A 40421-nucleotide genomic window follows, 5' to 3' on the forward strand; every position below is an offset into this window, starting at 1 on the left:
ACGCGGAGTTCTACTGCTGCGCTCGGCCGTAGGGCGGATAAGCGAAGCGCATCCGCCGTTACACGGGGGGCGGAACGAAAGCGTGCTAGTTCCCGGAACGTTACGTTGGCACTGCGGAGGGAGGGTATACCCTCCCGCAGCACTCTAAGTGAAGTGCCGTCAATATTTAAGCAATACCATCAATGCAACTTCAACCGCGGTCGTAACCACCGATTGATTTTACCCGCCAGCATCAGCAAACCGGTCTTGATCAAACCGTGCACCGCCACCTGATGCATCCGGTACAGCGAGATATACACCACCCGCGCCATACGACCCTCAATAAACAGACTGCCCCGAGTGAGGTTGCCCATCAGGCTGCCTACGGTCGAGTAGTTCGCCAGGGAAATCAGCGAGCCGTGGTCTTTGTAGTGGTAGGTTTTCAGCGGCTTGTTGTGCAGGCAGGCGAGCAGGTTGTCGTAACAGGTATCCGCCATCTGATGGGCCGACTGCGCTCGTGGCGGCACTCGCTTGCCATCTTCCTGAATGAACTCGGCGCAATCACCAATGGCGAAAATCCGTTCGTCCCGCGTGGCCTGCAAATGCGGATTGACGGTCAACTGATTGATCCGGTTGGTTTCCAGACCGCCGATGTTGGCCATAAACTCCGGTACCTTGATGCCGGCGGCCCAGACCATCAGGTCCGCTTCAATGAAATCACCGTCTTTGGTGTGCAGGCCGTTATGCTCGGCTGAGGTCACCATCGTCTGAGTGCGCACCTTGACCCCGATGTTGGTCAGCTCGCGGGTGGCCGCGGCGGAAATGCGTTCGGGCAGGGCGGGCAGGATCCGTTCGCCGGCCTCCAGCAGGGTTACGTGCAGGTGCTCATTGGTGATGGCATCAAAGCCATAGTGGTGAAACTCTTTGACGGCATGATGCAGCTCCGCGGAGAGCTCCACGCCGGTTGCGCCGGCGCCCACAATGGCAATGCGTACTTCATCCGGTTCGTCGGGAACGCGCTGAATTCGCAAGAACCGGTTGAGCAACTTGTTGCGAAACCGGTGCGCCTGCTTGGCGCTGTCGAGAAAGATGCAGTGCTCTTTCACACCGTGAGTGCCGAAATCATTGGACACCGACCCCAGAGCCATCACCAGGTAATCGTAATCAATGCGGGTGGCGGGAATGTACTCCACACCTTCCTCGTCCAGAACCGGCGCCAGCACAACCTGGCGCTGCTCGCGATCGATGTCGGTCAGGGTGCCGATGCGAAAGTGAAAGCCTTTGGCGTACGCCTGGGCGCGGTAGCTGACCGCATCGTTGCCCTCATCCATGGTGCCCACCGCTATTTCATGCAGCAGCGGTTTCCATAGATGGGTGGTGTTGCGGTCCACCAGGGTAATATGGGCTTTCTTCTTTCGGCCCAGCTTGCGACCGAGCCTGGTGGCGAGTTCCAATCCGCCGGCGCCACCGCCGACCACAACAATTTTCTCCATGAAATGCCTCTCCTCAGTCCAGGTTGACCCAGCGGCTTTCGTCCGAGCTGGTGAAAAGCGCATCAATAATGCGCATATTGGCTTCCGCATCCCACAGCGGGGTAGGGGCCGGCGTGTCCTCCTGGATGCTCTGGCTGAAGGCGTCCACCATCAGCTGGTACTGATTGGGTTCTGGAAAGCTGAAGGTCTGCTTTTCCCCACTGATAACCAGGGTAACCCGGTTCTCATCGCCGGGTTCGGGGTTGAACGGCTTCTCCAGGCGGATCATGCCTTTCTCACCGTGGATTTCCGCCCACTGCGTAGCCTCGGTTTTGGTGGTGACGGTAAAGGTGGCGGTGCCGTCGGGGAACTCCATGATGGCCGAGGTCAGGCAGTCCACCTCGTAGCCAGCCAGTGGCTGCACGCTGCCGACCACACGCACCGGCTCTGCGCCGTAGACATGCCGGGCGGAGGAGATGCCGTAGCAGCCAATGTCCATCAGCCCGCCACCACCGATGTCCGGCAGGTTGCGGATGTTCTCATCGTCCCGGTTATTGTAGGCAAAGAAGGCGGTGTAAGTCCTTACTTGCCCCAGGTCCCCGCGCTCCAGCCATTCGCGCACATGCTGCCACTGGGGGTGGAAGCGGTACATGAAGGCTTCCATCAGCTTCTGCTTGGGGTGGGCCTTGGCCGCGGCCTTGAGCGCCTGCAGGTCTTTGACGTCCAGGCTGATGGGCTTTTCACACAGTACGTGCTTGCCCGCTTCCAGCGCCTGAATCGACAGCGGCACATGCAAGTGGTTGGGCAGGGGGTTGTAGATGGCGTCGATATTTGGGTCCGCCAGCAGGGCTTCGTAGCTGCCGTGGGCCACGGGAATGCCCAGCTCGTCGGCAAAGGCGCGGGCACTGTCTTCGGAGCGCGAGCCCACGGCGACCACTTCACCTCGCTCGGAGGCCTGAATGGCGGGAATGACTTTCTTGCGACCAATATTGGCGGTGCTGAGCACCCCCCAGCGAATCTTGTTCATGGCAAGCTCCCTAGCGTTGTGGGGACAGGATCAGTAGGCCGTTAGTGTACACCAGGGGGCAAAAAAGGCTTCAACTTTGCAGCCTCACCGCCGACAGCCTTATCAGGGCCGGCACGGTGGTACCTGAAGTCCTGTGCTAGAGTCCAAGAGGGGCGGTGGTGCCCGTGACGAACGAGACAACGACTTTGAAAACTGCGGGAATATCCCCGGCCAGGGGTGTTGGTTTTCATACCAGAAAATTTGGGGCGAGTGAAAAGGAATAACAACAGCCCGGAATCTTGGGATCAGACTATGTTTTTACGTGCGTTAAATATCGGCCCGCGACTGGCCGCTGGCTTTGGAGTCATGCTCTTTTTATTAATTGGTCTGGGGCTCTTCGCTTTGTATGAAATGGCCCGGATGGACGAAATTTCCTCTGAGATCAACGACGAATGGATGCCCGCGGTACGTGCGGTAGGGGACCTCGGGACCAGTATTATGCGCTACCGGGTGTTTACCCTAAGGACTGCCGCGGATGAAGACCCGGTGATGGTTGAGCAGAACATCGAGCGCATGCAGGCGGTGAAGGCGGATGTCCGTGCCAATCAGAAGCGCTTTGAGCAGGTGATCAATAGTCCCGAGGTGCAAGCGGCTTATGACCGATACGTGGACGCTCAATCCGAGTACTTCGAGAACGCTGATATTCTCGTCGACTTTGTCCAGCAGGGGGATTTCGGTTCGGCGATGGGGATCGTCAATATAGCCTTGGGCGGCCCGGCCGATCGAATGGCTGACGCATTGTTGGAGTTGTCAGATATCAATCAGGAAGGCTCTCGTCTAGCGGATGAACGAGGTGCCACGGTTTTTGCGGCAGCAAAACTGGCGGTGATTGTGGCCATTGTGGTTGCGGTGCTGCTCGGTATCGGGCTGGCGGTATTCCTTGCCCGCAGTATCGTTCAACCGTTGGGCCAGGCGCTGGATAATGCCGAGACGATCGCCGGTGGTGATCTCAGCCAATCCATTGAGGTTAAAGGCAATGACGAACCGGCCCGCCTGCTCAATTCGCTGGCGGTCATGCGGGAGAACCTGCGCAGTGCCATCAGTCAGATCTCAAACTCCTCCACCCAATTGGCCTCGGCAACTGAGGAGTTGAGTTCGGTGGCAGAAGACTCCTCGCGCAGCCTGCAGGAGCAGACCGACGAGATTCAGCAGGCGGCCAGTGCGGTTACCGAGATGACCGCGGCGGTAGAAGAAGTGGCTCGCAATGCCACTGAAACGTCGGAGTCGTCCGGTGAATCCGCCAGTGCCACCAAAGATGGGCTGGCTAAAGTGCGCGAGACCCGAAAATCCATCCAGTTTATGACCGATGAAATCGACAAGACCTCGGAGTCGGTCAATGGCTTGGCCGAACAGGCCAATGACATCGGTAAAGTGATGGATGTGATTCTGGCCATAGCCGAGCAGACCAACCTGCTGGCCCTGAATGCGGCGATTGAAGCGGCGCGGGCCGGGGAAGCCGGTCGCGGTTTTGCTGTGGTGGCGGACGAAGTACGCGCTCTGGCGCACCGAACTCAGACTTCCACCAAGGAAATCGAGACCATCATCAACAACATTCAGAGCGGTACCAAGGATGCGGTGTCTTCCATGGAACTGAGCAGCACCCGCGCCACGGAGACCCTGGCGGTGGCCAAGGCCGCCGGCGAGGCGCTGGAGCGAATTGCCGAGGGCATCGACGATATCAACGAGCGCAACCAGGTCATTGCCAGCGCTTCGGAAGAGCAGGCCAGCGTGGCGCGGGAAGTGGACCGCAATCTGGTCAAGATCAGCGACATCGCCACCCAGTCGGCGGCGGGCGCGAATCAGACCAGTGCGTCGGCCGAAGAGCTTTCCAAACTGGCGGTGGAGCTCAATACGCTGGTCAGCCGGTTCCAGCTGTAAGCGTGTTGCGGTGGGCTTTCGGGCCCACCGCGCTCGCCCCCGATTTTTTTTGCCCGCCTTTGAATCCAGACCCGCCATTGCCCTCGTCTTGATTGGTAACCCAGCGCCTCGCTGGACGCGCTAGAATGACTGATACGAGGAAATGGACCATGAAACATCTGACTCTGAATCACCTGTTGCGCATTGCGGCCGTAGCGCTGCTCGCCTTTGGCTTGATCAGTGGGGCTGTGCCCGCTTTAGCGGAAACCGCCAATTGGCAGCAACATATGCCCGAGCATATTCCCGGGGGCGATGCGGCGGCCCTGATCATTCCGGTTGTTGCCATCCTGATGGTGTTTGGCGCTCCAGCGCTGGCGGTGATTCTGATTGCCCTGTTCGTCTTCCGCCACCGGGAGCGGCGCCAGCAACTGCTCAACGAACGTATCCAGAAGTTTCTGGAGGCTGGCCAGCCGGTGCCGGAGAACCTGATGGAGGACGCGCTGCCAAGCCCGGTCCGCAACCTGAACCAGGGGTTGGTACTGCTGGGGGCGGGTATCGGTCTGACGGTGTTCCTGACCCTGATGACCGGTTTCGCTATTGGCAGCATCGGGCTGATCCTGGTGGGCATGGGCCTGGCCAAGATCCTGATCTGGAAACTCGCTGAGCGTCAGGCGCAGTAATGATCCCTAATCCTGAGCCTCTGTCTGACGCGGGCCTGATTGCCCGCGTCATGACCCAGCAGGACCAGCACGCCTTCCGGCAGTTGGTCCTGCGCTATCAGTCGCCGGTACGCCGTTGGGCCCGGCGCCTGTGCAATGGAGACGAGGCCGCGGCCGACGATCTGGCTCAAGAGGTGTTCATCAAGGTCTACCGCTCGCTGCACAGCTTTCGGGGCGAAGCGCGTTTTTCCACCTGGCTGTATCGCATTGCGTTCAATCTGGCGGCCAGCCAGAAGCGGCTGGCGCGGGAGCGCTGGACCAAGGTTGACCTGGAGGACGCCACGCCTGAGCTGGACAGTCATCAGGTGCAGGCGGGGCATGCCGGCTCCCTGGACGCCCGGCGCGACCTGGAAGCGGCCATGGCCCGATTGAGCCAGCCCCAACAGTGGGCCCTGCGCCTGAGCCTGGAGGAAGAGCTCACGCAGGAAGAGGTGGCCGAGGTGATGGGCATTCCCCTTGGTACCGTTAAAACCCACCTGCTCCGTGGTAAAAAGGCCCTGAGAACCCATCTGTCATCCTGGCAGGAGACGGCACAATGAAATCCGATATTCCCAACGACGAGCGCGAACTGGACGCCTGGCTGAGCCAGACGCTGCAGCGTAACAGCGACCACATTGACGACGCCGGTTTTACCGATGCGGTGATGCACCGCCTGCCAGTGCGCCGCGCGGGGCGTTTGTCCAGAGTCCTCTGGGTGCTGTTGATGGCGGGACTGGCCGGTCTGCTGGCGCTGGTACTGATTCCCGCCCCAACCTGGGCCTATGCGCTGGCGGGGGCGATGCTGGCAACGCCGTTGACGGTCGTGATTCAGGTGGGGCTGCTGGCGACGGCGGTGTTGGTGGCCGGCGCCAGCTACTGGGTCTGGCAGGAGGATTGATCGTTTGGCGATAGCCCCTCATTCGCGTTAGAATTGGCGCCACTCCTCGGGGAGGTCATGTACCTGAGACGCTCTGACCACAGAGCGGACCCGTTGAACCTGATCCGGTTAATGCCGGCGTAGGGATAGGAAGAGGAACCAGCGCCCTCGAAATAGTCGTAGGGTGCCGCAGGCCAGCCCCTTGGCCCGCCACAATAAATAGCGTTCCAGCACACTCCCGCTCGCATACCGGGTCTCCACTTAAACGTTGTTTTGGAGACTCTGCCCATGAACCCGACACGCTTTTCGCTTTCCGCTTTGACGGCCGCGCTTTTGACGGTCAGCACTCAGGCACAGGATGTGGCCCAGATCGATGAAGAAATTCTGGTCACCGCCGATTTTCGCCAGTCCGGCCTTCTTGACCTAGCCGCCAGCGCCTCGGTCATTGATGCCGAAACCATCCGCCAGCGCGGCGCCGACCACCTGTCCCAGGTGCTGAATACCGCGCCCAACGTCAACTTTTCCGCCGGCACCTCCCGGGCCCGTTTCTTCCAGATTCGCGGTATCGGCGAGCGCAGCCAGTTCGTCGAGCCGGTCAACCCGTCGGTTGGCCTGATCATCGACGGTATTGATATGACCGGCATTGGCGCCGGCGCCACCACCCTGGATATCCAGCAGGTCGAAGTGCTGAGGGGGCCTCAGGGCACGCTCTACGGCGCCAACGCCATGGCCGGCCTGATCAATATGGTCTCGGGCACGCCCACTGAATCATTCGAAGGTACGGCCAGCCTCGGGTTGGCCGAGTACAACACCCACACTGCCAGCGGCGTCATCAGCGGCCCGGTATCGGACACGCTCAGCTATCGCCTTGCGGCGGGCACCACCCTCAGTGATGGCTATCAGGAAAACGCCTTTCTCGGCACCGACGACAATGCCGATATCGATGAGCAGACCCTGCGGGGCAAACTGCGTTGGCAGCCCCGCGCCGACCTCACGGTCGACCTGACTGCCTTCTATGTCGATGTCGACAACGGTTACGACGGCTTCTCCCTGGACAACACCCGCACCACTCTGTCGGACCAGCCGGGCCACGACCGCCAGGAGAGCACCGCCGGTTCGGTGCGCCTGCAGTGGCAGGCTACCGAGGCGTTTGATGTGGAGGCGCTGGTCAGTCACGCCCAGTCCGATCTCGAATATGGCTACGATGAGGACTGGGCCTACGAAGATATCTGTGTCGACTTCGAGTGTGTTTTCGACGGCTACAACTCCTTTGATAACTACCTGCGGGACAACGACAATACCAGCGTCGACCTGCGCCTGGTATCGCGCAATGCAGAGGATGAGCTGGGCTGGGTGGTCGGTACTTACTACCGGGACCAGAGTGAGGACTTACGCCGGGAGTACACCTACCTGGAAGAGGATTTCCGAAGTGCCTTCAGTACCGAGAACACCGCGCTCTACGGTCAGTTGGATATTCCCCTGGCCGAGCGCCTGACCCTGAAAGCCGGCCTGCGCCACGAAACCCGCGATGCCGACTACGCTGACAGTGACGGCGCCGTATTCAGTCCCTCGGAAGACATGTGGGGCGGCAAGCTGGCTCTGGAATATCGGGATGAAGCGGATAACCTGTGGTACGCCCTGGCCTCGCGCGGCTTCAAGGCCGGTGGCTTCAACAGCAGTCAGACGCTGGCGGCGAATGAGCGGGAGTTTGACACCGAAACCCTATGGAATTACGAAGCGGGCTGGAAGGGCGAAGCACTCGACGGTGCCCTGCAGACCCGTGTGGCGGTGTTTTATCAGGACCGGGACGATGTGCAGACCAAGCAGTCCCGGGTGGTTCCGGACGAGGGCGATGACTGTCCCTGCAGCTTTATCGACTACACCACCAACGCTGCGGCGGGCAGTGCCCGAGGCCTTGAGCTTGAAGCCAATGCCCGGCTCAACCGTATGACCGAGGTGTTTGCCAGCGTGGGCTTACTCGATAGCGAATTTGACGACTTCCAGAGCTTCGCGCACGTCGGCGCAAACGAAGAGACTGGTGAGCCGGAGGATCTGAGCGGCCGCGATCTGCCTCATGCCCCGAGCTATCAATTCGCGGTGGGTGCGCTGTTTAACCTGACGGAGCACTGGTATGCTCGCGTGGAGTTGGAGGGCAAAGATGAGTTTTATTTCTCCAGCCGCCACGAGGAGCAGTCCGATGCGTATGAATTATTGAATGGCCGGATCGGTTATCGTGCCGATAGTTGGGAGGTGGCGCTCTGGGGCCGCAACCTGACCGATGAGGACGTCAAAACCCGGGGCTTCGGCGCCTTCGGTAACGACCCTCGAGATGGTTATGAAACCAAGCCCTATTATCAGTTCGGCGAGCCGCGCGTTGTGGGGGTTGATTTTAATCTGCGGTTCTAGGCGGGCTTTTTTAGGTTCGGGGGCGTCGGTGTCAGGAACCTTGACTCAAGACACGCCGTACATACGTCCCTGTAGGCTCGGATCGCGGGTCCCCCGCTCTACGGTCTTGAGTCAAGGTTCCTGACACCGACTTAGCGTAACGTTCATGCAACGCAATCAAGTTGGACGGTTAAGGTTTAAAGAAGTGTAATACGTTCGGCGAAGTGGTAATCCGGTACACGCCCCCAAGACCGTAGAGCGGGGGACCCGCGATCCGAGCCCCCAGGGATGGGTTCACGGCGTGTCTTGGGGGCGTGTACCGGATTACCACGCCCCCAACAGCTCACCGAAAGCCACCCAGTTAAAGAGAGGCAACACCATGAAACTCTCCGTAGAAATCAGCATGTACCCGTTTAATGGCGACTACATTCCGCCCATCAAAGGGTTTATCGACTGGCTCAACCAGCAGGAAGGCATTCTGATTCAGACCGTGCCCACCTGCACCATCATCACCGGCGACTACGACCGCGTCATGGACATCCTGCGTGATGGCATGAAATACAGTTACGAAAAGTATGGCAAAGCCGTATTCGTCACCAAATTTCTGCCCAATTATGAAGCCCTGAACTGATGGAAACCCTGAGTTGATGAACGACATCACCCAACAATTGGCCGACACCTGGTCCCAGTGGCTCGGCTGGGAGCTGGTCGCGGTAACGCTTGCGCTGGCCTACCTGGTATTAGCCGTGCGTCAGAACGCCCTGTGCTGGTACGCGGGCTTTCTGAGCACCGCCATCTACACCGCGCTCTACTGGAACGTCAGCCTGCTGATGGAGTCCGGGCTCAACGTCTACTACATGGCCATGGCCGTTTACGGTTGGTGGCAATGGCGTCACGGTGGTCGGGGTGATACCGAACTGCCGGTGCAGACCTGGCGCTGGCGAACCCACCTGCTGGTGATCGGGGGCATTGTGCTGGTCAGCCTGGCCTCCGGTACCTGGTTGACGATGTTCACCCAGGCCGCCTGGCCCTATCTGGACTCCTTCACCACCTGGGCCGCCGTGGTGACCACCTATATGGTGGCCCGAAAGGTTCTGGAAAACTGGCTTTACTGGATGGTGATCAACAGCCTGCAAATGATCATCCTCTGGGAGCGCAGCTTGTACCTGACCGCACTGTTGATGGCGCTGTATCTGATCATCTCGGTCTTTGGTTGGCTAAGCTGGGTTCGTGACTATCGCGGCCAGAGCAGTGATCGCGCCGAGGAAGCGGCCTGTGCCTGACGCGTTTACTCGCCTCGAAACCGCCCTCGCCACCTGGCGGGAGTGGCCGCTGCCGATCACTGACGCTCCCCGCGTGCTCGGTCCCATTGAGGGCGGGCGCACCAATCGCAGCTTTCGCCTGCGAGCGCCGGGGCTCAACGATGACCTGCTGCTTCGCCTGAACAACCCCCGGGGCCCGCACCTTGGGATTGACCGGGCGCAGGAGGCCGCGATTCTTGACACCGTCGCCGAGGCGGGATTGACCCGGGGTGCCTGTTATTGGTCACCGCAGCGAGACTTCACGGTTTTTCCGCATATTGATGGGCGCACCTGGAGCGACGCTGATTTTCAGGACCCCCGGCAGCGTCGTCGGTTAATGGAGTGTCTGGGGGCGGCGCAGGTGCTGGCCCCGGGTACGCCCCGTCGTTCCTATACCGCTTACCTGGACCACTATTGGCAGCAATTGGAAAACGCGGGTGCGATTGACGCAGCACTGGCGTCGAGCTGGTGGCTCTTTCGGGAAACCCTGGTGGCGTTCGACCGGTCGGATTGGCCAGCAGTCCTGACCCATCATGATCTGATTCCCGAAAATGTCCTGGAGACCGGCGATCGTCTGTACCTGATCGATTGGGAGTATGCCGCCGTGGGACATCCGGATATTGATCGCTGGTGTATCGACCCCACACTGGTGCGGGAGCCCTTCGTTCACGAGTTGGCTAGGTGGACCAACGCGCTGTGGGAGCGGATCGTTACCCTGTCTGACGAGCACCGGACGGTCACCTGATGCGATTCTTCCGGGGCTCATCTGGCACTTTTTGGCGAAAGCGTGCAGCATACCCGGAGTCGCCGGGTGATTGTGGCCCTATTCCACGTAACGGTGGATGAGAGTAACGGCGAATGAGAGTGAGGTGAACGAAAGTGATGAACCAGTCCGTCCTGATCCAGTGCGCCGACCAGGCCCGCGATACGCGGGTAAACCCCAGCGATAACCGACACCTCAATCAGGTCAGCCACGCCCGGCGCCGGGTTCTGAAAGGTGGCCTGGGCCTGTTGGCCGGCCCCTTTGCGGCGTCCACCCTGCTCAGCGCCTGTGCCAGCCGGGAAGGCGCGCCCGCCGCTTTTCGGGACAGTCCGCGCCCGGCCATCGGGTTCAAGCCGGTGCCGGTGGCGAGTGATCCGGGTTACGACCGGGTGGATGTGCCCGAGGGCTACACGGCCCGACCCTTTTTCAGTTGGGGGGACCCAGTGGAAAGCGGGGCGCCCGAATGGCGTCCCGATGCGCAGAACACCTGGACCGAGCAGGCCCTGCAGTCCGGTCAGAACCACGACGGTATGCATTTTTTCCCTTTTCCGGATGCGCCCAATGAGCGCGGCCTGCTGGTGATCAACCACGAGTACATCAACGCGACGATTCACCCCGATGGCCCCACCGTCACCGAAGATGAACAAGGCCGGCGGGTAAGGCCGCTCAATGAAGTCCGCAAGGAGCAGGCGGGCCATGGGCTGAGCATTATCGAGCTGCGCAAAGATCCCCGGGGCGACTGGCAGCGCGTTTACCCCTCGCGCTATAACCGTCGCCTGACCGCATACACACCCATGACCCTCAGCGGCCCCTGCGCGGGTGCGGAGGCGATGAAAACTGCCGACGATCCGCAAGGGCGGGAAGTGCTGGGGACCCTGAACAACTGCTCCATGGGGGTGACCCCCTGGGGCACCTACCTGATTGCCGAGGAAAACTGGAAAAACTATTTCGTCAATCGCGACGCGGCGGATCATGCCCGTCGGCGTGAACACCATCGCTACGGCATTGCCGCCGGTCTCAACAGCCACTACAACTATTGGGAATCGGCCGATCCGCGCTTTGATGCGACCCCTCGGGCCGAGCAGCCCCACGGTGGCCATGTGAACGAACCCAACCGGTTTGGCTGGGTGGTGGAGGTGGATCCGTTTGACCCTGACTCCAGGCCGGTCAAGCGCACCGCGTTTGGTCGCATTGTGCGCGAAGGCTGCACCTGCGTTCAGCATCCGGATGGCATCCTCGCGTTTTATTCCGGCGATGATACCCGGGGCGAATACGTCTACAAGTTTGTGCCGGAAGGTCGCTTTGATGCCGATAACCCGAAGGCCAATCGGGATCTTCTGGACAAGGGTACCGTTTACGTCGCGGTCTATCACGAAGATGGCACCGGCGAGTGGCGCCCGCTGGTCTGGGGGGCGCCGGGCCTCACCGAAACAGATGGCTTCCGCGATCAGGCCGATGTGCTGATCAACTTGCGCAGTGCGGCCGATGCGGTGGGCGCAACCCCAATGGATCGCCCAGAGTGGACCGCGGTGAACCCCTTTACCCGCGATGGCTACGTGACCCTGACCAATAACACCGATCGGGGTGTCGATCCGAACGAGCCGGTCGACGCCGCCAACCCGCGCCCGGAAAACCATCACGGCCAGATATTGCGCTGGCGGGAGGACAACCGGCATCCGGCGGCCACCGCCTTTCACTGGGAGCTGTTTTTGCTCGCTGGCGAGCAGCCCCCGGCCGACGAAAGCTGGCAAACCGATCACCAATACGGCACCATCAAGGGGGATATTTTTGCCAGCCCTGATGGCCTATGGTTTGATCCTGAGGGGCGCCTCTGGATTCAGACTGACTTCAGTGACGGCAAGTCGGTTTACGATGCCATGGGCACCAATCAGATGCTCTGNGCCGATCCGGTGACCCGGGAGGTGCGTCGTTTTCTGACCGGCCCGTCCGGCTGCGAAATCACCGGTATTACCGCGACGCCGGATGGCACCGCGATGTGGATCAATGTTCAACACCCGGGCATCAGCTACCCGGCCAGCGATGGCAAAACCCGGCCGCGTTCCACCACGGTACTGATCACCAAAAACGACGGTGGCGTGATCGGCACCTGACCGCTCAAGGCTGGCAGGTCATGTGGCGTAAACGGTTGGCGATCCGTCAATAGAGAGACTGTTGATGAACCTTGGCGCAAGTTCTTCAGTTATCACCGTAGTGGCCACGGCGGTCGTGGTGGCCCTGGGGGTGGTGTTTCATTACGAAGTGATCCAGTGGCTCAACCGCTGGCATATCGACCGACACCGACGCTTTGGTCGCAACCACCGGACCCGCCCGGTCGTGCTGCTCACCATGTTTGTTCTGCTGTTCGCCCATGTGGTTGAAATCTGGATGTTCGGTTTTGTGTTCTGGTTGCTGTTGGGTTTGGATGGCTACGGAGTGATTCAGGGCTACAGNGAGNTGACGCTGCTCGANTGCGTNTANTTTTCGGCCGCGAATTACACCACNGTGGGGTGGGGCGACTTGTCGGCCGCCGGAGATATACGNTTTCTCGCCGGTACCGAGGCTCTGGTGGGTTTTATGATGATCACCTGGTCCGCGTCGTTCAGCTACCTGGTGATGAATCGGGCCTGGGGTGGCGATTAGGGGACACGCTGGGTCGCGTAGGGCGGATAAGCCGAAGGCGCATCCGCCGTAACTCAACCTACGCAAACTGCACGACCAACAACACCAACAGAATCAACGACACACCCTGCCANAACAATACCGGGTTNCGCTCAATCAANGGCGGTNGCGATTTTCGANCGAACGCGGGGTTGGGGTTGTTNAGATCATANATAAACTCGGATAGCTCGGTGTAGCGCTTGTGCGGACTGATCTGCGTGGCCTTGCGCAAGCATTCATCCACCCAGTCGGGAACCGANGGCCGGTGTTCCTGAGCACTGCGATAACGNAGTTTGTGNTGTTCNGCTCGGGTCCGGGTCCGGGCCACCTTGGGACCATAGGGGTGCTTGCCGGTCAGCATNTGATAGNCNANCACGGCCAGGGAATAGAGATCGCTGCGCNGGTCTCCCGGTTCGCCGAGAAAATATTCCGGGGCGGCGTACAGGGCCGCGCCGTAGATCACCCCGTCGCGGCTTCGTCCTTCACTGAGGCCCGCGACGCTGGCGGAGCCGAAATCAATAATNNTGACCGTTCCCTGAGNNTCNATCATNAGGTTNTCNGGNCGNAGNTCGCGGTGCACCATGGCCTGNCGATGCAACGCCTGCAGTCCGCTNNCNACCTGNTGCACGATATCCCGGACNNTGGCCANATCNGGANNNGGNTTATCTTTCAGCCACTGACTCAAGGTCTGGCCNTCAANATATTCCNNCGCAACGTACAGAAAGCCGCGTTCNTGCTCNCGCCGAGCGGCTTTAAGCAGGTGGNTGTGGTTAAACCGCCGCGCGATCCAGTCCTCCATTAAAAAGCGTTCGAGATAGTGNGGATTGTCTCTNCCTTCCATAGCCGGGACTTTGATGGCCACGGGGCCATTATTGAGGGTGTCCCGGGCGAGGTAGACATGACTGCGGCTGCTGATATAGAGCGAACGAAGAATCCGATACCCGTCAAAATCCGTACCCGCATCCAGAGCGGGGGGCAACGTCAGGAGCGAAGCCTGGCGGGAAAGCTCCCCCACGGTGGGGTCCGGCAGCGCTTCCACCCGGGCAATCTGAACGCTCAGATTATCCCGACTGCCGCGGGCCAATGCCTGCTCCACCAGGGTTCTGGCCGCGCCGTTGAGGTCATCCCGCTGGGCATCGATTACCTGCGTGATGTCCGAGGCGTCAAAAAACTCGTAGGCCCCATCGCTGGCAAGAATAAAGGTGTCACCGGGCTCAAGGTCGAGTTGGTGATAGTCGAAACGCAGATGAGGATGAACCCCCAACGCCGAGGTCAGGTAGTGGGTGTCGGCATCCACACAGTGGCGATGATCTTCCGTCAACGGTTCCAGCTGTTGATTCGCCAGTCGGTAAATGCGCGTGTCTCCCGCGTGCAACAGGTGGGCGTGACGGGCTTTGAAAATCAGCGTGCTGAAGGTGCAGATGTAACCTCTGTCCCGTTCAAACCGGTACGGGCTGTTGCGCGTCTGCGCGAACAGCCAGGCGTTGAGTGCCTGCAGTACCCGCTCCGCTGACTGCTTGACCGACCAGGCTTCCGGCGTGCAGTAATAATCTTCAATAAAACCACTGACCGCGGTTTCACTGGCGATCTGGCTGACGTCGCTGCTGCTGATGCCATCGGCAATGGCCAGCACCGCCCCTTTATGCCCCAGCGTGGCGCCGGTCGGTAACCGGGCGCCGACAAAATCCTGGTTCACGGATTTGTGGCCGGAATGCGTGTACTGGCCGATGCGAATGCGTAGAGGTTGAGTCATAAAGGTTGGGCCGTCGTGGTGAAACGACGGCCCGGGTCTCTACGGTTAAGCCAACCGACGAGCGGGGCTGGTGCGCACGTGAGTGTAATACAGGGGCAGGCCCACCAGCAGAAAGCCGCCGATCAGATTGCCCAGAACGGTGGGTAGTTCATTCCAGAGCAGATAATCGGCTATGGAAAAGTCTCCACCCATGATCAGACCAAACGGGAACAGAAACATGTTCACGATGGAGTGCTCAAAGCCCATGTAGAAAAACAGCATGATGGGCATCCACATGGCGGCCATTTTGCTGCCGGCGGAGGTGGAAATCATGGCGCCGACTACCCCCATGGAGACCATCCAGTTACACAGGATGCCGCGAATGAAAATGGTGATCCAGCCGGACAGGCCGTGCTCCTTGTAGCCGACGGTACGCGACTCACCAATCTGGGCCGCCTTGGCGGCAATCTCGCCACCATCAATGCTGAAGCCATAGGTCAGAATGAACGACATGCCCACTGCTACGGTCAGTGCCCCGGCAAAGTTGCCGAGGAATACCAGCCCCCAGTTGCGCAACACCTGATTGAGCGTTACACCGGGGCGTTTGTCCAGGTAAGCGAGGGGGACCAGCGTAAACACCCCGGTCAGCAGATCGAACTTCATCAGGTAGAGCATGATAAAGCCCACNGGGAAAAGNACCGCGCCGAGCAGCGGGGAGCCGGTATTGACCATGACAGTGATGGCAAACATGGCGGCCAGCGCCAGAATGGCGCCGGCCATAAAGGCGCGGATCAAGGTGTCCTTGTTGGACATGTACACTTTCTGTTCGCCGGAATCCACCATCTTGGTGACGAACTCACTCGGTTCGATATAGGCCATGAAGTTGTTTCTCCTGAATTGAGGCGGTGATGCTTGCGGTGCAAAGACGTGCTTCGCCAATTGGTAATCGGTGAGTTGCAACCGTCGTGCCACGCAGAAAACATCTGAAGAAAAGGTGGCGTTTTGTGCANAAGGAGCCGAATTTTGGCCTCCCCGAATGCGGTTGCTCCAACGGAGGGCGCTTTTTGTAATCCTGTGCTCAATNCTGGTTCATCGGAAAAGAGGCTTTGTGCACGGAAGCTGTGCGCTGANTGTTGCAAGAGCACCAATGCGGAGCGCTGCTCATGGTTGGGCGATAGAGGTGTATCCCGTTCAGACTGAGTTCAGAATCCCGGAGNCATACTGAACCCACTGTTTCGAATGACCGATCTGGAGGTGTTGAGTATGAAAACCCTATTGTCTGCTACGCTGGCTGGTCTGGTATTGATGGCTCCGGTGGCACTACATGCCGCTCCACCGCCTCATGCGGCGGCNTGGGAGCACAAAAAACACCATAAAGAGCGCGCGCGAGAAGCCCGTAAATGGGAGCGGGAGAGAGAGCGTGAAATGAGGAAGTGGCGCCGGGAGCGCAGACATGACGCGTATCACCATCGCCACGAAAACTATCGGGACGACGCGTATCGTTATCGCTCAAGAAGTCATGATCATCACGATCATCATCAGGAGCGCTCCAGCCTGAGAATCTACCTGGAACTTTGAGGGGTGACCGCTCAGTCCCTGAGCGAGTGAGACGCAAGGGGCGTTATTGATTGGAGGCCAGAGGCGTGACATTCGCGCTCTGGTCTTCCGTTCCTTCCAGCAACACTTCCGGCTTGCCCTTGCAGGCCTTGGCCANCNGGTCGCTGCGCTCGGCGAGNAACAGGCCAATGGCCTCNCTGTGNGCNTCGCTGATGCCNTCCACCGAGTTTTCGATCAACTGGGTGATATTGGCNGCCAGCTCCAGCATTTTGTCGTGCGCTTCCGCGGCTTTCTTATCGTCAAACATCTTGCCATCCCGATCACATTTCCAAACGGCGACTACAGCCATGGTTTTACCTCCTGGGTCATTACTGTTTTTTTATACAGTATGGATTGGGTCGCTCTTTGTCAACTCCCGATATTGACCAGAGCCAGGATCAGGCAGGTCAGAATCAGGGCCATCTGGGGCCAGGGGAGGAGTTGGCCTTGCCAGAGGGTGCGCCAGGGCGAGCGTGGCACTACGCCGGATAGGTGGGGAACGGCGGGTGCGCCTTTAGGCTTACCCGCCCTACGCGACCGGTGGGAGCGGCCGGACGTGAGGCGGAGGGAGTAAATCCAGGTGCCGGAGGCGGCCAGGGTGGTGAGCATCAGGCCGAACAGGAACCAGAGAAAGCGGGTGGGCTGGCCGCCGAAGGTGCCGAAGTGCAGTGGGTCGGCTGCCTCGGCGATACGTTGGTGCAGGCTGAGCTGTTCACCGTGCACACGACCCAGAGACTCGCCGGTGGTCGGGTCGATGAGCAGAGTGTTGGCCCGGGGGCGCACCAGCAGAGCCTTCTCTTGCCCCTGGAGAATCAACGGCTGGTTCTCGCCGGGGAACCAGAGGCTGTCCAACTGATATTCCGGCCAGGGCTTCAGGGCGCGCTCAATGGCGCGGTTGAGTGTGTCCGCATCCCGGGGCAAGGCATTGGCCTCGGGCAGCGGGCGCAGCTCGGCGCCCGCCGCCGGGGCTGCGCCGCCCCACTTTTCANCCAGATACCAGATGCCGGTGAGGCCGATCACCAGAANGAAGGGCAGGCTCCACAGGCCCAGCCACCGGTGCAGGTTGCCCCACCAGCGCCGGGGTGGGTCCCGGGGCTTCGGTGGTTTGAAAAAGCCGCGCCACCAGCGTTTGAAAATGGGGAAGGCGGAAATCATGGACAGCAGCAGCGGAAAGCTGAGCAGGGTCACTATGGTGAGTCCCCATTGCAGCGGCAGCATCAGGTGGCGGTGCGCCTCGCGCAGAAACCGGTGGGCGTTGTACCAGTTGGCATGGCCCTGCACTTCGGCAGTGTATGGATTGACGTAGATTCGCCGCCGTTCGCCGTCCTCGTTCACGGCAATCAGTTCCGCGGCCATGTAGTCGGGCAGGTTGAGATACATAAAGCTCGGCCGCCACCCGGGATACTCCTTGAGGGCGGCGGCGAGCAGGGTGCCGGGCGGTTGGCGCTCGGCACCCTCGCCACTTTCCGGGGCCTGCACGCGCAGGGCAGGGGTGAACAGCCAGTCCAGTTCGTAGGCGTAAACCGCGAGGGTGCCGGTCAAGCTGACGAAAAAAAACAACAGACTGAACTTCAGTCCCACCCAAGAGTGCAGGTTGAACCAGCGACGTCGCCCGCCGGTGCGGGCGCGTGGCGTGGGGGCTTCGGGAGACACCTCAGAACTCGCGGCTCAGGGTGACCGTGACCCGGCGGGGTTCCCCGGGGAAATGGCCGGTGCGGGTAATGAAGCCGCTCTCCGCGTAGGTTTTGTCGAACAGGTTGCGCAGGTTGATCTGCAGCTTCCAGGCATCAAACTGGCTTTGCCAGCTCGCGTCGAACACCGTGTAGTCGTTCACCGGGTCACCCTGGATACCGATCTGCTCACCTTTATACTCGGCTCCGAACGCGATGGCGGAGTTGAGGCTCAGGAAATCGTACCGGGTCCAGAGACCGGCCTGATGATCCGGGGTATTGGCAAAGTCGTCGCCAGTGGCGTTGGTGATGCCACTGGTCGCTTCAATGACCTTCACATCGTTGAAGCCGTAGTTGAAGGTCAGGGTCCACTGGGGCAGCAGGTCCGCACTCAGGTCCAGCTCGGCGCCGCGGCTGCGCACCCGGCCGACGGGGATCAGATCGTCAATACCGTCGTTGTCGACATCGCCGGCCGGGTCGGCCTGCAGCACATTGCGCCGTTCGATTTCGTAGGCGGCGAGGTTGAGGCGGGCGCGGCCTTCAAACAGCTCCAGCTTGGCACCCACTTCAAACTGCTCGCTTTCCTCGGGCTCGAAGGGGCCGCCCGCTCTCGGGTCCTGACTGCCCGCCGATTGGGGGACGAAGCCTTCGCTGATGCTGGCGTACAGGTTGACGGAGCGGTTCAGGTGGTAGACACCGCCGACGCGGTAGGTCAGGGCCTCATCACTGTCTTTTTCGACACTGTCGCCATCGCTCTCAAACTGGGTAAAACGCAGGCTGGCCAAAAGGTCCCACTGCTCAGACAGTCGCATTAGATCCTGCACATAGACGCCAGTCTGCATCTGTTCGCTTTTGCGAGGGGTTTCCCAGGGGTTGTCGTCCAGGCCGTATTGGGCCCGTGACGTCTGGCCGTAGACCGGGTCGTACAGGCTGAGTGGGGGCACCACGCCGCCGTCCTCGATCGGTGCGCCGCGCTTGGCTTTGAAGTCGTCCTGTTGGTCGAAGATTTCCGCACCCACCAGGAATTCGTGTTCGACATTACCGGTGTCAAACGCGGTAATCAGATTGGCGTAGGCCGACAGTCCCTCATTGTTGCGCACCTGATCCCGGAACTGGCGCTTCATCATGTCGCGGGTGCCGTCTCCATTGGAGTCATACAGGCCCCGGGGTTCATGGTAGTTCTGCTTTTCCTGGTTGTCGTAGTAGCGGGCGGCCAGGTCGATGCTCAGGTTATCGCTGAAGGCGTGCTGCAGTCGGCTGTAGAGGATATCCGCTTCCAGAGAGAGGAAGTCGGTGACCTCATTGTGGTTCCAGCTTGTATCCACCAGAAATTCACCGTCCTGATCAATGGGAACCCCCCGAAGGCGATTGCCCCCCAGGGTCTGGTCCACGAAGGAGTATTTGAACAGAGCCCGGGTGTTGCCCGAAGGTTCCCACACCAATCCCAGATCGCCCTGATCGTTCTCATTGGTGGTGTTGTTGCGGAACGGCTCCTCGGTTTCCTTGAGCATGGCCACCCGATAACCGAGGTCGCTGCCGTCAAAAGCACCGGTGGCCTCAACGTTGACGCCGGTCAGGTCGTAGTTTCCCGCGATGACTTGCGCGCGAGCGTAAGAGTCCAGCGAAGCCTGGCTGGTGTTGTAGTTGATCAGCCCGCCGGGCTGGCCCGCGCCGTAGACGGCGCCACTGGGTCCCTTGAGCACTTCCACCTGATCCACACCAAACAGGCGGGGAACGGAGAAGCCAGCATAGGGATCGCCGCGCAGACCGTCATAAAGGACTTCATCCTGGCGGAAGCCGCGAAAGCTCACGCCGGAGTAACTGAAGAAGTTGACGCCACTGATGCTGCGGTACAGATCCCGGGCATCCCGGGCCCCCTGGTCCTGGATCAGATCCTTGTTGAGAACCTGGACCGATGCGGGAACGCGGGTCAGATCCGCGGACAATCGCGTGGAAACCGACGACTCCGATACCTGGTACAGGGTTTGTGCCCGGCCGGTAACGATAAACTCCTCGGTGACTGCCGGGGCTTCCTGTGCCCAGCTCTGTCCGGCCGCCAGTAGCGCGACCGTCATAAGGGACTGTTTGAGCATGTTTGTGGACCTCCGCTTAATCAAGTTTTGCGAACAATAATACTTCTCGTTTAGTTTATCAATAATATGCGCCAACCGAGGATGGTTTTGGAGAGCGGAGGTGTGGTTGGACCACTAGGAGTGGATGCCGATCGATAGCGGGAGATGACGGAGTGGCCCGCCGCGCGAGAGGCGGCAGGCTCGTTCAGGTCGGATCAGGTGCGGGTGGCGCCAAAGCGCAAGTACATGGCCGGAACCACCAGCATATTCAGTGCGGTGGAGCTGAGCAGCCCCCATAGAATCACAATAGCCATGGGGGCCTGGATTTCACTGCCGGGTTCGCCGCCCGCGAGGGCCAGGGGCACCAGCGCGAGGGCCGTGGCCAGGGCGGTCATCAGAATGGGCACCAGGCGCTCTTCGGCCCCCTGGCGTACCGCCTGTTCCGGTGTGAGGCCTCCCTCGCGGATCAGGCGGCCGATGTGGTCGACCAGAATCACACCGTTGCGAGTGGCAATGCCGAACAGGGTGATGAACCCGATCAGCACCGCGACGGTGACAATTCCGCCGGCAAACCAGACGCCGGCCACGCCGCCGATCAGAGCCAGTGGCAGGTTGAGCATCACCAGCACCGCATCCCGGGTTCGGCCAAACGCCGCGACCAGCAGCAGGAAAATACCCGCGATCACCAAAGCGCCGAGCAGCAGTAAGCGGGTGCTCGCCGCCTCGGCGCTCTGGAACTGACCGCCATACTCCACCCGGTAGCCGGTGGGCAGCGTGACGTTGTCGGAGATGGCGGTTTCAATGTCCTCCACCACGCTGATCAGGTCCCGCTCGGCGACGTTTGCCATGATCACCAGGTTGCGCTGAACATTCTCCCGGCTGATGGTGTTGGGGCCGCGCTCACGTCGAATATCGGCCAGGGCGGCAAAGGGGACCTGAGCGCCCGAGGCCAGGGTGAGCTGGGTATTGCGCAGGGTATCCAGGTTCTCCTTGGCGCTCTGGGGCAGACGCACGACCAGATCAAAGCTCGCCTCTCCCTCCAGTAATCGTCCGACGGTGGTGCCATTGAAGGCGGTTTCCAGAGCCTCGGCGGCGTCGGTCATACTGAGGCCATAGTTGGCCAGGGCCGCCCGGTCGAAGCGTACGGTGACAAACGGGATCTGGCTCTGCTCGTCCATGGCCACATCGACCGCCCCGGGAATGCCACCCACAATGGACTCGATCTGCCCACCCAGGCGGCGTAGCTCCGAGAGGTCATCGCCAAAGAGCTTGATGGCGATATTGGCTCGAGTGCCCGAGAGCATATGGTCAATGCGGTGGGAGATGGGCTGGCCGATAATGACGTTGGTCCCGGGCAGTAGGGCGAATTCCTGACGGAGGGCCGCCAGCAGCTCCGCCTTGTCCCGCTCCCGCATGTCGAGCGAGACATCGATTTCCGAGGCGAATACCTGTTGGGCGTGAGGGTCCAGCTCCGCCCGGCCGGTGCGCCGGGCGGTGGCGACCACTTCCGGCTGCTCCAACAGAATCTTCTCTACTCGTTGGCCGATGTCATCGGAGGTTTCCAGGGAGGTGCCGGGCAGGGTCACCACGCTCAGGGTCAGGCTGCCTTCGTTGAACTCTGGCAAAAACCCCCGACCCGCGAGTGACAGTCCCAGCAGTGACGCCAGCAGCAATGCGAGGGCGCCGCCGATCACGACGCGCCAGCGGCGCAGAGACCACGCCAGCAGGGGACGGTATCCCGATTTCAGGGCGGCGATCAGACGGGTATCGTGATCCTGGGTTACCGTGCGACTGCCCGGCAGCCCGAGCAGACAGAGCACCGGGGTGACGGTGATCGCCACCAGCAGCGAGGCCGCCAGGGAAACGACGTAGGCCAGCCCCAGGGGTTCGAGTAGTCGACCCTCGACGCCACTGAGGAAAAATAATGGGAGAAAAACCAGAATGATGATCAGGGTGGCGAAAACGATGGAGCCCTCGATTTCCCGGGTCGCGTTCGAGACAACGCTCAGCGCCGACTGCTGTTGCGCCTCGGGACGATCGGCATTTTCCCTGAGCCTGCGGACAATGTTTTCCACCACGATAATGGCGTCGTCCACCAACGCGCCGAGCGCAATGGTCATACCCCCGAGGGTCATGGTATTGAGCGTGCCGCCGAACCAGCGAATGGACAGTACGGCCACCAACAACGACAGAGGAATGGCTACCAGGGCGATAGCGGTGGCCCGCACGCTGTAAAGAAACAGGAACATGATGGCCACCACCAGGATGGCGCCGTCCCGCAGCGCAGTGCTTAGGTTGTCGATGGAGACGGTAATGAAGTCCGCCTGGCGGAAAGCGTCGGTTTCGATCCGCATGCCCTCGGGCAGTGACTCCTGCAGCTCATCAATGACGCCATCCAGTCGGCGGGTCAGTTCGAGGGTGTTTGCCCCCGGCTGTTTCTGGATGCCCAACACCACACCCGCATCGCCTTTGTAGCTGCCGGTACCGCGTCGCGGTGCCGGGCCAGTCTGAACAATGGCCAGATCCCGCACCAGCACGGGCACATCATCCCGGGTGGTGACCACCGCCTGCTCAAGATCCTCAATGGTGCGGGCCCGGCCGATGCCCTGGATCAGGAATTCCTGCCGGTTCTCGGTCAGAAAACCGGCGGAGGCGTTGCGGGTGGCGTTGGCCACCGCCTGGCGCAGTCGGTCCAGCGTTACCCCATAGGCGGACAAACGCTCCGGAGAGGCGACGACCTGAAACTGGCGGGTTTCACCCCCGGTGGGGATGACTTCGGCCACTCCCGGTACGGCCAGCAGCCGGCGCCGGACCTGCCAGTCGGCGGCGGTTTTCAGGGCCATTTCATCGTGCTGCTCCGAGGTGAGCGCGATAAACAGAATCTCCCCCATGATGGAGGTGACCGGTGCCAGTACCGGTGGCGGCAGGTCCTGGGGCAGGGCCGCCGAGACATTCTGCAACCGCTCGGCGACGCGTTGGCGGGCGCGATAAATATCCGTGCCCCACTCAAATTCCACCGTCACCACACTGATGCCGACCCCGGTGCTGGAGCGGACCCGGCGGACGCCGCCGGCACCGTTCATGGCGGTCTCGATGGGAAAGGTCACCAGCCGCTCAACATCCTCGGGGGGCATGCCGTGGGCTTCCGTCACGATGGTGACCGAAGGGGCGGTCAGGTCGGGAAAGACATCCACCGGAGCCTTCAGGGCCGACCAGCCGCCCCAGACCATCAGTAGGCCCGCGGCGACCAGAACCAGCAACCGGTTGTTCAGGGACACGCGTATAATGCGATCAATCATGGAAAACTCCGGGGGTTAGTGGGCGTGGCCGTGACCGATTTCGCTACCGCCAGCCGACGCCAGCTTCACCAGGTAGGCCCCTTCGCTGACCACCCGGTCGTCAGCGCTCAGGCCTTGGCGAACTTCCACCCAGGCACCGTCGCGCAGGCCCAATTCCACCGGTTGACGCTCAAAGCTTTCACCATTGACTTGCACGTAGACCACGGAGCGGCCGTCATCGTCGATCACCGCACTGCGGGGAATCGCCAACCGCTCCACGGCAGATTCGGTGAATACATGGGCCGCCACTCGGGCGCCTAGTAGTGTGGGGCCGACCTCGGTGGGGTACTCCACGGTAACGCCTGCGGTGCGGGTGCGCGGGTCCACTGCGCTGTCGTGCCGCACAACGCGGGCGCCCTGCTGCGCATCCAACACCAGCGGGCCGTCGGGTCGATCAAGCCAGGCGCCGCTACTGTGGGCAAGCTCCCCGGCAAAGCGCTCCGGAACCCGGATGGCGAGCCAACGACGCTCCGGCGCGGCAATCCGGAACAGCGGATCACCGGCTTTGATAAAGGCACCGGGGCTGACATTGGTGGTGACCACCGCTCCGGCCACCGGCGCGCGCAGGGCGAGCCCCGCCTCGGCGTTGCCGGACTCATACTGCTCCACCCGGGCACGGGCGGCGCGGAATTCGGCGCGGGCAACATCAAGAGCCTCCCGGGCGTCCAGCATCCGCCGTTCGGGAATGGCTCCCTGGGCCAATAGGCCGGTAAGTCGTTCAAAGTCCCGCTCCGCCAGCGCCCGCCGGGAGCGGGCCTGTTCCAGCGCGACCATCAGGCTGCCGATATCGGACTGGTCACCCAGACGGGGAATCAGCACGCCCAGTGTGGTCCCTTGTGCAACGCGCTGACCCGGCTGAATCAATGGGGTGCTGGCAATATAACCGTCGGCCGGTGCCCGCACGGTGGCGTCTCCATCCGCCGGAGCGGTGACGGTGCCAAAGCCCGGAACCGAGCGTCGCAATGGTCGGGGTTGAACGGATACCGTCGCAAACGGGTTGTCCCACTGCTGTTCTTTCAGATACGCGATATCGCCTTCGGGATGATCGGGCAGACCCTGAATCGCCTCATTGTCTGTAAATACTCTGATCTCGCCCAGAGAGTGCCGGGCGGTCATATCCCCGTCAGCGACCTCAATCACAAGGTCGAAGTCACCGCTATCGCGGGGCGTGACGCTGGGCCGGAAGATGCCGCGACTGGTGGTTTCGTTCACCCGGAAGCGGGCGACGGTACGCCCGTCGCGCTGCAGCAATACATCCAGTCGCCCCTCCGTCAGTGGCATAAAATCACTCAATCGGGTGACGTGGGCCGCAAAGCGTGAGCTTTGTCCAGCCACCAGGGCGGGAAACTCCACAAACAGCTCGGTGTGTTCACTGAAATCGGTGTACACCAGCACTGGCGCATCATGCGCCTCATGGTCGGCGTGGTCTCCGTCGGGGCCGTGGTCATGGCCGTGTTCACCGGAGGGGGTGTCGGAGCAGGCGGTGACCAGCAGCGCCAGGGTGAGGACCCAGGGGCGTGAATCAATGGGCATGGTCGTGGCCTTCGCCGTGGTCATGGTCGTCATGGGGGGGCTGGGTGTCGGTTGCCTCCGCCTCCGGTTGCTCAGCGTCGTCGCCGTAATAGGCTTCTGTGTCCGTGTGGTCGTGATCGCCGTGGTCGTGGCCGTCCTCGTGGGAGTGACCATCGTCGTGCGGGTGGCTGTTGTTCTGCTCATGGGCGTGGTCATCGCCATGCCCAGCGTCACCGTCGTGTGCGTGCTCGGCATCGCTGCAGGCGGTGAGGGCCAGAACCAGTGCGCTGAGCGTGATCAGGGGCTTCAATGACTTCATGGTGTTTCTCCAGTCAGTAGTGTCAGTTGGATAAAGGTGGTGCGCGCTTCCAGCTCGCGCTGGACAAGCGCCCGGCGGGTATTCAGTTCCGAGCGGTGGGCGTCAATCAACTCGGCAATGCTGAGCTCGCCGGCCGCGTAGCTGCTCTCGGCGATGTCAGACAGTGATTCCGTCGGCGCATTGATGCTTTCCCGTAACGCCAGGGCGGACGCCTGTTCAGCGGCCAAATCGCGCTGCAGTGCGCGCAAGCGGGTGCGGAGCTCGGCGCGGGCAAGCGTGAGCTCCGCCCGTTGTTGTTGGGCGCGGCCTCGCTGGGTTCGGGCCTGGCCAGAGTGTCGGTCGAACAGGGGGATCTCAATACCGATGGAGATGACGTTGCCTTCCGCCTGAAAGCCGGGCTCAACCACCTCCTTGCGACCGACCCCCAGGGTCAGCTCCGGCCAGCGCTGGCGCTGGGCGGCCTCGGCGCGTACCTTGGCGCTCTCGGTTTCTGCCGAAAGCGCTTGCATTTGTGGGCTCTGAGTGACGGCGGAGGCTTCCGCCGGTTTGTGTGTGGGTGGCAGCAGGCGGCCCGTGAGCGGTCGCTGGCCGTCGCCAATTCGTTGTGCCAGCCGGTCTCGGGCAGAGGTCGCGTTGGCACGGGTATTCAGTCGTTCGCCCTCCAGCAGCGCCAGTTCCTGAAGCAGACGATTGTGATCGTACCTGGAGGCATCGCCCGCCGCGACGCGTTGCTCAATGGCCGTCGTCAGCTCGGTAAGCCGGCGATGCCAGTCGGCGATGAGCTCCGCTTCACGTTGGGCCGCGAGGGCTTGATAAAAGTGCTGGCGGATATTTGCTGCCCACTCCCGGCGGGCCTGATCGTTGCGAAAGCCCGACGCCCGATATTGATGGCGCGCCGCCTCCCGAGACAGCCCGGGTACGCCCGCCAGATTGAGGCGTTGGCGGATGGACCAGGTGTTCTCCTCGGAGTCGCCCGACGGGAGCTCCAACGTTTCGCGGCTGTATTCAATTTCCGGGTTGGCCCAGCGACCAGCGGATTCGAGCTGGCCCTCAGCGATGTCGGTGTGGGCGTCCCAGCGGGCGACCACCTCGGGCTGCTGTAGGCCGAGCTGGACCGCCTCCTGTTCGGTTAACGGCGTGTCAGCAGCGGCCAGCCCGGGCGCGAGCAGCAGGAGACCAAAGATCGGGGAAAAGGGGTGTGGCACGGTTAAACTCCTACCAGAAAGCCGAGAAGGGTTTCAAGGGAATGATGGACGACCACCAGGGTCGCCACGCCACCCAGAAAGGCAGTGATAGTCAGAGCACTCGAGATGGTTAGGGTTCGAGATACCCTGTCGGGTTGGGCATGCAGAAGCCGGTGGATTCGGGGCAGAAGTTGGCCGCCGCTAGCCGACAGACTTCCTGTGGGCGAGGGTCCGCTCAGGCGTGCCACTTTGATCAGCGTCGCCGCCACGGCCTCGGGGCCAAAACGGCAGGCCGCCCGGTCATCGGCCTGCTCCTCCATGCGTTGCCGCCACAGGGCGCAAAGTGATCGTGCAGATGATGGCCAGTGTGCCAACAACAAGACGTTGAACACCAGGTTGCGTAGCGGGTCGCGCCGACGCAGATGGGCGACTTCGTGGGCCAGAACGATGCGACGTTCCCGATGATCGAGCCGATCGGTCAGCCCGTGGGTCATGAACAGGGTCGGGTGTCGGTAGCCTGCGGTGCAGGCAAAGACCTCCGACGTGTCGAGACGACGCAATCGCCCGTTACCTCGGCTCAGGGCCAACAACGCTGTGGTGTCGCGAGCGGCCTTGAACTCTCGGAATAAAAACCCCGTCAGGACTTTGATCAGCAGGCTTGCCAGGGCCGCAGCGCTGAGCAGGTGGATCCATTGCAGGTCGAGGGCGGGCCAGTGCTCAAAACACAAATGGGGATGATGCATACCGTGGTGCGCGCAATGATCAGCAATCCAACCAAGGGGTTTGGCTGCCGCGATGACGCACATGGCGGTAACCGGAGCGGCCATGGCCAGCCAAGGCGTCAAAGCGTATAACCACAAGTGGCGGCTCAGGTGTTCAGGTGAGAGCAGCCGCCCAGCCAGCCAAAGTAGCCCGTTGGCGAGGAGCCAGGCCATCACTGCCAAGAGTGTCAGCAGGTAGAAAAAGTCGAGCAAGGCGGTCATGACGATGCTCCTTCGCCGCGCCGTGCCTTCAGCACCTGTTCCAGCTCGTCCAGCGCCCGTTCGTCCAACTGGTCAGCGGCGTCTACAAACGCTGCCAGAGAAGAGTGAGCGTCATTGGTAAAGCGTCCCAGTAAATCGTTGATCAATCCGGCAATCAATTGTTGTCGGGCTACCTGGGGCCGGTAGCGAAAGGCGTGGGCCACTTTCGTACGGCTGAGCAGTTGTTTGCGGTATAGCCGGTCGAGGGTGGATTGAACGGTATTCAGGGAAATGCCTCTGGCCGCTCCGAGGGTGGCGTGCAGGTCTTTGGCGGACTGACCGGGAGTCTGCCACAGTGCTTCCATTACGGCTATTTCCAGCTCGCCGAGGGGTGGCGTTGCGGTAGTAGGGGGTTCTTTGCCGGGCACGGTGTCTCCTCGGTAGTCAGGATTATTGGCATTGCACTGCAGGTGTCGATCAGCCTAGTCACACAAAAACCGATCGTCAATCGGTTTTTGTGTGATGGGCTTCGCTATCTCTCAAGGGGCGGAGTGTGGATAATGCGCCTGTCGTCTCTGAATTCAGGAAGGATTGTGACTCAATCGCACCCCCCCAGTTCTGATACCACTGCGGTCACTAAAGCGCCCAGCCTGTTGCGCTCAAGCTCGCTGGTGAGCGCCTTTACCATGCTCTCGCGGGTGCTCGGGTTGGTACGGGATATGGTCTTTGCCCGGGTCATCGGGGCGGGGGCCGGGGCGGATGCCTTTTTTGTGGCCTTCAAGATTCCCAACTTCATGCGCCGGTTGTTCGCCGAGGGCGCCTTTGCCCAGGCCTTTGTGCCGGTATTATCGGAGTATCGGCAGAAGGGAACGCACGAGGCGGTGAAGGCCCTGGTGGACCGGGTAGCCGGCTGCCTCGGGCTGGTGCTGGTCTCGGTCACGGTGCTGGCCGTGGTGGGGGCACCGCTGGTTACCGGGCTTTTTGCCCCGGGTTTCTGGCTGAACGATCCCGATAAATACGCCCTGACCGTGGATATGGTGCGGGTGACCTTTCCCTACCTGCTGCTGATATCCCTGACCGGCTTTGCCGGGGCCATTCTCAACAGTTACGACCGCTTTGCGATTCCCGCCTTTACCCCGGTGCTACTCAACTTGAGTCTGATTCTGGCAGCGCTGGTAGTGGCGCCAAACATGGATACGCCGGCCTATGCCCTGGCCTGGGGGGTGATGGCGGCCGGGGTAGTGCAGTTGTTGTTCCAGTTGCCTTTTCTGAAGCGTGTTCACCTACTGCCCGCGCCCAAGGTGGACTGGCGCGATCCGGGGGTGAAGCGCATTCTCTGGCTGATGGCGCCGGCTTTGTTCGGCGTGTCGGTCAGTCAGATCAACCTGCTGCTGGATACCGTGCTTGCGTCATTTCTGCCGACCGGTAGCGTATCCTGGCTCTACTATTCGGACCGGTTGGTGGAGCTGCCCCTGGGGGTGTTTGGCATCGCTCTGGCGACGGTGATCACCCCGAGTCTGTCCCGCCAGCACGCCGCTGAGGACCCCGAAACCTTCAGTCAGACGCTGGACTGGGCGGTGCGCAGCGTGCTGTTGTTGGCGTTGCCCGCGACGTTGGCGTTGATCCTGTTGGCCGAACCCATTCTGATGACCTTGTTCCAGTATGGTGAAACGACCGTCCGGGATATGCAGATGGCCTCCTACAGCCTGCGGGCCTATGCGCTGGGGTTGCTGGCCTTTATGTTGATCAAGGTACTGGCGCCGGGTTATTTCGCGCGTCAGGATATGAAAACCCCGGTGCGCATCGGTATTTACGCCATGCTCGCCAATATGCTGCTCAACGTGGTGTTCGTGTTACCGCTTTATCTGATCTTCAATATTGGTCATGTGGGGCTGGCGCTGGCCACCGCGGTTTCCGCCTACCTGAATGCCTATTTGCTGTTCCGGGGCCTGCGTCGGCTCGGTGTTTACCGGCAAGAGCCCGGCTGGGCTCGGCGTTTGCTATCGTTTGGGGGCGCCAATGCGGCCATGGTGGCGGCGCTGGTGGGTGGCCTGTCGGTCTGGACCGGCTGGCAGGAGTGGTTCTGGTGGCAGAGAGGTTGGCGTCTGGCGGTATTGTGTATTCTCGGGCTGGCGGTATATGGCGCGAGTTTGCGCATTATGGGCATCAAATTCAGCGAATTTCGCTCGAACCACTGAAAGCTGGCAGTTTGAGCCGTATGTGCTACGATTGTTGATATGGGCGACAATCGTAAATCCACATCTTCTGGTGCGCCCGCTCCCCAAAAGGGCGCTCCAGCCCCTCAAGAGGCGCCGGCCCCCACCGGATCCGCCTCGGCAGACTCGCGTGCGAGCCAACTTACCCCTTGCGCCATCACGTTTTCGATGGATGAAGCCCGTGGCCTGGTGCAGGGGCGGCTGGAGCCGTCGACCGAGGAGCAGTCCTGGGATCTCGATCGCCTCAGAGTGCGTTTGGCGGAGGCGGGGTATGGTGAATGGTTCGCTCCGCAAGCCACCCTGGAGTCGGCGGTGCAGCAGGCCAACAACGGCCGTTGCGGGGATCTGGTGCTGGCCGAGCGCCGCGATGCCCGGACGGAATGGCGCATTGCTGAGGACCGCCAGGCGGCCTTTCTGACCCTTCACCCGGCGTGGGGTGGCCGCAGGCTGACCCGGGAGGCCCTGCTTAAGGCGCTTCTGACCCAGGGAGTCGTCAAGACCTGTATCCACCTGCGAGCGCTGACCCATGCTGCCGAGGCGGGGCACGCCGAGTCCCTGTGTGTGGCCCGGGCCCGCCTGCCCCAGCCGGGTGAGGACGCCCGTTTTGTGTCTTTGGTGGCGCGGGACGATCAACTGGCATTGGAGGAGGACGAGCAGGGGCGCGTTGACCTCCATCATTTACATGAGTTTGTGGTGGTGGATCCGGGCACGCCCCTGCTGCGCCGTATTCCCGCGACCCAGGGCGAGCCGGGCGAGGACGTCATGGGTGAGCCACTGATGCCGACGCCGGGGCGCGACCGGAGTTTTGATGCTCTGGACGACAGTGTTGAGCCGGACCCGGAAGATGCCAACGTGCTGCGGGCCGCCATCCGGGGGCATCCGGTATTTTCATCCAGCGGCGTACGGGTGGACCCCACCTTGCGCCTCAAGGCGGTGGATGTCTCCACGGGCAATATCGATTTTGAGGGTTCGGTGGAGGTGGCGGGGGATGTCGCCAGCGGTTTTGTGCTCAGTGCCACGGGAGACATCCTGATCCGCGGGATGGTTGAAAAAGCCGATATCCGCGCCGGCGGTAATCTCACTGTGCTTGGCGGCGTCATGGGAGAAGAGGTGGGCCGGCGCCATGACGGCGATTTACGCCTGCGCACGCACCTCACCTCTGGCGGAACACTGAGCGCGAAATTTATCAATCTGGCGTATGTTAACGTCCGCTATGATCTGCTGGTGCGCGAGTATGCCCTGCAGTGCCGGCTGGTGGCGGGACGGGACATCATACTCGGGCAACCGACGGGTAAGGGCAGTCTCATCGGGGGTAGCGCCAGCGCCGGCCGGGCGCTGGTGGCCAATACCTTGGGCAGCGAGGCCGGAGTCGCCACCGAAGTGTCCGTGGGGCGCCCCAACCGCCGGCGTCGCCTGGTGGGGCAGCTCAAAGAAGCCTTGACGCTGTGCGAGCACAACTGGCAGCGGGTGTGCGACACCCTGGATTGTATCCAGCGGGGGGAGATGGCCACGCCGCCCACCGATAAACTGAAACGACTTTATGCGACCCGGGACTCACTGCGGGCGCGCCGCCAGAGAATCCGTGGATTGATCGACCGCCTGGTGGGGGCTCGGCAAAGTGCCAGGCCCAGTCGGGTAGAGGTCAAAAAGCGTCAGCATGCCAACCTCAGCCTCAACATTGACGGCGTTCGCCGCTACTTCAATACCGAACATGGTCCCTCGTGCTGGCACAGGCAAGGCGCCGAACTGGTGCGCGGCTCCTGAATCGGTCTTCCCCCCAAGCCCTAGTCACCTCTTACTCCAGCCCGCCCGGTCTTGTACCTCTTACCCCCACCCGCCCGCTCCTGTATACTCACGCGTTTTGTAAAGTCGACTGAGCGAGGCGAGCGGGCATTACTGTGAAACCGGCCCCCAAAGAGTTCATCCGCGGGCTGCACAACCTGCGCCCCCGACACCGGGGCTGCGTGGCGACCATCGGTACCTTCGATGGCGTGCACCTAGGCCACCGGGCCATCCTGCGCCAGCTGACCGACGCCGCCGAACAGCACCAGCAGCCCGCCGTGGCCATCATATTCGAGCCCCAACCGCACGAATACTTCGCCCGCGAACGGGCCCCGGCCCGGCTGATGCGACTGCGGGAAAAAATCCAGGCCCTGTTCAGCGCCGGCGTCCAGCGGATACTGTGCCTGCGCTTCAACGAAGAACTGCGCAGCCTCACCGCCCAGCAGTTCATCGACCGCATACTGGTGCAAGGCCTCGGCATCCACCATTTGGTCGTGGGCGACGACTTCCGCTTCGGCTGCGACCGCGCCGGCGACTTCGAACTGCTCACCGCCGTGGGCCGGGAGCAAGGCTTCACCGTCAGCGACACCTGCACCCTGGAACACGCCGGGGCGCGAATCAGCAGCACCCGCATCCGCCAGGCCCTGGAAGCGGGCGAATTCGGCCTCGCCGAACAACTGCTCGGCCACCCCTACCGCATCGGCGGACGGGTAGGCTATGGCAAACAACTGGGCCGACAACTGGGCGTACCCACCGCCAACGTGCAACTGCGACGCTACCGTTCGCCCCTGCACGGCGTCTTCGCCATCACCGCCCACCGGGCCGATGGCAGCGCCCACCCGGGCGTCGCCAACGTCGGCGTACGCCCCACCGTCAGCGGCTCCACCCGGCCGATCCTTGAAGTCCACCTGCTGGACTTCACCGGGAACCTCTACGGGGAGCGCATCGACGTGGAATTTCACCGCAAACTGCGGGAAGAACAGAAGTTTGAATCGATCGACAAACTGCAAGAGCAACTGCAGAAAGATATTGCAGAAGCAAAACAGTTTTTTAAGCAAGGTAAAGGGACACACTGAACTCGGAATTTGGCACGGAGGCCCGAAGCGGGTAAAGCCTTCCCGGACCGTGGAGCCGGGGACCGGCGATTCGAGCCCCCAGGGATGGGTTTACGGCGTGTCCGGGAAGGCTTTACCCGCTTCGGGCCGGACTCAAATTTGGCACGAAGGTTCTGTGGTGGGCGACCCCACAACGGGCCGAACCGATTAACGAAGCGTATTACGCACTCGAAAGCCACAAATACTTGGCGAATTGACGATTATGAGCGACTACAAAGCAACCCTGAATCTGCCCCACACTGCCTTCGCCATGAAGGCCAACCTGGCACAGCGCGAGCCCGAAATGCTCAAACGCTGGCAGAAAGACGATCTTTACCAGCAAATCCGAAAGGCGCGCTCTGGTCGGGAGCAATTCATCCTGCACGACGGCCCCCCCTACGCCAANGGTGACATTCACATCGGCCACGCCGTCAACAAAATTNTGAAAGACATCATCGTCAAAAGCAAAACCCTCAGCGGCTTTGACGCCCCCTACGTGCCCGGCTGGGACTGCCACGGCCTGCCCATCGAACACAACGTCGANAANAAACACGGCAAAGCCGGNGTCAAACTCGATCACAAAGCCTTCCGGCAAAAATGCCGCGACTACGCCGCGCGCCAGGTCAAAGGCCAGAAAGAAGACTTCATCCGCCTGGGCGTGCTCGGTGAGTGGGACAACCCCTACCTCACCATGGACTACAAATTCGAGGCNGACATCATCCGCTCGCTCGGCAAAATCGCCGACCAGGGCCACCTGCACAAAGGCTTCAAACCCGTCTACTGGAGCGTCGTGGGNGGCTCCGCCCTGGCCGAAGCCGAAGTNGANTANCAGGACAAAACCTCCTACTCCATCGANGTNAANTTNGCCTTCACCGATCAGCACGCCCTGGANCACGCCGTGCCGGGCCTGACCGGCAGCGGCGACGTGTCACTGGTCATCTGGACCACCACCCCCTGGACNCTGCCCGCCAANCAGGCNGTCAGCGTCAATCCGGAACTGGACTACGTCGTGGTACAGNNCGNTGACGAACGACTNNTGGTGGCCGAAGCGCTGCTCGAATCGGTGATGCAGCGNGCNGGGCAGGAGGACTACAANGTGGTNGGGCGNACNCNGGGCAAGGAGCTGGAAAACCTGCAGGTGCACCATCCGTTCTATGCCCGNCAGGTGCCGGTCATCTGCGGTGACCACGTCACCACCGACGCCGGTACCGGCTGCGTNCACACCGCCCCGGACCATGGCATGGANGACTTNGTGGTNGGTCAGAAATACGGCATCGGCACCCTGAACTACATCGACGACAACGGCCTGTATCGCGACAGCGTGGAGATCTTTGCCNGCGAGCACGTCTACAAAGTGGACGAAAAGGTCGTCGCCCTGCTGGAAGAAAAGGGCGCCCTGCTGGCCCAGGGTAAAATCACCCACAGCTTCCCTCATTGCTGGCGCACCAAAACTCCGCTGATCTTCCGGGCCACCCCCCAGTGGTTCGTGAGCATGACCAAGAACCAGCTGCGCGAGCAGGTGAGCGATGCGGTCGATCAGGTGCANTGGGTGCCGGATTGGGGNCGNGCGCGCATCGACTCCATGCTGGCCTCCTCGCCGGACTGGTGTATCTCCCGTCAGCGCACCTGGGGTGTGCCCATTGCTCTGTTCGTTCACAAGGAAACCGGTGATCTGCACCCGGAAACGCCGGCACTGATCGAAGCGGTCGCCAAAAAAGTNGAGCAGGACGGNATGGATGCCTGGTTTGANCTGNATGCCGCNGAATTGCTGGGCGACGATGCCGAGCGCTACCAGAAGGTCACCGATACCCTGGATGTCTGGTTCGACTCCGGGGTGACCCATTTTGCGGTACTGCAGCAGCGCGGTTATCTGCGCTACCCGGCGGACCTGTACCTGGAAGGCTCGGATCAGCATCGCGGCTGGTTCCAGTCCTCCCTGAAAACNGCCATGGCCATGAACGGTACGCCGCCCTATAAAACCGTACTGACTCACGGCTTTACTGTGGATGCNCAGGGNCGGAAAATGTCCAAGTCNGTGGGCAANGTGGTGCCGCCCCAGAAAGTCATGAAAGANNTGGGCGCCGATGTNCTGCGNCTGTGGGTGGCCGCCACGGATTTCAGTGGCGAGATGAGCGTCTCCGANGAGATNCTCAAGCGCACCGCCGACTCCTANCGTCGCATCCGCAATACCGCCCGNTTCATGCTGTCCAATCTGAACGGGTTCGAGCCTTCTGAACACGCTGTGGCACCAGAGAAAATGGTGGCGCTGGATCGCTGGATCGTCGGNCGCGCCGCNGAGCTGCAGGCCGANATCATCAANGCCTANGACCAGTATCAGTTCCACCTGATTTACCAGAAGCTGCACAACTTCTGCGTNGTGGAACTGGGCGGTTTCTANCTGGACATCATCAAGGACCGCCAGTACACCACCCAGGCGGACAGTCTGGCGCGGCGCTCGGCCCAGACCGCGCTCTATCACGTCACCGAAGCGATGGTGCGCTGGATCGCACCGATTTTGAGCTTCACCGCCGATGAAATCTGGCCGCTGGTGCCCGGTGAACGTCAGGGACCGGTGTTTGCCGCCGAATGGTACACGTTACCCGAGGCCGGTGAGTCCGAGTTCAGCGAAGAGGATTGGCACCAGATCGCCGAAGTCAAAGATGCCGTGAACAAGGTGCTGGAAACCCAGCGCGCCAATGGTGTGATTGGTGGCGCTCTGGGCGCGGAAGTGACTCTGTTTGCCGATGACGACTTGCGAGCCGTGCTGCAGAAACTGGGCGACGAGCTGCGTTTCGTGCTGATCACCTCCACCGCTCAGGTGCGCCCGCTCGATGAGGCCACCGAGGCGGAATTGACGGATGTTGAGGGGCTCAAGGTCGCGGTGGAAAAATCCAGCTACGACAAGTGCGAGCGCTGCTGGCACCACCGGGCCGACGTGGGCAGCGTCGCCCAGCACCCGACCCTGTGCGTCCGCTGTGTGGACAACGTCGAAGGGCAGGGTGAGGAACGCCACTATGCTTAAATCCGCTTGGCGTTGGTACGCCCTGGCAATTGCCGTGATCGCGCTGGACCAGATCAGCAAACACTGGGTATCCGCCGCACTCACCTATGGCGAGCCCGTGGTGTTCACGCCGTTTTTCAACTTCACCCTGCTGCACAACCCCGGCGCGGCGTTCAGCTTTCTGAGTGATGCCGGGGGTTGGCAGCGGTGGTTCTTTACCGTGGTGGCCGCCGTGGTCAGCGTGGTGCTGGTGATCTGGCTGGCGCGGGTGAGCGAAAAACGCTACGAGGCGTTGGCGCTTGCGCTGATTCTGGGCGGTGCCATCGGCAATCTGTACGACCGGGTGGTGCTGGGCTATGTGGTGGATTTTGTCGTGGTGCACTATCAGGATTACTACTGGCCGGCCTTCAATATCGCCGATTCGGCCATTACCGTCGGCGCCGCCCTGTTGATCCTGGATATGTTATTTGGCAAGGACAAACGTCATGACTGAACAGCTGCCCGTGGGGCCCGGGACCACCGTCACGCTCCACTTTTCCCTGCGCCTGGAAGATGGCGAGGAAATCGACTCGAACTTTGATAAAGACCCGGCGACCTTCACCGTCGGTGACGGTAATCTGCTGCCCGGGTTTGAAAAAGTGCTGTTTGGCCTCATGCCGGGTGACCAGCAGGAATTCACCATTCCGCCCGAGGATGGTTTCGGCCAGCACAACCCGAGCAATATGCAGGAAATGCCCCGAGATCAGTTCGGCCCCGATATCGAGCTGGAAGAGGGACTGATGCTCTCCTTTGCCGACGCCCAGAAGGCCGAATTACCCGGGGTGGTGAGGGAATTCGATGATCAGCGGGTGCTGATCGATTTCAACCATCCGCTGGCTGGGCGGGATATCCTGTTCAAAGTGGCGGTTTTGAACGTCGAGCCGGCTCAGGTACACTGAACACCCGCGCCGCCCGTCGGCGCTCACTTTGCGCGGGCCCCGCCCGCCGGAACCTCTCAGGTTGTCTGACACTATGCAAATCAAACTCGCCAACCCCCGCGGCTTCTGTGCCGGTGTCGACCGGGCGATTGATATCGTCAATCGTGCCCTGGATGTCTTTGGCGCCCCCATTTACGTTCGCCACGAAGTGGTCCACAACAAATTTGTGGTCGACACTCTGCGCGAGCGCGGTGCGGTGTTTGTGGAGGAGCTGGAGCAGGTGCCGGACGATGTGATCGTGATTTTCAGTGCCCACGGTGTCTCCCGCGCCGTGCAGCAGGAAGCCCGCGATCGCGGCCTGCAGGTGTTCGATGCCACCTGCCCGCTGGTGACCAAAGTGCACGTGGAAGTGGTGCGTTACAGCCGGGAAGGGCGCGAGTGCGTGCTCATCGGCCACGAGGGGCATCCGGAAGTGGAAGGCACCATGGGTCAGTACGACGCCAGCAATGGCGGTGCCATCTATCTGGTCGAAGATGAAGACGATGTGGCGGCGCTGGAGGTCAAAAACCCCGACCATCTGGCCTATGTCACCCAGACTACCCTGTCCATGGACGATACCGCCAAGGTGATCGACGCCCTGCGGACCAAATACCCCAATATCCTGGGGCCGCGCAAAGACGATATATGCTACGCCACCACCAACCGTCAGGATGCCGTGCGCCAATTGGCGCTAGAGTGTGACCTGGTACTGGTGGTCGGCTCCCACAACAGCTCCAACTCCAACCGCCTGCGCGAGCTGGCCGAGCGCTGCGGCACCGAGGCGTACCTGGTGGACGGCCCAGAGTGCATCCACCGAGAGTGGCTAGAGGGCAAAGAGAGCATCGGCATCACCGCCGGGGCCTCCGCGCCGGAAGTGCTGGTGGAAGAAGTGGTCCAGAAGCTGCGCGGCTGGGGTGCTTTGACGGCCGAAGAGGCCGCGGGGACGCCCGAAACCATCAGTTTCAGCCTGCCCCGGGAACTGCGCTGACCGACTCAGTTGGTGCAGACCTCCGGTCCCACCGTTTGGCGCCTCATTCTGCCCATACGAGAAAGCACAAGCTCGTACCCCTGTAACCCATCTGGACGGCAGATGGTAAGGCGGCCCGCCTGGAAGCCCCCCAGTGCGCTGCCGCTGGGGTGCCGGCTTTCTCCGGTCCCGACATAAGATACGGCTCGCCGTAACTTGCTGTCACTGGAAATCGACAGACCACCCAGATCCGGCGGCAGTTGGTGCGTCAGCACGACGTGCTCTCCGTCATCNCGNACGCCATTGTGNTTCNCGTCATCGAACANNTCCCAACCNNGCTCCCAGTNACCGAGNGGGCGCAGGGTGACCCGGCCATTGCGGCTGACCGCCCGTTGGCGAGCCANCTGAATGGCATCCTGGAGCGTCTGNGTCATCGTGAGNGTGCGGGTTTCTTCGATCTGCCGCTGGAANCCGGGNAGNCCNATGGTCAGTAGCAGGGACAGAATGACCAGAGTGATAAGCAGTTCCAGAAGCGTCAGTCCACGCTGTGGCATAATTTTCCTCCTTGAAAAGTGGCGGTCTCCCNAGGGTTACCGTTCATACGTCCGTGTTGACCACATGTCGTGCGCCCGCTGGTGGGGCGGCCCGGTTGTGGTAGCGTTGGTACTATAAAGGCGGAGGGTCGGTCCGTCCAGAGAATCACCCGCCACCTGATCAGCCACCGGGCCNGGGCATTGTCCGGCTCAACAACAAAAAGTGTTGATATATGCAACGAAGCACTCCNACTCGCCAACCAGGTTTTACCCTTATTGAGCTGATGGTGACGCTTGCGGTCCTGGCCATCGTCNTGGGGATCGCGATTCCCAGNTTTAACGCCATGATCCGCAACAACCAGTCCCTCGCCCTGGGNGACGAGCTGATCTCGACNCTGAATTTTACCCGCAGCGANGCGGTCAAGCGNTCCGATATTGTGACCCTGTGTGCCAGNAATGCCGATCGCGATGGCTGNGGCAATGACTGGANCAATGGCTGGCTGGTCATTCTGGANCGCGATGCCGGTGGCGAACAGGGCAATAACCCCACGGTCAACAATGACGCGGATATCCTNCGGGANCGGGAGCCTNTGGCNAACGACATGAGCATCACNATGAACCGGGGNGGGGCGGTNACCTATGTTCGNTTCAATCANNTGGGTGCNCTGGCGCGCACNGANAATAANCAGGTGACCGGCCTGGCGCGCCATGACGACTGCACCAACGATTCGGCCCGGGCGATCCGGATCAGCCTGTCCGGATCGGTCAATTCNGCCCGAGCCGANTGCTAACCCCCGTGAGACGGTTTGAGGAATCTGTAATGTCACTGAACAGTTCGCATAAACAATCGGGGGCCGGCTTGATCGAGGTGTTGGTCACCGTTCTGATTCTGGCCACGTCGCTNTTGGCNATGGGNGCCCTNCAGAACCGCAGCCTGCAGTTNAANCACAGTGCCTATTTNCGCTCNCAGGCNAANATNCTTGCGTACGACATCATGGANCGGATGCGAATCAACCGGGACNGTATCGACAGCTATGANGGCTATGNNTTTGGCGANGATGCGCCGGCGGGCAATTCGTTGGCGGNCACNGACGTCCAGNAGTGGCTGGATCGGCTTGAGAGGACGNTNCCNGGCGGCGAGGGNGCNATNGACTGCGATGCCAACCAGTTNTGCACCATCAGTTTGCGNTGGGTGGANGAAGACGCNGCACCGGATGAGGCGGGNGAAGACGCNCAACTGGTNACNTTTACNTACAGTTCCCGTATTTAGCGGCCCGGANTCGAGAGAGCGCCTCCCATGCGTAAACAGCAAGGTTTATCACTGATNGAACTGATGATATCGCTGACCCTCGGCATTGTNNTGATGACCGGCGTCATGCAGATGTTCCTCACCAGTCGCACCACCTACAACACNCAGCAGGCGATTTCCCGGATTCAGGAAAGTGGCCGGATGGCGGTTGAGTTTCTNGCGCAGGATATCCGTATGGCGGGCTACCAGGGCTGTTCGAGCCGCGGTGCCAATCAGAATATCGAAATTGGGGTGGAGGATCCGACCAACGACTACCTGCTNGATTTCAATATNTCCATNCAGGGCTANNCNTCCGATAATCATCCCATGGANGNTATNGATGTCGNCGATGGTTCNGACGTNCTGGTGGTTCGNCGGGCNAGTAATGTGACCATGCCNATTGTTGGGCCCACAGGCAGTACCGCCAATCTGGAAGTNGCNGCGGAAGANGAGGACGACTGTGTGGGGGANGTCTGCCGNGGTGANATTGCCGTTATTTCAGATTGCACTCAGGGCCGGGTNTTNCTGATCACCAANTTCCAGAANGTNGGNGGNGGNGGNTCAAAAATNGTNCACGCTCGCTCCAATGTGGCCAANCANCCNAAAAACCTCGANNCCCAGTTGGGNGGGCAACAGTTTGGNGCCGGNGCCGANATNCTGCGGATGAGCACCCTGACNTATTACATNGNNGAAAGCGGTTTCGGNGCGCCCGGNACCATGAGCCTNTGGCGNGATCAGGATGGTGANCGGGCGGAANTGATNGAAGGNGTCGAGAATATGCGNGTGCTNTACGGTCTGGANTCNAGTGGTGACGGTATCCCCAACGATTATCGGGAATATGACGCTGGTTTNGATTGGGAAAACGTCCTGNCNNTCAGGCTCGAGTTGTTGATGCAAAGCCTGCAGCCAAATGTATTGCCGGACCCCCAGCCCTATTTCTTTGGGGGTGAAACCATCGATGATGCGCGAATTGATGATCGGCGTATGCGTCAGGTTTTCAGCACCACCGTTGGCATCCGCGGACGCCTGGATTAAGAGGTAAACCTATGAACGTCAATGCAGTGACAATGGCTTCAAAACAGCGTGGCGCCGTGCTGATTGTTGGTCTGATCATGGTGCTCCTGATGACCATCGTGGGGCTGG

General features: G+C 61.1%; 33 protein-coding genes, 1 pseudogene and 1 riboswitch. Of the genes and pseudogenes, 20 read left to right on the plus strand and 14 right to left on the minus strand.

The annotated features are described in order from the left end of the window. Window positions 1-179: 179 nt before the first annotated feature. Window positions 180-1472: an NAD(P)/FAD-dependent oxidoreductase gene (locus CMG77_RS12190; protein WP_286804108.1), complete on the minus strand. Its 1293-nt coding sequence runs from the start codon at window positions 1470-1472 to the stop codon at window positions 180-182. A 13-nt stretch (window positions 1473-1485) separates the two neighbouring features. Further along, the gene (locus tag CMG77_RS12195; protein WP_123639544.1) at window positions 1486-2478 is read right to left on the minus strand and encodes a Gfo/Idh/MocA family protein; all 993 of its coding nucleotides are present in this window, start codon (window positions 2476-2478) and stop codon (window positions 1486-1488) included. A gap of 291 nt (window positions 2479-2769) precedes the next feature. Here CMG77_RS12195 and CMG77_RS12200 point away from each other — a divergent pair, with 291 nt between their 5' ends. The 10 genes from CMG77_RS12200 to CMG77_RS16225 all read left to right on the plus strand — a co-directional run bounded on the left by CMG77_RS12200 (window position 2770) and on the right by CMG77_RS16225 (window position 13038). Continuing rightward, window positions 2770-4395 (plus strand): methyl-accepting chemotaxis protein, encoded by a 1626-nt coding sequence (locus CMG77_RS12200; RefSeq protein ID WP_286804109.1) that lies wholly within the window; start codon window positions 2770-2772, stop codon window positions 4393-4395. 149 nt (window positions 4396-4544) lie between these two features. Beyond that, window positions 4545-5054, plus strand: coding sequence for a DUF6249 domain-containing protein (locus CMG77_RS12205; protein WP_123639542.1), 510 nt, complete (start codon window positions 4545-4547; stop codon window positions 5052-5054). Continuing rightward, window positions 5054-5632: an RNA polymerase sigma factor gene (locus tag CMG77_RS12210; protein WP_123639541.1), complete on the plus strand. Its 579-nt coding sequence runs from the start codon at window positions 5054-5056 to the stop codon at window positions 5630-5632. The genes CMG77_RS12205 and CMG77_RS12210 overlap by 1 nt, the downstream gene beginning before the upstream one ends. Further along, a complete protein-coding gene (locus CMG77_RS12215; protein WP_286804110.1) occupies window positions 5629-5970 on the plus strand; it encodes a DUF5056 domain-containing protein in 342 nt (113 codons plus the stop codon). Before CMG77_RS12210 ends, CMG77_RS12215 begins: the two co-directional genes overlap by 4 nt. 37 nt (window positions 5971-6007) lie before the next feature. Further along, window positions 6008-6114: riboswitch (TPP riboswitch) on the plus strand. A 123-nt stretch (window positions 6115-6237) separates the two neighbouring features. Then, window positions 6238-8355 (plus strand): TonB-dependent receptor, encoded by a 2118-nt coding sequence (locus tag CMG77_RS12220; RefSeq protein ID WP_286804111.1) that lies wholly within the window; start codon window positions 6238-6240, stop codon window positions 8353-8355. Window positions 8356-8713: 358 nt separating this feature from the next. Next, window positions 8714-8965, plus strand: a complete 252-nt coding sequence (locus CMG77_RS12225; RefSeq protein ID WP_123639538.1) for a YkoF family thiamine/hydroxymethylpyrimidine-binding protein — start codon at window positions 8714-8716, stop codon at window positions 8963-8965. Between the two features lie 16 nt (window positions 8966-8981). Beyond that, window positions 8982-9617, plus strand: a complete 636-nt coding sequence (pnuC, locus tag CMG77_RS12230; RefSeq protein ID WP_123639537.1) for a nicotinamide riboside transporter PnuC — start codon at window positions 8982-8984, stop codon at window positions 9615-9617. Beyond that, window positions 9610-10380 carry a phosphotransferase gene (locus tag CMG77_RS12235; protein WP_286804113.1) on the plus strand — a complete coding sequence of 257 codons (771 nt, stop codon included), beginning with the start codon at window positions 9610-9612 and terminating at the stop codon, window positions 10378-10380. Before pnuC ends, CMG77_RS12235 begins: the two co-directional genes overlap by 8 nt. A 137-nt stretch (window positions 10381-10517) precedes the next feature. Beyond that, window positions 10518-12509 carry a PhoX family protein gene (locus tag CMG77_RS12240; RefSeq protein WP_286904657.1) on the plus strand — a complete coding sequence of 664 codons (1992 nt, stop codon included), beginning with the start codon at window positions 10518-10520 and terminating at the stop codon, window positions 12507-12509. A gap of 274 nt (window positions 12510-12783) precedes the next feature. Further along, the gene (locus CMG77_RS16225) at window positions 12784-13038 is read left to right on the plus strand and encodes an ion channel (RefSeq protein WP_502691891.1); all 255 of its coding nucleotides are present in this window, start codon (window positions 12784-12786) and stop codon (window positions 13036-13038) included. 58 nt (window positions 13039-13096) lie between these two features. Here CMG77_RS16225 and CMG77_RS12250 read toward each other — a convergent pair whose 3' ends face one another. The 11 genes from CMG77_RS12250 to CMG77_RS12300 all read right to left on the minus strand — a co-directional run bounded on the left by CMG77_RS12250 (window position 13097) and on the right by CMG77_RS12300 (window position 27869). Next, window positions 13097-14809, minus strand: coding sequence for a bifunctional protein-serine/threonine kinase/phosphatase (locus tag CMG77_RS12250; protein ID WP_286904660.1), 1713 nt, complete (start codon window positions 14807-14809; stop codon window positions 13097-13099). A 45-nt stretch (window positions 14810-14854) separates the two neighbouring features. Continuing rightward, window positions 14855-15667 (minus strand): formate/nitrite transporter family protein, encoded by an 813-nt coding sequence (locus CMG77_RS12255; RefSeq protein WP_123639532.1) that lies wholly within the window; start codon window positions 15665-15667, stop codon window positions 14855-14857. A gap of 742 nt (window positions 15668-16409) precedes the next feature. After that, window positions 16410-16694, minus strand: coding sequence for a YebG family protein (locus CMG77_RS12260; RefSeq protein WP_286904661.1), 285 nt, complete (start codon window positions 16692-16694; stop codon window positions 16410-16412). A gap of 59 nt (window positions 16695-16753) precedes the next feature. Continuing rightward, a complete protein-coding gene (locus tag CMG77_RS12265) occupies window positions 16754-18037 on the minus strand; it encodes a PepSY-associated TM helix domain-containing protein (RefSeq protein WP_286904663.1) in 1284 nt (427 codons plus the stop codon). A gap of 1 nt (window position 18038) precedes the next feature. Further along, a complete protein-coding gene (locus CMG77_RS12270) occupies window positions 18039-20147 on the minus strand; it encodes a TonB-dependent siderophore receptor (RefSeq protein WP_123639528.1) in 2109 nt (702 codons plus the stop codon). A gap of 194 nt (window positions 20148-20341) precedes the next feature. Then, window positions 20342-23425 (minus strand): efflux RND transporter permease subunit, encoded by a 3084-nt coding sequence (locus tag CMG77_RS12275; RefSeq protein ID WP_286804116.1) that lies wholly within the window; start codon window positions 23423-23425, stop codon window positions 20342-20344. Between the two features lie 15 nt (window positions 23426-23440). Then, complete coding sequence (locus CMG77_RS12280) at window positions 23441-24997, minus strand: efflux RND transporter periplasmic adaptor subunit (protein ID WP_286875818.1); 1557 nt, start codon at window positions 24995-24997, stop codon at window positions 23441-23443. Continuing rightward, entirely contained in the window at window positions 24987-25295 is a 309-nt protein-coding gene (locus CMG77_RS12285; RefSeq protein WP_286904664.1) for a hypothetical protein, read from the minus strand. Before CMG77_RS12285 ends, CMG77_RS12280 begins: the two co-directional genes overlap by 11 nt. Further along, window positions 25292-26500, minus strand: a complete 1209-nt coding sequence (locus tag CMG77_RS12290; protein WP_286804119.1) for a TolC family protein — start codon at window positions 26498-26500, stop codon at window positions 25292-25294. Before CMG77_RS12290 ends, CMG77_RS12285 begins: the two co-directional genes overlap by 4 nt. A 2-nt stretch (window positions 26501-26502) precedes the next feature. Continuing rightward, complete coding sequence (locus tag CMG77_RS12295; protein ID WP_286804120.1) at window positions 26503-27462, minus strand: M56 family metallopeptidase; 960 nt, start codon at window positions 27460-27462, stop codon at window positions 26503-26505. Then, window positions 27459-27869, minus strand: a complete 411-nt coding sequence (locus CMG77_RS12300) for a BlaI/MecI/CopY family transcriptional regulator (RefSeq protein ID WP_286804121.1) — start codon at window positions 27867-27869, stop codon at window positions 27459-27461. Before CMG77_RS12300 ends, CMG77_RS12295 begins: the two co-directional genes overlap by 4 nt. Before the next feature lie 165 nt (window positions 27870-28034). Here CMG77_RS12300 and murJ point away from each other — a divergent pair, with 165 nt between their 5' ends. From murJ to ispH, 7 genes are all read left to right on the plus strand, one after another. Next, a complete protein-coding gene (gene murJ / locus CMG77_RS12305) occupies window positions 28035-29639 on the plus strand; it encodes a murein biosynthesis integral membrane protein MurJ (protein ID WP_286875820.1) in 1605 nt (534 codons plus the stop codon). 186 nt (window positions 29640-29825) lie between these two features. Continuing rightward, window positions 29826-31421, plus strand: a complete 1596-nt coding sequence (locus tag CMG77_RS12310) for a flagellar assembly protein A (RefSeq protein WP_286804124.1) — start codon at window positions 29826-29828, stop codon at window positions 31419-31421. Window positions 31422-31555: 134 nt separating this feature from the next. Further along, the gene (ribF, locus tag CMG77_RS12315) at window positions 31556-32515 is read left to right on the plus strand and encodes a bifunctional riboflavin kinase/FAD synthetase (protein WP_286804125.1); all 960 of its coding nucleotides are present in this window, start codon (window positions 31556-31558) and stop codon (window positions 32513-32515) included. A gap of 241 nt (window positions 32516-32756) precedes the next feature. Next, complete coding sequence (gene ileS, locus CMG77_RS12320) at window positions 32757-35555, plus strand: isoleucine--tRNA ligase (RefSeq protein WP_286904665.1); 2799 nt, start codon at window positions 32757-32759, stop codon at window positions 35553-35555. Further along, window positions 35548-36027, plus strand: coding sequence for a signal peptidase II (gene lspA / locus CMG77_RS12325; RefSeq protein ID WP_286804127.1), 480 nt, complete (start codon window positions 35548-35550; stop codon window positions 36025-36027). The genes ileS and lspA overlap by 8 nt, the downstream gene beginning before the upstream one ends. After that, window positions 36020-36472: an FKBP-type peptidyl-prolyl cis-trans isomerase gene (locus tag CMG77_RS12330; RefSeq protein ID WP_024462540.1), complete on the plus strand. Its 453-nt coding sequence runs from the start codon at window positions 36020-36022 to the stop codon at window positions 36470-36472. Before lspA ends, CMG77_RS12330 begins: the two co-directional genes overlap by 8 nt. Before the next feature lie 73 nt (window positions 36473-36545). Next, a complete protein-coding gene (ispH, locus tag CMG77_RS12335; protein ID WP_286804128.1) occupies window positions 36546-37478 on the plus strand; it encodes a 4-hydroxy-3-methylbut-2-enyl diphosphate reductase in 933 nt (310 codons plus the stop codon). Window positions 37479-37483: 5 nt separating this feature from the next. On the opposite strand, the gene CMG77_RS15965 is transcribed toward ispH, so the two are convergent. Next, complete coding sequence (locus CMG77_RS15965; RefSeq protein WP_353743491.1) at window positions 37484-38011, minus strand: GspH/FimT family pseudopilin; 528 nt, start codon at window positions 38009-38011, stop codon at window positions 37484-37486. A 212-nt stretch (window positions 38012-38223) separates the two neighbouring features. Here CMG77_RS15965 and CMG77_RS15970 point away from each other — a divergent pair, with 212 nt between their 5' ends. The 3 genes and pseudogenes from CMG77_RS15970 (at window position 38224) to CMG77_RS12340 (ending at window position 40313) form a co-directional block, all read left to right on the plus strand. Then, complete coding sequence (locus tag CMG77_RS15970; RefSeq protein ID WP_353743492.1) at window positions 38224-38781, plus strand: GspH/FimT family pseudopilin; 558 nt, start codon at window positions 38224-38226, stop codon at window positions 38779-38781. Window positions 38782-38810: 29 nt separating this feature from the next. Continuing rightward, window positions 38811-39260, plus strand: a pseudogene (pilV, locus tag CMG77_RS15975) (type IV pilus modification protein PilV). A gap of 735 nt (window positions 39261-39995) precedes the next feature. Further along, window positions 39996-40313: a PilW family protein gene (locus CMG77_RS12340; protein ID WP_286904667.1), complete on the plus strand. Its 318-nt coding sequence runs from the start codon at window positions 39996-39998 to the stop codon at window positions 40311-40313. Window positions 40314-40421: the final 108 nt, after the last annotated feature.

This window comes from Marinimicrobium sp., from assembly GCF_002695945.1.
In the GTDB taxonomy this organism is placed as follows: domain Bacteria; phylum Pseudomonadota; class Gammaproteobacteria; order Pseudomonadales; family Cellvibrionaceae; genus Marinimicrobium; species Marinimicrobium koreense.

Bases quoted from the DNA above. Each gene is read 5' to 3' on its own strand.
- CMG77_RS12310 (WP_286804124.1), top strand. From the start codon at position 29,826: ATGGATGAAGCCCGTGGCCTGGTGCAGGGGCGGCTGGAGCCGTCGACC.
- CMG77_RS12210 (WP_123639541.1), top strand. From the start codon at position 5,054: ATGATCCCTAATCCTGAGCCTCTGTCTGACGCGGGCCTGATTGCCCGC.
- CMG77_RS12205 (WP_123639542.1), top strand. From the start codon at position 4,545: ATGAAACATCTGACTCTGAATCACCTGTTGCGCATTGCGGCCGTAGCG.
- CMG77_RS12200 (WP_286804109.1), top strand. From the start codon at position 2,770: ATGTTTTTACGTGCGTTAAATATCGGCCCGCGACTGGCCGCTGGCTTT.
- CMG77_RS12280 (WP_286875818.1), bottom strand. From the start codon at position 24,997: ATGCCCATTGATTCACGCCCCTGGGTCCTCACCCTGGCGCTGCTGGTC.
- CMG77_RS12285 (WP_286904664.1), bottom strand. From the start codon at position 25,295: ATGAAGTCATTGAAGCCCCTGATCACGCTCAGCGCACTGGTTCTGGCC.
- CMG77_RS12270 (WP_123639528.1), bottom strand. From the start codon at position 20,147: ATGCTCAAACAGTCCCTTATGACGGTCGCGCTACTGGCGGCCGGACAG.
- lspA (WP_286804127.1), top strand. From the start codon at position 35,548: ATGCTTAAATCCGCTTGGCGTTGGTACGCCCTGGCAATTGCCGTGATC.
- ispH (WP_286804128.1), top strand. From the start codon at position 36,546: ATGCAAATCAAACTCGCCAACCCCCGCGGCTTCTGTGCCGGTGTCGAC.
- CMG77_RS12330 (WP_024462540.1), top strand. From the start codon at position 36,020: ATGACTGAACAGCTGCCCGTGGGGCCCGGGACCACCGTCACGCTCCAC.
- pnuC (WP_123639537.1), top strand. From the start codon at position 8,982: ATGAACGACATCACCCAACAATTGGCCGACACCTGGTCCCAGTGGCTC.
- CMG77_RS12195 (WP_123639544.1), bottom strand. From the start codon at position 2,478: ATGAACAAGATTCGCTGGGGGGTGCTCAGCACCGCCAATATTGGTCGC.
- CMG77_RS12190 (WP_286804108.1), bottom strand. From the start codon at position 1,472: ATGGAGAAAATTGTTGTGGTCGGCGGTGGCGCCGGCGGATTGGAACTC.
- CMG77_RS12295 (WP_286804120.1), bottom strand. From the start codon at position 27,462: ATGACCGCCTTGCTCGACTTTTTCTACCTGCTGACACTCTTGGCAGTG.
- CMG77_RS12225 (WP_123639538.1), top strand. From the start codon at position 8,714: ATGAAACTCTCCGTAGAAATCAGCATGTACCCGTTTAATGGCGACTAC.
- CMG77_RS12215 (WP_286804110.1), top strand. From the start codon at position 5,629: ATGAAATCCGATATTCCCAACGACGAGCGCGAACTGGACGCCTGGCTG.
- CMG77_RS12220 (WP_286804111.1), top strand. From the start codon at position 6,238: ATGAACCCGACACGCTTTTCGCTTTCCGCTTTGACGGCCGCGCTTTTG.
- CMG77_RS12275 (WP_286804116.1), bottom strand. From the start codon at position 23,425: ATGATTGATCGCATTATACGCGTGTCCCTGAACAACCGGTTGCTGGTT.